Origin of the sequence: Stappia indica, assembly GCF_020177335.1 — a bacterium.
Classification (GTDB): Bacteria; Pseudomonadota; Alphaproteobacteria; order Rhizobiales; family Stappiaceae; genus Stappia; species Stappia indica_B.
Genome location: NZ_JAIVMG010000011.1, coordinates 1 through 57671 on the forward strand (window position 1 = coordinate 1; position 57671 = coordinate 57671).

Genomic DNA, 57671 nt, shown 5'->3' on the forward strand with positions numbered 1-57671 from the left:
TTCCATTGATGGATCATCGTTGGATGCACCCCGAACCGGCTCGCCAGCTCGGCCGCCGTCTCTTCACCCTTCAGGGCTTCCAGCGCGACCTTCGCCTTGAACTCAGGCGCGTGCTGCTTGCGTTTCGACATCTCTGATCTCCTTCTCGTCGAAGATCAGCAGACTGCAAATCGTAGCTTATGTCAGTGTCCGAATTTCGGGGGGTAGCTCACTGCAGTCCTGATTTCCGGCGATCTGTTCGATGGCAAAGAGCGCAGCGCAAGAACGGGCGCCTTCCTGATGGCCGAGCTCGACCGCCTTGGCGATGCGGGGATCAGAGTTTTCTACATCAAGGGCAATCATGATGCCGAGAACCCGATCACCGGAACGCTCGATCTGCCTGCCCACGTTCACGCTTTCGATGCACGCGGCGGCATGGAGCCGCTGACAGACGACATCGTGATCCACGGTGTCAGCTTCGCGGACCGTCACGCGCCCGACAGCCTTCTGCCGCGGTTCAAACCGCCGGTTCCGGGCGCGGTGAATATCGCCATGCTGCACAGCTCGCTGGGCGGTGCGGTGGGCCATGATATCTATGCCCCCTGCAGCCTCGCCGATCTGGCCGGCATGGGGTTCGATTATTGGGCGCTCGGCCATATCCACAAACGGCAGGTCCATTCGGCCGCACCCTGGATTGTCATGCCCGGCACCCCGCAGGGGCGCGATATAGGCGAGTCCGGCCCAAAATCCGCAACGCTGCTGACCATCGATCAGGGCCGGATCGACATTAGCGAAGTGCCCAGTTCCGTCGTGGAATTCGCCCAAAGCGAACTGGATGTGACAGAAACCGAGAGCGACGAGGCCCTGCGCGCGCTGCTGAAGTCCCACCTGAATGCGCTGCGCAACCAGATCGCGGCGCCGATCGGCGTGATCCGACTGATCTTGACCGGAACGCCAAAGCGCCACTGGCAAATCCTACGGGATCGCGATGTCTGGATCGAACAGGTGAACGAGCTTGCTCAGGCCACCGGGGATCTCTGGATCGACAAACTCCTGTTCGACCTGCCGCCGCTGGACGCAACCGAAGGCGCAAGCGGCGCCGCCGACGAACTGGCGACGATCATGGCAACGATCCGCGGCGAGCCCGGCTTTGCCGCCCTCGCCCGCGACGAGGTCGAGACCGTCCTGCAGGAACTGCCCGTAGCCCTGCGCGACCGTTTGCTGCCGGATGAGGCCGTGCGCGATGCGATGGTGGATAAATTGACCAAGGCCGGCGCCGACCTCCTCCTGGCCCAGATGAAGGGGGCCGGACACTGATGCGGCTCCAGCGCCTCTCCCTTGATCGTTTCGGCCATTTCACCGACCGGCACTTCGACTTTGGCTCGGCCTCCGATGGCCATGATTTCCACATCATCTATGGCCCGAACGAAGCCGGCAAGACCACCACGATGGAAGCCGTCCTACGGCTATTCTACGGCTTCCCGCTGCGCGAGGGCTATGCGCTCAAGCATCCGCGCAATAACCTGCAAGTCTCGGCCAGGCTGGATATCGACGGTGTCTTGCGTGATTTCACGCGGCTGCCGACGCGCAGCGGATCGCTGGTCGACGCGACCGGCACCGCGCTGCCCGAGGCTGCCCTCTCCGCCCATCTCGCGGGATTGTCCGAAGAGGATTACCGCCGCCTGCTCTGCCTTGACGACGAGACGATCGAACGCGGCGGCGAAGAGATCGCAAATGCCGAAGGAGATATCGGGCGCCTGCTCTTTTCCGCTGCAGCGGGCGTGGCCGACCTGAGCACCGTTCTGGATCACGTCCGCGAGCGGGCCGACGCGCTCTGGAAGAAACGCGGACGCACCACCCGCATGGCCGAGTTGAAACGCGCCTTGGCCGATGTGGAAAAGGAAATCAAGGACCGCGACGTGACCGCCAGCGCCTGGAAGGCCCTCAAGAAAGGCTTGGGCAAGGCACAAGAGGCCGAGCGCGAGGCGCGCAAGACGCGGGATGTGCTGAATCTGACGAAGGCGCGGATGGAGGCGCAGAGGCGTGCCCTGCCCCTGATGGGCGAGATACAGGAACTGGAACAGGCGATTGCCCCTTTCGCGACCTATCCCGATCACCTTGATTTCGAGCCGGAGCGGCTGATCGATCTGCACAGCGATCGCGGACTGGCCACACAGAATATCGCAGGCCTGACCGAGCAGATCGCGCGCCTCCGGGCAGATCGCGACGCCCTCGCCTTGGATCCGAAACGTCTTGAGCTATCGACCGCGCTGGTGGCGCTGGAGGACCTCGCCGCACGGGATCGCACCGCACAGCTCGACCTCGATAGGCGCGAGCAGGAACGGCGGGACGCGCAAACATCGATGCAGCAGGCCGCATGGGATCTTGGGCTCACCTCGCCGGAGGTCGATCTGCAAGGGCTGGTCCTGTCGGGCGCCGATATTGCGTCTCTGGAGAGCGCCAGGGAAACGCTGCGCGAGGCGATTTCCCAAGAAAAGATCGAGGCGCGCGAAACCGCCGAATTGAAAGAGCGGGTGATCGCCGCGACCGCAGCCATGCAGGATGTCGCGCCCCAGGATGAGGAACGCCCACGGGTCGCAGATATTCTGCTGCGCTTCGATGCCGAGACCCTCGCCCCTGCCTATGCCGCAGCGCAGCAGGCGATCGCGGATATGAAGATCAAGGCGCGGCGATCCCTCGCTGCGCTCTCATTCGCAGGCGTCACTTTCGATCACCTGCCCGCCTGCTCGACCTCCCGTCACCAGGCAACCAACTGGGCCGAGCGCCATCAGGACTTGCTTCACGACCTGCGCACGACAACGGCAAAGCGCGACGAGCATCTGGAGGACGCGGAGGCCCGCGGCGCTCAGGCCAAATCGCTGGCCCGGGACGCAAAGCTCATCTCCGATGCCGATGCCGAGGATCTGCGCGCGCGGCGCGATGCACGCTGGGCAGAGCATCTTGCCGCCTTGGACAGACAGACCGCCGCCGTTTTCCACGAGGCGATGCAAGCGCATGATATCGCTGCCCAAGCGCGATTGGCGCAGTCGCGCGAACTGGCACAGCTCCGCGAAATCGGCCAGGCCGAAGCCCAGGCGCGCACCCGTGCGGCTCAGGCCGACAAACGGCTGCAAACCCTTCGCGAAGACCGCAGCACTATCGAGGCCGCTGTCAGCGCAGCGGCAGCTCAGGTCGGCCTTCCAGACAGCATCACACCCGCCGAATGGTTGGACTGGAGCCTAAGTCACGACGCGGCCAGCGAAGATGTCCAGGCCCTGCGCGACACGGAAGAGGCCAATCAATCCACCCTCCAACGCGCCGACGCCCTACTGGCCGAGCTGACCCGGACCCTGCCCTTTCCCCCGGCAGACCTGACCGGCGCCCTGGCGGCGGCCCGGCGTCAGGCCGAGGACGACCGCAAAGAAACCGATGCCCATGCAACGGCCGAGACAACCCTGCGACAGGCGCGACGGGATCTTGCCCGGCGCGAAGAGCGTTACGCAAAAGCGTTTAAGGCAAGGGAGGATGCGAAGAAGACCTGGCGCGCACTGGTCCACGACCTCCTCGGAGCGGCATTGCCCCCCGAACGGCTGGAGGCATCGCTGGAGCCCCTGCGCGCTTTGCGCGAACACGAAAACGCACGCGCCGCGGCCGGGCGCCGGATCGCAACCATGCAGGCGGACCAAAAGCAGTTCGCCCAGGAGATCGACAGCCTGGCACGCGCCCATGAGCAGGAGCCTCATGCAACGGCGGCAAAGACATTCGCCGCCCTCAAAACCCTGGCGGAACAAGCGCGCTCGGCCACTGAGACGGGCCGAAAACTCGACACCGCGATAGAGACGGCCGAGGCCGAGCTTGTCGAACACAAGGATCGGCAAAACGCCATCGACCAAGAGGTCGCGACCATCGCCATGCTTTTCCCCGATACGACCACCCCGGGCGATATCGGCGCCCTGCGCGAGGCCGCAATCCGCACGCAGAAAGCAATCGACAACCGCGCCGCGCTGGCGAAAATCACCCGCCAGGTCCTGGCCGAACTGGGCACGACCGACATCGAGACAGCCCGCGCCCAGCTTGCAGAGACCTCGGTTGCCGCATTGGAGGGCGAACTCGACAGCAACCGATCCGATTCTTGCCCATGCCGAGGACGAGCTTACCCTGGCCACTCAGAACCGCACAGCCGCCGAATATGCCCTTGCCGAGGTGAAGGGAGACGACACGATTGCGGAATTGGTCGAACAGAAAGCGACGCTGGAACTGCAGCTCGAAGAGGCTGCCTTGGAGCATCTCGAACTTTCCCTGGGCCATCACCTCGCCTCCGACGCCATCCGGCGCTATCGCGACAGCCATCGCAGCGGCATGTTGACCGCGACGGAAAGCTGCTTCGCCAGTCTCACGCAGGGCGCCTATCCGACGCTGAGTACCCAGATCGACAAGGAGTCCGAGATTTTGCTCGCCGTCGATGGCAATGGGGTCAGCAAGCGTGCGGCCGAAATGTCGAAGGGCACGCGCTTCCAGCTATACTTGGCGCTGCGGGCAGCGGCCCACGAACAACTTGTCGCGCAGGGCACGAGGCTCCCGTTCTTTTGCGATGACATCTTCGAAACCTTCGACGAGGCGCGCACCAGCGCCGCCTGCCGCGTCATGGAAGCCATCGGCGCGCGCGGCCAAGCGATCTACCTGACCCACCACCGCCACGTGGTCGAGATCGCAAAGAGCGTTTGCGCAACGCCTCCGGTCATTCATGACCTTTAAGACATCGCGCCGAGGAGAGTTGATTTGAATACCTGGAATGCTCGCCGAGAGGCCTGGACCCAGCAGCAGGAAGACGCCCGGAACATCGGGGATGTCGACTATGGCCGGGTGATCCATTCGGCATCATTCAGAAGATTGCAGGGCAAGACCCAGATCCTGAATCTCGGCGACAGTGACTTCTATCGCACGCGCCTGACGCATTCCCTGGAAGTGGCTCAGATCGCGGGAGGGCTCGCAGTCCAGCTTACGCGCAGTTTCGCCGATCACCCGGCAACTGCGACTCTGCCGGATCGCAGCCAAATCCATGCGATCGCCTGTTCGCACGACCTTGGCCACCCGCCTTTCGGCCATGGCGGTGAAGTCGCCCTGAACTACTGCATGCGCGATGCGGAAGGGTTCGAGGGCAACGGCCAGACCCTGCGTCTGCTGGCACGGCTCGAAAACTTCTCTGCCGCCGCAGGGGCCAACCTGTCACGCCGTTCCATGCTTGGCGTCTTGAAATACCCTGTTGCACTCTCAGGGCTGCGGAACCCCGAACTGTACCCCCGGTTGCAGGAGGGCCCTTCGGTTTTGCGAACCATCGACTTGAAAGCCCCGACCCCGCCGAAGGGATATCTCGACAGCGAAACCGACGTCGTCGACTGGATCCTCGAACCGCTCTGCGATGCTGATCGAGATGCCTTTACTTCTATCGAAAAGCGCGAAGGCAAGCATGCCCGCACTCTCCACAAGTCTCTCGATTGCAGCATCATGGATCTCGCGGACGATATCGCCTATGGGGTCCATGATTTGGAGGATGCCATTGCCCTTCGGCTCGTCACAGAGCGCCAGTTCCGAGACCTCGTTCCCGAGGAATCCTGCAAGAGCTTTGTCGAAGAACGGCGGCTGAAAGGCCCCACCGAGAGCAACGCCCCATACGAGGCCATGGTCGACGGGCTGTTTGGCGACAGCAATACGCGCAAGCGCTGGGTCAGCCGGTGGGTCAATCATCTGATTACACCCGTCCGTTTCATCGAACGTCCCGAATTCCAAGAACGCTTGCTCCGCTGGCGCGTCGAGATTCCAGAAGGTCACGCCCGCTTCCTCAAGGCCCTAAAAGAGCTCGTAATGCAGGTGGTTATTCGCAGTCCGGGCGTGCAACATCTCGAATTCAAGGGGCAATCCATGGTTGTCTCGGTCTTTGAAGCCATGCAATCAGATCCAGAGCGTTTGCTGCCGCGCGATGCGCATGCGAAGTTCGAAGCAGCAGGTGGCGACCTCCGGTACATCAGCGATTTCGTGGCCGGCATGACAGATACCTATCTTCTTAAGACCTATGAAAGGCTGTTCGAGCCCAGGATGGGCTCAGTGTTCGATAAGCTTTAGCGAGTCCTCGCCCACAACTAAAGTTTAACAACTTCAGGAAAGAAGGATGCAATCTGGTCAGCCTCTTCCTGACTTTTCATCAAACGAACACATACGAGACTTTTCTTTGCTCGCGAACAGGCAACATAAAAAAGTTTCCTTGATGAAATTTCCCGTTTTGAAACAGGTACGTCCTTTGAAAAGCAGCTCACGAAATCATACTCCGTCGTCCAACCATACTCGTCGATAACGAGAAGCACGTTTTCGATGCCTGTGCCTTTCGTTTTGTGCATCGTGGAAAACTCGCTTTCATTGTCCTCATACTCGTAGAACGCCAATATCTCCCTCAGCGGGAGATCGATGGAAAACAAAGAATCTAGAAACTCCTTTTGCTTCAGATCATTTAACCTTTCGTCGTATTCCTGCTCCAGCATCTCGACGCTGATATGCTTTGCACTCGTGGCAGCCACCTCTTTTGACATTTGGAGTTTGGTACGGTGGCCGTTCCGGTGTAGTTCTTCAAACTCGGAAAAAACAGGATCACCTGCAAGCTTTGCCAAAAGCTCATTGCGCCGATCTATAAAATCCTTGTGGCTGTCTGAAACTTTTATCAAGCCACATTCGGCGGCATACTCTATGGCCTCATAGGCGGCGCGATCCTTCGACCCGAACGAGTGAAGCATTTCATCGAGCTTGGCCTTATCCGCCACTGACGTAATAGAAAATCCGCGCTTCCGTAGTTTCGCGATCAAGCGGTTATATGAGCGCCTGTCGCCCGGCAAACTTCTGTATAGAGCAACCAGGTCAATCAGCTCGCCAAACTGTAACCTGTCAAGCATCTTGCGCATGCGATCCCGTGGTTCGGTGTATCGATCATCAAAAATCTGATATAGCCTTCCAAATCCGACATCGTTCGCAATAGATTTATTCGTCAGTTTCAACTGAACGTAGCCCGGATACTCAGAGGCGGACCTGTCAACCAACGCATCAAGTGCACTTCTGAACAAGACGGTATTTGTCCTCCGGTCTTCCGCCTTGTCGCCAGTATCAATCTCCGCAGGAGCCAAGTCGTACACCAGCTTCACGCTACCCTGGCGGCTCTCAAGGGTTTCAAGGGCTCCATCATCAAGCGATTTCAGTGCTACATCCTGCTTTAGACCGTCCGTCCGAAATTTATTGCTAAAATCAATGACCTGGGGGGAGCACCGATAATTATCTTCCTTCTCGACAAGAATAAGCTCTTTGGCATCGATATGTGACTGAGCGCTTCCTATACCATCCGAATAGATGGCCTGTTCGGAGTCGCCGAACAGGCCTATGATGGTCTTCGCGTCTTCAGGCAAACAGCGCAGAAGGACGCGAACGACATCTGCACTTGTGTCCTGATACTCATCGATAAAGATGCAGTCGTGCCGATCTGATACGATCCTGCCCAGCAGCGGGAAGCTCTCAAATATGTGGCAGGCCAACGCGATCAAGCCATCATGGCCGAATGAAGGATCGTTGAAGTTGTCAAAGGCAGTATCATTGTAGAAAAACTCGTTCGGGTGTCTCGCCGCCAGCTTGTCGCGGATTGCCTCGTTGACCTCGCCGATCAACCCATTTAGCTGCGCAATGTATGTGTCGGGTTCCTTGTCGTATTCCCGCTTTCCGGTGACCTTCGCTGTATCTTCACCGAATACCGTTCTGCGGCGGTTTTCGAGCTGGCCGTGCGCCTTCTTGAATCGGTCGTGCTCCTCCTTCTTCCTCACCTTTTCGTCGCCGTTATAGTGGTTATCTCCAAGGGCAACAAACTCGGGTAATTCGAAGAGCTTCGGAAAAACCTGCTGGATGTTCTTCTTGAACGGCGAAATAATCTCGCCCAGGAACGAGTGAATTGTTGAAACCTTGATATCGCTGGATACACGATCAGCAATTTCGTCTGCTGCTTTGTTCGTATGAGTGATGCACGCAATACGAAGGCTTGGATTGGCCTTCAGAACCTTTTGAACGACTCTCTTCAGACTCTCCGTCTTTCCACTTCCGGCCCCGCCTTGAAGAACGAAGTTCTCGCTGCCGGAAACGAGCTCTGCGATCCGATCTACCGGATTCAGTTTTTGTGAATCCATTTCAAACCATCCATTATATATTTCGGCACACGCCAGCTTTCGCCCTCTACAAGCGCCAAGTATAAAACCGATCCGGCAAAATCGGATTTCTTTCCAAGTATCTGAGCTGTGAGAGAATAATAGTCATTACCGCTGAATTCCTCCAGCGTATCCCTATTTTTCAAACCAGCCAACGTATCCTTGCGGGCCTTGACTTTATCCAAGTTGATCGAAATGAAAGCGTCTTCAAAACTTCTTGCGTGGTAACCGTCCTCCGCTAGCTGGTAGGCAAGCTCAATCTGCCCTTCGCCCGAAGAGGCAGCTCCATCTACCAGCCGCTTATGCCAGTCCGAGAAGTCCTTCTCTTCCTTAGGATCAGGGGCTGAGAGGAAGTGCTTCAGGGTTTCATTTGAGGTGTGGCTCGACTCCGCAACAGGACAGGCGGGATAGCTGGTCTTTCCCGTCTTCTCACTGACAATCGATTTGGTTGTGTCGATATCGGTGATGACCAATGTGCGAACGCCAATGAATTCAAGGAACGGAGCAAACGCACGCGCATTAGCGCCGACTTCAAGAACGGATATGTTCTGCGAAGACAGCCCGCTCTCCGTCGTTTCATCGACGTTTTCCTTGTCATGCATCTCGATGAATAGAGGAAGCAGGATGCGTTCCGTGGTTCCCTCGATGAAGATCGCTTTACTTGCAAAGAACAGCTCAGCAGAGTTGATTGTAAGGTACTGCTTGAGAAACTGAAAAAGCGCTGCTCCGTCCGCTCCAAGCTCTTCGTACCTGGCGCTCAGATCAGTGTGGAAATTCTTGATCGTAACAGGTTCCGCCAGGGACGGTCGTGAAAGATACCTGATGTCCTCAAAGTTCGATTTAGAAACGATGTGGGACGAATGGGTTGTCAGCAAGGCCTGCAAGTTAGGAATTTGCGAGATCAATCCATGGATTTTGTCCGCAAAGACATACTGCATCTGCGGATGCGTGTGCGCTTCGGGTTCTTCGATAAGCAGGAGGTTAAGAGGGGCGTTTCGTCTGGCAAAGTCGTCACGGCACAACTCGATCTGTAACAGCAGATAAAGGATGTTCAAATATCCGAGTCCGCTATGGTGCTCAGGAAGAAAGTTGTCGGTTTCTCCGTATATGACTTGCGATGAGGTTTCGATCAGCGATTGTGATTGGATGTTTGAGACGACCTTCAAATCGCCCAGCCCCAGAAAGTCGCGTGAGCTTTTTAGAAAGCCCCCGAAAACCTGCGCATACTGCTCTCCGAGCTGATCATCGATGCTGGCAAGCATTGATCTGAGCTTTTCAATACTTTCAGCCTCTGCCCCGGTAGTCTCGTCATCGTTCTCGGCCTCGATGTCACGTTTTCGAAAGAACCTGGTAGATATCGTGGACAGGGGTTTCGCACCACGTCCGAAATCTTCGGAACTCGCAACATTTCTGCGCGCATGAATGACCTGAAAATTCAAAAGCGCCCGTACTTCGGATCGTTCTTTTTCTTCCAGTTGATCGCGGTGCGTCAGGTAGTATGGCGCTTCTTCGGCGTGCCCGAAATCATCAAACGCATAAATTCTGACATCCAGAAACTTGCCGCTGAGGTTGTTTTCAATGAACTTCTTTCGCTCTTTTGAGTCGGTTGGCAACACGGTAAGTAGTTTCTTCTTATCAATGCAGCATTCGAAAAGAATGTTGGTATGTCGCCGTGCCGGATCAAGGTCCAGCATGAACTCGGAGAGTATCGCCAGGTTATCATTTTCGTCATAAGCTATGCGCAGCACCAGCCTGATCGCGAGTTCCTGGACATTCGTATCATCGTCGATGCTGAGAATTTTCTGCCTTATCGGGATCGGAAAGTCCGTATAGGAAAAGTGGTCGGGTCGCTCCAGAAACCTCTCCAGCAAAACGGCAAAGGATGTCTTTCCGGTATTATTCTTGCCGACAAGAAGCGTTGTCTTTTCCCGCATATCGAGGCAGCAATTTTGCAGAAGCCGGAAATTTTCAATTTTGATCTGCTCAATATGCATGTCGGGAATACGCCTTAATTTTCGGCCACTTTCTGGGGCCGATATTTACCCACTTGATATCACGAGACACTCCAACGTGCAAAAGGTGGTTGCAGCTCGATTTCGGGTTGCAGAGCGCTCGGTTCTGAAACCGCGTGCACGTCAGTTTCCAGCGCTGTTGCATAACTATCTCGACTGAACAGCGAAAGTCCGCTTCCTACACTTCGCGGCAAAGACGTCACGCTGCAACGGCCATGCTTCTGCTGACAACAACTGTGGGACAGACGTAGCGTTCAATTTAAGGATCCTTTTCGAACAATAGCTGCGACCACATCCGGAAGCGCCTGCACCGACAACCTTGAGGATTCCGCGTCCAGAACCAGAAGCGCGCTAGACAGATATGGATGAAACTTCTCCGGCATCAGGTTTCCTGCTCCCGCGAACAAGTCGACAGGTTCGCCGGATCGAATATCGGCCAGGAGTGCTCGAAGATCAGGCGTTTCATCGCCGACCTCCACCAGCAGAAACCCGTCATGCTGCTCTACTGAAAATCCCTCACTTCTAAGTGCGAGCGCCAGGGTTGACGTCTTAACCGTCCCCACTCGCGTTGCGATGATCGATGTACGCTCGCCGAGAGCCTGGATATTCGTGGCTCGAAACCCAAGTTGGTCATAATGTGCACGCGCTTCGGCCAGCATCTTTAGAGAAGCCGCGTCCATGTATGCCGGTTGGGTGCCTCCTTCGAGCACTGCGAACATTCGATCAATCACCTTGTCATGAATATCACCTGGATCACCGCCAAAGACGGGAGGCACGCCCGCTTTCGCGGGCTTGACCATGATCACCTTCTCGCGGTCATGGATTTCCTGAACCACCCACCGCCGCCCAGAGAAAATCAGAAGCATCCCTGGGGCAAGAACATTGTCGATCGGCAGGGTCCCAAGATCCCTCCCTTCTGCTACCAAGCGGAATTCCTCAGGCGTCTGAAACACTGCGTAGAAGCTGTAGTGTTCGACCAGCTGTTCGCCTGCAGGTCCCAAGAGTAGCAGTCCGCTTCCGGACTGTTCGATCAAACCGGTTTCGGTATGACCGATCGAACGCAACACATCTGCGAACACTTCGGTTGTGACCTTGCGAAAGGGGCCCTCGCGACACAGGATACTGTAGACCACACTGGCAGAAGCACCGCCGCGTTGTGCTATGACCGACAGTATCTGATGGACGAGCGTCGAAAGATGAAGCGCCTGCGGTCTTGCCGGTTCGCACCAGCCCTCAAGCAACAGGTCTATCATCGCGATAGACCGGATCAATCCAAGGCGAAGTCGATCAACGAAGCTGCTTTCTGGCGTCAACTGAGTCTCGACGGCATACTGCCGCAAGACGGCTGGCTGTCCCTCGCGTCGGCCGGACCGGCCGAGACGTTGTCGCAACGCGGCGACGCTGAATGGCGCGCCGATTTGGGCCACGCAGGTCACATCACCGATGTCGATTCCAAGCTCGAGCGTCGACGTGCAGACGGCAGTTGTCGGCTTTGCGGCGTCCTTTAAGCGGCGTTCCACGAAGTCTCGGTGTTCGCGGGAGAGGCTAGCGTGGTGAGGATAGAATTCCTGCGGCAGATGTTCCCTCTCGCAGAGTTCCCGCAGCCGATCTGCATAGATCTCGACTCGTTGCCTCGCCCCAGCGAAGACGAGGTTGTCGCTGCCTCGAAGGTGCTTGAACAGATGGGCTGCGATGGCATCCGTTGCGGATGGGCTGTTTTCGTCCTCATCGCCTGATACGTAGCCGCGAAGCTGGAGCCTCAATTCAGCCTCGCCGCCATCTGCTTCTATGAGCTGGACAGCGTTTGCAGCGTCAGGGCGAAGATAGGCCTTGGCGAGGTCCATGTCGCCCAGCGTAGCAGACAGACCTATCCGACGGATTGGGCGCTTTATCGTGAGCTCGAGCCTTGTGAGCAACGAACGGAGCTGGACACCGCGTTCGCTATCTAGAACCGTGTGCAACTCATCGATAACAACCGCGCGCGTGGCCCCAAACAGGCGGCTAATTTCCAAACCGCGACGAATGAACAGTGCCTCAAGGGACTCTGGAGTTATCAGCAGGATCCCTTTTGGAGATTTCAGCGCGCGCGTCTTGATCGATTGAGAAACATCCCCGTGCCATGGAACAACCGGCAGCTCTGCTTCCTGGCAGATGCCCTCCAGCCGCATGGCCTGGTCCGTGATCAAGGCTTTCAGCGGACCGATATAAAGCAGGTCGAAGCCGATGCCGCCGAACGGTTCGTCAAGCACCTGTGAAATCAACGGCAGGAACGCCGCCTCGGTCTTTCCGCCCGCCGTGGAAGCCGCAACGATCAAATCGGCATCGGTCTCGCAGATCGTCCGGATGGATCGCGCCTGGATGTCGCGAAGCTCGCGCCATCCTTGCTGGCATATCCATTTCTGCACAGGCCTCGCCAGCTTGTCGAAAGCACTGCTCATCGGCGTCAGAGCTTGAAGCTGATCAGATCATCGTCACCCGCGGTTTCGGCACCAGTGGACTCGTCGACCTCGGTCATGTCTTCGCCGCGGTCTTCGGTTACCTCGATCTTTTCGATCAGATCGCTCCATTCGACACCGGGGTTTTGCTCGAGCACGGAAAGCAGGTTCACGAAGGCCGTCACCGTATTGCGCGGTGTCCGGAAATACGCCTCGCCGATCCGATCCGAACAATGTGCCATGAAGGCCTCGAGCGCGGTGTCCGGCAAAGCACCGGCGTCGTCCTGCATGATCCGCCGAATGTTGGCCAAAAGAACGAAGAGGTCTTCGGGGGTCAGGCTGGCCAGCCGGACAACGGGCCCTGAAAGGTCGACCAATCTGTCTCGCGCGAAGGTGTTCTCGGCCAAACGCGACTGGAGGGCCTCGTAGCTGTAAAGCCCTCGACGGGTGTTCATCAGGAATTCCGGTGTGCCGCCCATGAGAAATCCGAGGTTCTCGGCACTGCCCTGCAGTACATCATTCAGGATCCGGAGGATCTGTTCGTAGTTTGCATTGCGAGCTTGCGACGAGGTCAGCTTGTAGAGGTTCACCATCTCGTCGAGGCCGACGAGCAAGCCTTTGTAACCGGCTTCACACACGAATGCCGACATCAGCTTCAGATGGTCATAGACACTGGTATCGTCGATGATCGTTCGCACTCCAAGCGCCTTGCGCGCGTCGGTGCGTGTGGCGAATTCACCACGCAGCCATCTCAAGGCAGCGGATTTCAACTCGTCGTCGCCGGTCTCATGGCCTTCCCAATATCGCCGGATCACCTCTGCGAATTCAAAACCCCCGGTGAGCTCTTCGAAGTGACCAAGGCGTTCACGAATGACAGACCCCGTGGGCGCATCGCGTTCCTCAGCATCGCGGTGTGCCTGGCTAACGAAACGCTCCACCACGCTGGCCAAGGCCCCGCCATCTGGCTTTGTCCGTGTCGACAGGTTTCGGGCCATCTCTGCATAGAGGCCTCGAGCTTGACCGCCGGTCGCGTGAATGCGCCGGTCGGGCGCCAGGTCCGCGAACATCACCACCAGACCCTTTTCAAGCGCGACAAGACGGATCAGATTCATGAAGAACGTCTTTCCCGATCCGTATTCTCCAATGATGAACCGGATCGCCGATCCGCCGTCGGATATCCGGTCCATGTCCTTGACGAGCTCTTCAATCTCGCGGACGCGGCCGACCTGGATGTGACGCAGGCCGAGCTTGGGCACGACCCCGGCCCGAAGCGCCTGTACGATTGCATCGCGTTCACGTGGTTTCAACTTCGACATCCCTGCCCTCCGCACTCATCTTTTCTTTTACCGCCTCCGCAATCTCCGGAGACACGTCATATCCATCATACTCGTCGAGCAGCGCTTCATCGTAGGTCTCAAAAGCCCATTCATTCACGACTTCCAAAGCCCCGGATACCATCAAACCATGCGAGGCGCAGATCTTCTCGAACTCGGTCTCAGACCAATGCTCCCGGGTAAGTACTTCGAGGACAAGTGCGCCGTGTTTCGGGTCAAGCCCTGCCACCTGGCTTTGGTAGTCAGGCGTGGAGGCACCGCTTTCTTCCTCTTCGACATCGAAAATCTGACCGAGGACGGACGAAACACGCTCGGTGTCCGAACGGATTGCTGCGATCCGCGAAGCGTCGAGCTTGGGTCCGCTGGCTTTCTCAAGATCGGGTATCGCTTCGCCCGGACGACCCGGTTTCGAGGCACGAACAGTGCGAGGACCATCCGCAACTTCGCCAGCATGCAGGTCTGAGTAGGCAAGCGCAGGATCTAGACCCAAAGCCTTGTAGATTTTCTCGATGCTTGCAACTTCGTCGGAGTGAATAATGCCATCGGCATGTGCTGCACCAACCAGCGCTGCCCGCATAGCGGCCAGGCTGTCTTGGCCCACCTCCTTCAGTTTGCGCCGCAGAAGCGTCATGTCCGGTGGCACGGCCAGAAACCATTCAAGGTTTGCACGCAGCCTGCGGCGTTCCTGATCGCTGAGGGACGCGGCAGAAACCTGATCTTCCAGTGCCCTGCGTTCAGGATCCGCGATGCGACCATCCGCATGAGCAACGAACGACCCAAGTGCCAATTCAATCAGAGCGCTTCGATAGCTGTCGGAAACTTCCTCCAGTCTTTCGATGGGTTCGCCCAGGCTGAACAGGACAACAGGCTCCTCCGCCTTGGGCGACCGGAGCGCAAACCGAGGGTCGGGCGCCAGACCGAAACCGAGGCGGGCGAGCGCATCGGCCGCTCCTGTCATCTGCCGTTTCCCGATCTTCTCGCTCGTTTCTCCCTCCAGACGTCCGATCACCTCCTCAAGCGGCACCAATCCCCCCCGATCGACGATAGTGCTTGCCCAAGATTTCAAGCGGTCCATTTCCTCTGATGGGAAGGCATCCCACAGTTCAGAGGGTAGCAAGGCATGCGCTTCCACGCTTCCGCGACCATCAGGGTTTCGGCCCAGGAAGCGACTGAGCTTGTCGAGGTCGGTCATCACCTCGTCAGCCAACTCTTGGGCAATCTCAACCGGTTTGCGCAGGCCGGAAATATCGGGAACCGGCTTGCCGTCGACGGTTGGGTTGGCGGCCCCCTGAAACTCGCTGGAGGCGGCCCGATAGGATGCCGTGAGTGATTTCCGGGGTTTTGTAACTTTGAGCCCATCAGGAAAACGCCGATCAAACCGCATACGGAAAAGAGCAACGAACTCGTCGCGACACCGCGTCGCGGGAGTTCTCAGGTTTGTTTCCGGATGGCAGATGAACCAACTCAGCAACCAGTCAGCTGTCAGGTTCTCGCCTTTGTCAATCCGAGCTCCGATTGCGTATTTGAGTGAGAACGGAAGTTCCCAGCCCTCCCTCTCTAAAATCGGCTCGATAGCGTCGAGGTCGGTTTCGGCAAGCATCGCAATGTCGAGGAACTCGCCCAAATAGCGCCTGACGGAGTGGTTGTCAGGGTAAAGTGACTGCAGCCGCCGGACTTCCTGGACGATATCCTTGGCATCTTCGTTGGACTGATCGACGAAGAAGCGTCGCTCCAGCCCATAAAAGTACATGAACATGTACCCGGGGTTATATGAGGCATCGTTTCGCCCGCTGGCCAACCAATTAAGGTAGGTCGCCCGGCACTGAGGTGAGATATCCGAGTACCCCGGCCAGTAGGGCATACCTTCACCATCTTTGTCGGCTCCAGAGCGTGCGACCGACAGGGACGGATCGATATGGGCTCGGCATTTGTCACGATACCCGTAGGTGTTCAACAAGGGAGGCGTGCCGACATAGACCATCCCACCGATGTTGCGGCCGGCCACGCTAGCAGCTTCGCTTGACGGAACCCACCCGCTTTTCGTTGATCGGGTCGATGCGCTCGACGCCACTCGTGAGGGCTGGTTTCGTTCTGCGACCGCCGCAAGTGCCGGCGCCGCAGCCTTTCCAACCCGAACGATTTCACCGTAGTCCTGCTTTGGTGGGGAATAGGCTTGAACGGCAGCCGGCGCTTTGGACGCAATGGCTTCGCGAGTTCGTTCGCGCTCACGCTCGATACGCTTGTCGTAGGCACTTGGGCGCGGCACCGACTCAGGTCGCGATGTTCGAGTTTCGGAACTTCCCCCGGCTGGCGCTTTTGCAGCGACTTTCCGCGATCTCCGCTTTTCTTGCCACCAGACCAAAATGATAGGAGCACCGAATGCGAACAACATTTGGCCACCCACCGGCCACCCCTGGAGGACTGTGACCACCACGATCATGCAAAAGATGAAGTAGACAAAAAGAAAGAATGAAATTCGGAAAAACTTGAGTAATGAAGACACTATCGCCCCTCCCCCTTCAGTCACACTATTTTACACGAACACCATTTCAATCATTAAAGCAGAGCCTGAACAGTTTTCCGGCCACCGTCCACTGCCCAATGAGGTGACAGCGGTCATGCCCCAAGCACTTGAGGCACTTCACCGCCCCCTCATCTGAGCTCGCCACCACGGAGATGATCACAGAGGGAGTGGGTGGTATTGGGGATAACGCATTCATCTCGCGCGTTGACTGGCACCAGCGCCACCGAAGCTACACATCAACCCCAGACTGCCCTCCCGCCGCATGATGGTAGCCCCGGTCGCCCTGCATTGCCCTCGGATGCGGCGATCCAGTTCGTTTGACCACCAAGGTCCTGCTCAAGCTGCCGCTACTGCAAGCGACTGAGTGCAAGCGACTGAGATAGTGGCCAGCCCGTTGAAGATGGCGGACCTGGACTGGACGGAGGCGTATCGAGGCAAAGATGCGTTGCCTGAACTCCTTCGAAAAACGCTTTGCCGCTAGAAACCCCGGCCGCTAATCCGCCGAGATCAAGATGCGCGTTGCACTGATGAACCGCTTCTCGGCCGTCGGCACCGCCGGGATCGTCTGCATCGCCTGACAAAGACCGGTAAAGGGGCCGTCACTCCTCAAGCCATCGTTCCGCGACAACGCCGCGGTGGCCTTGAAGGTGCAGCAGGCCAAACTTGGACTAGCCCTAACATGTCGTCGCCGCGATCTTCAAAAAAGGCATCCGCGAAAAATTTGGTACTTGGTACACAAAATGACCGCTTAGTGTATTGACTATATGAATATATTCTGGATCAAACCGTCCAATCCATCATTGGCCCCATATCACTTCGATAGGGGGGGAGAGATGGTCCATCCAGCAACAAGGCGGGCTGCTTTGAACGCCGCAATGGCAGTGGGGGCATCAGTCGACATCGGTTTTGTCTTTCCTCCTCGGGCTACCGAGGAGCGGGGACGAGGCATTTGGACAGGTCGCAACTTGATGCCAGCAGATGTCGGGGAACTGCTTCCTCGGGCGGCAGCCGCAAACGCCCAGGGTGCCGCCATATTTATGCGTCTCGGGCCATCGGCCCGGGACGGGCATCCCGGAACCGTTATGCTTGATGATCTGAATGCTGAAGCTGCAACGCGCATTGCGCTTGACGGCTTTCAGCCAGCTTTGACCGTTGAGACGTCACCGGGGAATTTTCAAATTTGGATCAGGCTCATGGCCGCCGGCGAACTGCCGTACCTCGTTGTTCGCTATGCGGTCAAACACCTGTCGCAACTTTATGGCGGTGACCCTAGAGCCGTCAGTCCAATGCAACCGGGCCGATTGCCAGGCTTCACCAATCGCAAGCCAAAACACCGCCAGGCAGACGGACATTTCCCGTTTGTCCGTCTGGTGGATGCCAGTGGCTGTATCGCGTCCGCCGGACCAAACTTGGTTGACGAGATAAAGGCAAACCTCCCGGCACAGCGCGGCCGCGCCCAAGGCGCTGCCTCTGAAACGCCGCCGGTGGCGGCGGTGTCTAGCCGTCCTCGCGCCATGGAGGATTTCGATGCGCTCGACAGGATCCGCCAAGCGCAAGAGGAGCGCATTCGGGCCGAAGCCAAACGTGGCAGTCGGCCTCGGGAAGCTGCTTCTGAATCGGAAATCGACTTCGCCGCTGTGGTGGTTGCACTCGGCGAGGGCGTGCCCAGACCGATGCTGGAGGCCTGGCTCAGGATGCGCCGGCCGGATATGCGGCCCTCACTGTCCAGAATGCCGACCAATACTTGGAGGATCAAACCAGCACGCCGCAACCGTCGGGCCGCCGATGAAGAGATATTTGACACGGCGGGAGGTTGCGGAAATCTATCCGATCTCGGAAAGCTCCCTTGCGCAACTCGCGATGAGGGGCGAGGGGCCACGGTATTTCATGCCTCAGAACCGCGCCCTTTACCTTGCCGGGGACGTGGAGGAGTGGATCGAGGCACATCCTGTCATTGCGCGGTCGCGCCCGATGCTGAGATCACGCAAGTTCATCGAGGAGAAACCTGTCACGCTGCAACAAGCTCCCGGGCCAAAGGCGGAAACCACTCGACGGGAGCCCATCCAGGAAGAGCCTAAAAAGGTGGGGGCGCAAAAAGGCAAGAAGCGCGGGAGGCGGCGCAAGAGCTTGGTGCCGTCAGCCAATTACTGGCTCCGAAACAATCCCGATCATCAATGAGGGGTTGCTGCCGGAGCCAGGATGCTCATACCGCAATGCGCAGGCTACCGGCTGCTTGACGCTCGCTCTCCATTTTGCGTAGGCGCGCCACTGCATCGCTCACCCGCGGGTGTCGATAGCGCAGCAGCGACTTGATATCGACGTGGCCGGAAAAGTCCATCACCTGCTCAGCGGTCCAGCCATGATCAAAACAACGCGAAATCGCCTCATGCCTGAAATCGTGCCAACGCCAATGGGCGACACCAGCACGTAGACGTGCCCGCTCGAACGCGTTCTTCAGTGCCTCAGCGGAAATCGGGAAGATATGTCCTTCCCTTTTCTCGCGGCCGGGAAGCTCTTCGACGACGACCTGCGCGGCGTAGGTAAGCAGAATATCCCTTCCGCGCCCGTTCTTGGCGTCGTGCAGATAAATCGTTCCGCCGTTGTGGCTGTAATCACTCCAGCGAAGGCGCAGCAGTTCGGACCGCCTGCACCCGGTCTCCAGTGCGAACCGGGCGGCCGGTAGAAGAAGTTTGTTTCGTGCACAGGCGAACTCGTGGAAGAGCCGGTCCTCCTCATCCGGTTCGAGCCGGATAATGCGCTCGTCCCGTACCTGGGGGCGGCTGACCTGGTCCAACGGAGAGCCAAGCATCTCAAGATCAATCGCTGCCTGTCTCATGACCGGCATCAGCAAATTCATTTCCCGGCGGACGGTGCTGGATTTCACCTCTTCCAGCCGCAGTGCCTTCCACTCAACCCAATCTTGGCGGGTAATATTCGCCATGCTCATCTGACAGAATGGGGGATAGCGTTTGATGAAAGTGGAGAGACGTGCGGCTTCGCCGTCTTTGCCCTTTTCTCGCTTTTCTGGACTTCCCTAATGGCATTCTCCAGCACTTCACCGAGGGTGATCCGCTCCGGAGCCCGGTGGTCGCGACGGCTGCCATGGTTGCGGACATTGAGGACCTGGACGACGGCGGCATCGGCATCCGCCAGCCGGTCGAACGTTTTCGTGTAGTCGGGGAAGCCTTTCTTGCGGATCTTGACCTGATAGCCGGTCAGGCGTCCGTCCGAGGAAATGCGCTCATATACGTGAGGATGGTTGTTGAGTTTCTTGGTCGGCACGGGACTTTGGTTCCTTGAAATAGGATTTGTCCCAAATTTGTCCCAAACCTATGAAAGGAACAAATTTTCACCGTAGAAATTTCGCTAAGCCATTGAAAACATTGGCGCACCCGAGAGGATTCGAACCTCTGACCTCTGCCTTCGGAGGGCAGCGCTCTATCCAGCTGAGCTACGGGTGCTTCGCGGCGACGGGCGCCGGATAACGCGGCAGGGATAGCCGATCCAATCCGGCGACGCAACGGTTTTTATGCAAAGACCGGCGCGTCGCCAACAGCTTCCGCCACAGGTGGGAAAACCCGGTGCCACCCACTGTCGGGTGCGGCACCAGGCCGGGCGTCAGAGATCGAAGCCGAGCAGGTTGCCGACGGTGAACACGTCCTTGTCGCCGCGCCCGCACAGGTTCATGACGATGATCTGATCCTTGTCCATGGTCGGTGCCAGCTTCATCACCTGGGCAAAGGCATGGGCCGGCTCCAGCGCCGGGATGATGCCTTCCACCCGGGTCAGCAGCTGGAACGCCTCCAGCGCCTCCGTGTCGGTGACCGGCACGTAATTCGCCCGGCCGATATCCTTCAGCCAGGAATGCTCCGGACCGATGCCCGGATAATCGAGCCCGGCGGACACCGAATGCCCCTCCAGGATCTGACCGTCGTCGTCCTGCAGGAGGTAGGTGCGGTTGCCATGCAGCACGCCGGGCTTGCCGGCATTCAGCGAGGCGCAGTGCTCCTCGCCCTCCAGCCCCTTGCCACCGGCCTCAACGCCGTAGATCGCCACGCCGTTGTCATCGAGGAAGGGGTGGAACAGGCCAATGGCGTTGGAGCCGCCGCCCACGGCCGCCACCAGCGCATCGGGCAGCCGGCCCTCGGCCTCCATGATCTGCGCGCGGGCTTCCGTGCCGATCACCGACTGGAAGTCGCGCACCATCTCCGGATACGGGTGCGGCCCGGCGGCGGTGCCGATCAGGTAATAGGTGTCCGCCACATTGGTCACCCAGTCGCGCAGGGCCTCGTTCATGGCGTCCTTCAGGGTGCCCGCACCGGCGGTCACCGGCACGATTTCCGCGCCCAGGAGCTTCATGCGGAAGACGTTGGGCTTTTGCCGCTCCACATCGGTGGCGCCCATGTAAACAACGCAAGGGAGGCCAAACCGGGCGCAGACGGTTGCCGTCGCCACACCATGCTGACCGGCGCCGGTCTCGGCGATGATCCGGGTCTTGCCCATGCGCTTGGCCAACAGGATCTGGCCGAGGCAGTTGTTGATCTTGTGGCTGCCGGTGTGGTTCAGCTCGTCGCGCTTGAAATAGATCCTGGCGCCGCCCAGTTCCTCCGTCATCCGCTCGGCGAAATAGAGCGGCGAGGGCCGGCCTGTGTAATGGGTGTTGAGCGTGTCGATCTCGCCCTGGAACGCCGGATCGGCCTTGGCATCCGCATAGGCCTTTTCCAGCTCCAGGATCAGCGGCATCAGGGTTTCGGCCACATAGCGACCGCCGAAGATCCCGAAATGTCCCCGCTCGTCCGGACCGGAGCGATAGGTGTTCTGCTGCATCGTCATGCGCCCAATTCCTCTTTTGCGGCGGAGCGTGCCGCCGCCACGAATTTTTCGATCAAGTCCGGATCCTTTTCCCCGCGGGCGCGCTCCACGCCGGAGGAGACGTCGACGGCCGAAATGCCGCTGATGCGGATCGCATCCGCAACGGTGCCGACGGCAAGGCCACCGGAAAGCATGAGCGGCGGGCCAAGGTCAAGGCCCTTGAGAAGCGTCCAGTCGAAGGCAAGGCCGTTGCCGCCGGGAAGCTCCGCCCCCTTCGGCGGCTTGGCGTCAAACAGCAGCCGGTCCACATGGCCGACATAGGCGCGGGCCGCCTCGATGTCCTCCGGCCCCGACACGCCCAGCGCCTTCATGACGCGGATGCCATGGGCGACGCGCAGCGCAGCGCAGCGCTCGGGGCTTTCCGCGCCGTGCAATTGCAGCCAGTCGGGCCGGACCTTACGCACGATCTCCTTGATCAGCGCATCATCGGCATTGACGGTGAGGGCGACGATCTGCGCGCGGCCACGCGCCCGCGCGGCGAGCGCGGCGGCGGTCTCCAGCGAGACATGGCGCGGGCTCTTTTCGAAGAAGACCAGACCGATCATCTGCGCGCCCGCATCCAGCGCGGCATCCAGCGTCGCTTCGGTCGACAGACCGCAGATCTTGACGATTTGCCGGCGGGGCATCGTCGTTCCTTTCCCGTGAAATCCGTGCGCCCCGGCGGGCGGACCGCCGCCGCGCATGAAGATCATGCACCGCAGCCCGTCCGGCGAGGGTGTCATCCGGCCCGCAGGCCGGAAGGGTCACGTTACATTATAGGCCGCGATGGCCGCCATGTTGACGATATCGCTGTCCTTGGCGCCGATCGGCAGGATCTGCACCGGCTTGTCGAGGCCGACCAGCAGCGGGCCGATCACCGTCGAACCGCCCAGCTCCTGCAGCATCTTGGTGGCGATCGAGGCGGAGTGGAACGCCGGCATCACCAGCACATTGGCCGGACCGGTCAGGCGGCAGAACGGATAGGCCGCCATCTTGTCCGGGTTGAGCGCCACGTCGGCCCCCATCTCGCCGTCATACTCGAAGTCCACCCGGCGTCGGTCTAGGATCTTCACCGCCTCAATCACCTTCTCCGACCGCTCGCTGCGCGGATGGCCGAAGGTGGAATAGGCCAGGAGCGCGACGCGCGGCTCATAGCCGAGCCGGCGGGCCACATGCGCCGCTTCCTCGGCAATATCGGCCAGTTCCTCGGAGGTCGGCATGTCGATCACCGCCGTATCGGCGACCAGCACCGTACGGCCCCGGCACAGGGCCAGTGACACGCCGATCACCCGATGTCCGGGCTTGGTGTCGATGCAGTTGCGCACGGTGTCCAGCGCCACCGAATAGTTCCGGGTGAGGCCGGTCACCATGGCATCGGCATCGCCGCGCGCCACCATGATCGCGCCCCAGTAGTTGCGGTCGTTGTTGACCAGCCGCTGGCAATCGCGCTGCAGATAGCCGCGCCGCTGCATCCGGCCATAGAGGAAGTCGGCATAGTCGGCGTTGCGGGTCGACAGGCGAGCGTTGTGCACGGAAATCCCGGACCGGTCGATGTCGATGCCGGCGGCGGCGGCAGTGGCGCGCACCTCGTCCTCGCGGCCGATCAGGATCGCCTCGCCAAGCCCTTGCGCCACGAAGCTGGCAGCGGCGCGAATGACCGGCTCTTCCTCGCCTTCCGCAAACACCACTCGCTTGGGCTGCTGCCGCACCTTGGAGAAGATCCGCTGCAGCGTCCCGGCGACCGGATCGCGCCGGGCGGAGAGCTGGTGGCGGTAGGCGTCCATGTCGACGATCGGCCGGCGGGCCACACCGCTGTCCATCGCCGCCTGGGCGACCGCCGGCGGGATGACCGAAATCAGACGCGGATCGAAGGGCACGGGAATGATGTATTCGGGGCCGAATTTCGGCCGCTTGCCGCGATAGGCGGCGGCCACCTCGTCCGGCACCTCCTCACGGGCGAGCTGGGCCAGTGCCTCGGCGCAGGCAACCTTCATCGCATCGTTGATGGTGGTGGCCTGCACGTCGAGCGCGCCGCGGAAGATATAGGGGAAGCCGAGGACGTTGTTGACCTGATTGGGATAATCCGAGCGGCCCGTGGCGACGATGGCGTCCTCGCGCACCTGATGCGCTTCCTCCGGAGTGATTTCCGGATCCGGGTTGGCCATCGCGAAGATGATCGGGTTCGGCGCCATCGCCTTCAGCATGTCCTCGGTCAGCGCGCCCTTGGCGGACACGCCGAGGAACACATCGGCACCCTTCAGCGCGTCATAGAGGCTGCGGGCCTCGGTCTCCACCGCATGGGCCGACTTCCACTGGTTCATGCCCTCGGCGCGGCCCTTGTAGATCACCCCCTTGGTGTCGCACAAAACCACGTTCTCATGCGGAACGCCCATGGCCTTGACCAGTTCGATGCAGGCGATGCCGGCCGCACCGGCGCCGTTGCACACCACCTTGACCTCGGACATCGACCGGCCGGTGAGATGCACCGCGTTGATCAGGCCGGCGGCGGCGATGATCGCCGTGCCATGCTGGTCGTCGTGAAACACCGGAATGTCCATCAGCTCGCGCAAACGCTGCTCGATGATGAAACAGTCCGGCGCCTTGATGTCTTCCAGGTTGATGCCGCCGAAGGACGGGCCGAGGTAGCGCACGGAGTTGACGAAGGCATCGACGTCCTGGGTGTCGATCTCCAGATCGATGCTGTCCACATCGGCGAAGCGCTTGAACAGCACCGCCTTGCCTTCCATCACCGGCTTGGAGGCGAGCGCGCCGAGATTGCCGAGGCCGAGAATGGCGGTGCCGTTGGTGATCACCGCAACGAGGTTGCCGCGCGTGGTGTAGTCGAAGGCGCGGGTGGGATCCTCGGCGATGGCACGCACCGGCACGGCGACGCCCGGCGAATAGGCCAGCGACAGGTCGCGCTGGGTCGCCATCGGCTTGGTCGGGGTGATCTCCAGCTTGCCCGGACGCCCCTGCTGATGGAATTGCAACGCCTCCTGATCGGTGAAGCTCACGTTGCTCTTGCCAGATTTGTCCGTCGTCGGCATGTAGCCCTCCAGTTGCGCTCCGCCTCCGCTGGCGGACGCAGACATTATCCCCTGAAAATACAGCACTCAACCCGCCATGCGGATCGGGCGGGCTGAAACCACCGATCCCTTTTGCTAGGGTCGCCCGCATGTCGACGAAACCAGCGGAAACCCGCCCTCGGGACAGCGACGCGCCGGAGCAAAAAGCCGCACCGCGCCTGACCCCGATGATGGCGCAGTATATCGAGATCAAGACGGCCAATCCGGATTGCCTGCTGTTCTACCGGATGGGCGATTTCTATGAGCTGTTCTTTGAAGACGCGGAAGCCGCCTCGCGGGCGCTCGGCATCACCCTGACCAAGCGCGGCAAGCATCTGGGCGAAGACATTCCCATGTGCGGCGTGCCGGTGGTCTCCGCCGATGACTATCTGCAGAAGCTGATAGCCCTGGGCTTTCGCGTCGCCGTTTGCGAACAGACCGAAAATCCGGCCGAAGCCAAGAAGCGCGGCGCCAAATCGGTGGTCCGGCGCGACGTGGTGCGTCTCGTCACCCCCGGCACGCTGACCGAGGACCGGCTGCTCGACGCCGCCCGCAACAACTATCTCCTGGCGTTGCACCGGGCGCGCGGCGGCTCGCTCGATGGCGACACCGTGTATGGCCTCGCCTGGATCGACATTTCCACCGGCGTCTTTCGTGTCGCCAGCAGCGACGAGGCGCGGCTTGCCGCCGATCTTGCCCGGATCGACCCGCGCGAGGTGGTCATCGCCGACACTCTGCTGGAGGACGAGGGGCTGAAGGGCCGGATCGCCGACAGCCGGGCGGCGCTGTCACCGGTGCCGCGCAGCCTGTTCGACGGCGCCACCGCCGCCGACCGGCTCGCCCGCTATTTCGGTGTCGCGACCCTCGACAGTTTCGGCCAGTTCTCCCGGGCAGAGCTGACGGCGGCTGCCGGCGCGCTCGGCTATGTGGAGCGCACCCAGTTCGGCGAGCGGCCGCCGCTCGATCCGCCCTCGCGCGAGGGCGATGGCCAGCGGATGCTGATCGATCCGGCCACCCGGGCCAATCTGGAGCTGATGCGCACCCTGTCCGGCGAACGCGGCGGCTCGCTCCTGTCGGTGATCGACCGCACGGTCTCCGGCGCCGGTTCGCGGCTTCTGGCAAGCCGACTGGCCAGCCCGCTGACCGACCTTGCGGCGATCCATGCCCGCCAGGCGGCGATCGCCTATCTCCATCAGGACACCTATCTGCGCGAACGACTGCGCGGGGCGCTGAAATCGGTGCCGGACATCGCCCGGGCACTGTCGCGGCTGGCGCTGCAGCGCGGCGGTCCGCGCGACCTTCAGGCGCTGGCCGAAGGGCTGGCGGCGGCGGGCGAGATCGCCGCGCTGTTTGCCGAGGGCACGGAGCTGCCGGCGGAACTCGCCGCCGCGCTGGCCGACCTCAGGGCCGCGCCGATGACGCTGGCCGGCGAGCTGGCCCGGGCCATCGACGACAACGCGCCGCTCCTGAAACGCGATGGCGGCTTCATTGCCGCCGGCTATCTGGACGAGCTGGACGAGCTCCGCCGGCTGCGCGACGACAGCCGCAAGGTGATCGCCAAGATGCAAGGGGACCTGTGCGAGGAGCTCGCCGTTCGCGCCCTGAAGATCAAGCACAACAATGTGCTCGGCTGGTTCATCGAGGTGCCGGCGGCCCATGCGGACAAGCTGACAAGCGATCCCGCCCGGTTCATTCACCGGCAAACCATGGCCGGCGCCATGCGCTTCACCACGCCGGATCTGGCCGATCTGGAAAGCCGGATCGCCAATGCGGCCGGCCGGGCGCTCGCGCTGGAACTTGAGACATTCGACCGGCTCACCGCCGAGGTGGTCACTGTTGGCGCGCCGATCAAGACGGTGGCGGCGGCGCTTGCCGTTCTCGATGTCGCCAGCGCGCTGGCGGTGCTGGCGGAGGCGGAGGACCATGTCTGCCCGCTGGTCGACGACAGCCTCGCCTTCGAGATCGAAGGCGGCCGGCATCCGGTGGTTGAGCAGGCCCTGAAGCGCAGCGGCGGCGAGACCTTCGTCGCCAACGACGCCAATCTCGGCCCCGGCGAGGGCGAGGAAAGCGGCCATATCTGGCTGATCACCGGCCCGAACATGGCCGGTAAATCCACCTTCCTGCGGCAGAACGCGCTGATCGCCATCCTGGCGCAGATGGGCGCCTTCGTGCCGGCGCGCCGGGCCCGGATCGGCATTGTCGACCGGCTGTTCTCGCGAGTGGGCGCTGCCGACGATCTGGCGCGCGGGCGCTCCACCTTCATGGTGGAAATGGTGGAAACCGCCGCCATTCTCAATCAGGCGGGGCCGCGTTCGCTGGTCATCCTCGATGAGATCGGCCGTGGCACCTCGACCTTCGACGGGCTGTCGATCGCCTGGGCTGCGATCGAGAACCTGCATGAGGTCAACCGGTCGCGGGCGCTGTTTGCCACCCACTACCATGAACTCACCGCGCTTTCCGGCCGCCTGCCGCGCCTGGCCAATGCCACCGTGCGGGTCAAGGAATGGCAGGGCGACGTGGTGTTCCTGCATGAGATCGCGCCCGGCGCCGCCGACCGGTCCTATGGCATTCAGGTGGCCAAGCTCGCCGGTCTGCCGGCGGCGGTGGTCGAACGGGCACGGCAGGTGCTGTCGCAACTGGAAGAGCAGGACCGCCGGGCGCCAGCCGAAGCGTTGATCGACGATCTGCCGCTGTTCGCGGCCATGTCGCCGAGCCCGGCCCCGGCGACTGCACCGGCGGCACCGGACCCGGTTCTTGAGACCCTGGATGGGCTCGACCCGGACGACCTCACCCCGCGCGAGGCGCTGGAGGCGCTCTACGCTCTGAAACGGGCACGGGCAGGCTAGGAAGCCGGCTAATAAACAGACCGGCGCGTTGTGCCGGCGGGCCGGTCACACCGTCTCCAGCACCGGACCGGAAAGGCCCGCCTCCCAGCCGAGAATGGCGCGTTTTCGCGTCAGACCCCAATGATAGCCGCATAAGGATCCACTGCTGCCCAGCACCCGATGGCAGGGCACCACGAAGGACATCGGGTTGCGGCCAACCGCGCTGCCGACGGCGCGGGCGGCACGCGGCTTGCCCAGATGGCTGGCGATCTCCGAATAGGTCGAGGCCCGGCCAAAGGGGATATGCAACAGGGTCTCCCAGACGCGGATCTCGAAATCGGTGCCAATGAAGACGATCTTCAGCGGCTGCTCCGCCGACCAGGCGGCGGGGTCGAAGATGCGCCGCGCGGTCGCGGCGGTCTTCGCCGCATCTTCGCGATAGGCCGCGCGCGGCCAACGGCCCATCATGTCCTCCAGCGCCGCCGCCTCCTCGCCCGGATCGGCGAAGGCGAGCCCGGCCAGGCCATGCTCCGTGGTCATCACCAGCGCCCGGCCGAAAGGCGAGGGGTGAAAGCCATAGGTGATGGTCACCCCGGCGCCGCGCGCCCGGTAGGCGCCCGGGGTCATCGCCTCATGGGCGACAAACAGGTCATGCAGCCGGGCCGGACCGGACAGGCCGAGCTCATAGCTGGTGTCCAGCACCGTGGCGGCGTCCTTCAGGAGCGCCCTTGCATAATCCAGGGTGATCGCCTGCAGGAACTGCTTCGGCGTGATGCCCGCCCAGCGCGAGAACACCCGCTGCAACTGGATCGGCTGCAGGCCGACTCGGGCCGCAAGCTCCTCCAGAGACGGCTGGCTGCGCCAGTCGCCGGTGATCGCCTCAAGGGTCTGGCGGACCACCTGATAATCGCGCGCCGCCTCCTCGCCGGTGGCGCAAGGGATCGCCGCACGTGCTGCGATCTGAGCGGGGGATGAGGAAAGTGTCATGGAACGGGCCTCCGGTTTGGCCGAATGCTAGTCATTGCCCCGCACCGCCGCCACCCGTTTCCCGAGGCCGGGCCGCTCCCCATGGCGCGGGGCTTGCGACACCGGTACGGATCTGCCGGAACAGGACAGGGCAGTTCCTGTGTCATTCCGGGCAAGCGCCAGCGCGACCCGGAACCGGAGAGCCGAAGGACGACCGTATTCCGCTAGACACGAGCCGAGAGGTCGTGCCTCGCCGCTCCCGGATCTCCGCTGCGCTTCGTCCGGGAGGACGCCCACCAAAGCATTTGCATGTTGCTCTACCTGTCTTGCTTCGGCCAAAAACCCGCGCCACTCTGGCGGCGATTTTGATTTGATTGTGAAACCTGGATGGATTGATGACCCTTTCAAGGCCCTCACGGACCGAACAGCCGACACATTCCAGGCGGATCGGCGCCGCTGTCGTTGCCGGACTGGTGCTGCTGGCCGGCGCACCGGCGCAGGCGGAAACACCCCCCGAACGCAAGCTGGTGATGATCACCACCGATGACGATGCGCCGATCCGCGAGGTGCTGATCGACGGCACGGCGATGGAGGTGCGGCGGCGCTCCAAGGCCCGGGTGTTCGTCGAGGTGGCCGGCGATCCGGACAACGACGGTCAGATCCGCTGCCGGCGCCGGGTGCGGCTGGTGCTCGCCGATGGGCGCATTCTGGAAGAACCGGTCGACATCTGCGGCGACTGGAAGGTCACGGTCAAGGCCAGCGCCACGGTGCGCAGCGCCAATCAGGCAGGGGACGCCGCCCGCACGGTTCGTCCGGCGGTTCCGTCCACCGCAAGCCCCTCCGCACCGCCGCTTGCCGGCGGCATCCGCCGTCCGGAAACCGGCTCGGGCGGCAAGGACGCCCTGCGCGGCAGCGCCGATACGACGCCGGCGAGGCAGACGCCAGCAGCGGCGGACAAGAACACAACGACCAGCACGGCACCGGCGCCCGAGAGCACCGCGACGCCTCGTGATGAGGACGGAACGGTATCAGGCAACGCGGCGCCGACGGATTTCGGACCCGTGATCGAGGGACGAAGCTGGAACGTCGCGCGCGAAGGCGGCGAGCTGCGGCTCTACTACGGGCTGGCGACGACCCATGACCGCACGCTGGTGGCCAGTTGCCAGCCCGGCGCCGGGGAAATGACCTTCCGCTCGGCGGAAACCCGGTCGGAGCTGACCGAGGGCGCGCCGGTCGACGTCACGCTTTCGGCCAACGACATTACCCGCAGCTACACCGGAAAGGGATCGCAGCGAGCGGAAACCGGCCTGTCCTATCCGCTGGTCAACCTGTCCGCCGAAGATCCGATCTGGTCCGGGTTGATCCGCGGACAGACGCTGAACGTGGCCGTTGACGGAACCTGGCGCTTCGGCCTTTCGCTGAAGGGCAGCGCCCGGCATGTGCGCCAGTTCCAGAGCGCTTGCGCCCGACCCGCGCCGGTGGTGGCGAGCCCGCCGCCGGTCGGCGATGACAGGCCGGTGGGCAGGGCAGCCGGCCCCAGCTGCGCCGATGAAGGCTTCATCACCTCCATTCCCAGCGACCGGCCTTCGACGCTGGTGTTCGCCAACACCCGGCGGCGGCCGGTGGTCGTGCACTGGATCAACTTCGATGGAAACCGGGAGACCCAGGCGCGGATCCCGCCGGGCGGGGAGATGGTGCAGCGGACCCTTGCCGGTCATCCCTGGCTGGTGTCCACCACCGACGGGCGCTGCATCGGCATCTATCTCGCCGGCGACCGCAGCCGCACCGTCACCCTGCGGCCGGGCCGGATCGCCCCAGTGCCGGACCCGATCTATCGCGCACCCGAGCCGCTGTTGCCGCCGGCCAATATCGCACCGGGGCCGGATCTGCTCGACATCGGTTATGACTGCGACAGCGGTGCCTATCTGACGGTGACCATCGACAACGACCGCCGGCTGGCGACGGTGCATGAAGCCGGCCGCTCGCCGGTGACCCTGGCCGAACGCGGCTCCGGACCCGGTTTCTACTACGCAGGCCGCGGGTATGCGCTGTCGGGCGAAGGCAACCGGGCGGTCTGGCAGCGCCCGGGCGCACCGCCGCAATATTGCCGCGTGTTCTGATCGTCTGCGCTGATGACCACCGCGCGTCGCCGGTTATCCGGCGGCGCCAGTTGGCAGGGGCGGCGGCAGCGATGGGGGCAGGGGACCGCCCGAGCGGGCGGCGGCGAGCGCCGCCTGCAAGGCCCCGGCGAAGCTGGTGCGATCCTCCGGATTGAGGAACCCGCCGATATCCACCTTCTGACCGCGCATGGCCAGGGTGATCCGCACCACCCCTTCATCTTCTTCCTTGCGCACATGAAGCCGTGCCCAGAACGGATTGAAGCGATATTCCCGGTGCCCGCCCCGGGGATTGACCTTGCGCACCAGAATTTCGGTGCGCGAGACCTGCACCTCCTCATAGGCGTTGGCGGCCTTGTAGTTCCAGCGAAACGCCAGATAGATGAGCAGGATATCCAGCCCGAGAAAGCCGAACACCGGCCAGGCGCCGAGCGCGAGAAACCCCAGCCCGGCGATCAGGCAGACACCGCCGGTCACCGCCATCAGCACGCTGAAGCCGGTGGTGCCGAGCGAGCGGTAGGGGGTCAGCAGGGCGGCGAAAAACGGAGCATCGGCGGCATCCTCCGGCCCGGTCCCCGACATGTCCCGCTCTGTTTTCGGATTGCCGTTGCTCATGACGGGAAAGTATAGAGAAGGCATGAGCGAGAACCAGAAATTTTCCGAAACGCCGCCGCCGGCAGCGGCTGCAAGCCCCGGCAAGAGCACGGCCAACGCGCCGGCAAAGACGCCAACCAAGGCACCAGGAGCAGCAAAGCCCGCGAGCCGGAAAAAGCCGCGCGCGCGCAGCAGGTCCCGCTACACCCGCGCGGAACTTCACGCGATCTTCGCCCGCTTCCACGCCGCAAATCCGGAACCGCAGGGCGAGCTCTACTACGTCAACCCCTACACCCTGCTGGTTGCGGTGGCGCTCTCCGCCCAGGCCACCGATGTGGGGGTCAACAAGGCGACCCGTCCGCTGTTCGCCAAGGTCGACACGCCGGAGAAGATGGTCGCGCTCGGCGAGGAGGCCTTGCGCGATGCGATCAAGACCATCGGTCTTTACCGCAACAAGGCGAAGAACGTGATCGCGCTGTCGCAGATGCTGATCGAGCGCCATGGCGGCGAGGTGCCGCGCGACCGGGCGGCGCTGGAAGAGCTACCCGGCGTTGGCCGCAAGACCGCGAATGTGGTGCTGAACATTGCCTTCGGCGAGCCGACCATCGCCGTCGATACCCATCTGTTCCGACTGGCCAACCGCATCGGCATCGCCCCGGGCAAGACGCCCCTGGAGGTGGAGACCACGCTGGAAAAGGTGGTGCCGCCGGAGTTCCTGCTGCACGCCCATCACTGGCTGATCCTGCATGGGCGCTACATCTGCAAGGCGCGCAAACCGTTGTGCGAGCGCTGCCTGATCGCCGATCTGTGCAAGAGCCCGGAGAACACGACCCGGAACGCGGGAAAACAGGCGAAGAAAACGGACTGATCCGCGCGGGGCCACGCGGTTCACCAGCGCCTCAGGCGCTCAGGTCGCCGTCCTCGTCCTTGCGGCGCAGACGCACCACCACATCGACCCGCACGATCTCCATGCCCTCCGGCGCCGCCGGCAGCGCCGTCATGGCAACGCCCGATCCGGGAATGTCGATCACCCGGTTCTCGCCCTCGATGAAGAAATGGTGATGGTCGTCGGTGTTGGTGTCGAAATAGGTCTTGGTGCCTTCGACCGCGACCTCGCGCAAAAGGCCGGCCTCGGTGAACTGATGCAGGGTGTTGTAGACCGTGGCCAACGACACCGGAACGTCGGCGGCCTCGGCTTCCTCGTGCAGGCGTTCGGCGGAAATGTGCCGGTTACCCTTGGAATAGAGCAATTCGGCCAATGCGACACGCTGCCGCGTCGGCCGCAGGCCGGCGACGCGAAGCATTTCCAGAACGTCATGCGGAAGCTGGGTCTGTGTCACGTGTCTTCCTTACGAAACTGCACAATAAAGATCTGCCGAGCGGCCAATGATGCCAACAAATCCGTTCCCTCCGAGATTTGTGGCGGCCCGACCTCGCTGGCAAGAGCATGAGAGGGCCGGGAACGTCAGAAAACCCTGCGTAATGGCTGTTTTCTGCCACATCCGGGGCACGAATTGCAAGCTCCCAAAACGTATGGTCCCCGCTTGTTGAGAACCATTCGCAACACCAGTATAGCAAACGTTTCCGATCTGGGAAGTCCTGATGACAAACGCAAGGCGGATCGGCCGCCTCCTGCCGTGTTCTGCCGGTAACCGGCGGCCGAACGCCATCCGGCATTGCCGATGCGACCGGCAAGCGTGGCCAAGTCAGCGGTCACACGGGCTTTCGGAGCGTCAGGGCCTATGATAGTAAGCGGGCAGAAACAGACTTTCCCCCGTCCCGCCCTGCGGGAACGGGAGGCGAAGCGAACCTTGAACTGCGGGATTGGAACCAAAGTGCGGCAATCGAGCTACTCCTACGAAGACCTGCTTGCCTGTGGACGCGGCGAGCTGTTTGGCCCTGGCAACGCGCAGCTGCCGCTGCCGCCGATGCTGATGTTCGACCGGATCACCGAAATTTCGGAAGACGGCGGCGAGCATGGCAAGGGCTGCGTGCGCGCCGAGCTCGATATCAAGTCCGACCTGTGGTTCTTCCCCTGCCACTTTCAGGGCGATCCGGTGATGCCGGGCTGCCTCGGTCTCGACGCCATGTGGCAGATGACCGGCTTCTTCCTCGGCTGGCTCGGCGAGCCGGGACGGGGACGCGCCATCTCGACCGGCGAGATCAAGTTCTCCAAGATGGTGACACCGGACGTGAAGCTGGTGGAATACGGGATCGACATCAAGAAGCTGCGGCGCGGCCGCCTGGTGCTCGGCATTGCCGATGGCTGGCTGAAGGCCGATGGCGAGACGATCTATCAGGCGAAGGACCTGCGGGTCGGACTGTTCCGCGCCGAGTAACCGCGCCCCTTCGGCCGCGCCCGGATCGCCATGATTGGCCAGCGCGATTGATCGCGCGCCCCCATCCTCCTATCTGGGGGAGGTGCGCCGGTCCGTTGGTGTGCCCTTGCGGTGTGCGGACGACGGTCGCTTGGCCGCGCGAAGCAACAACACCGGGGCGGTTCCCGCAGCCTTTCGCGGCGCGGATCGGTCCGGCAAGGAAGACGAGACCGGGTCGTGCCCTATCGTGGCCCCGGTCCGAAACAGACGGGAGACCGCGATGAGGCGGGTGGTTGTAACCGGACTGGGGATCATTTCCTCGATCGGCAATTCGGCACAGGAAGTGACGGAAAGCCTGCGCGAGGGCAAATCCGGCATCTGCGCCGCACCGGACTATGTGGAACACGGCTTCCGCAGCCAGGTGCATGGCATGCCGAACATCGATCTGGCGGCCGAGATCGACAAGCGCCAGTTGCGCTTCATGGGCGATGGCGCGGCCTACAACTATCTGGCCATGCAGCAGGCAATCGCCGACAGCGGTCTTGAGGAGAGCGAGATCTCCCACCCGCGCACCGGCCTCATCATGGGCTCCGGCGGTCCGTCCACCAAGAACCTGTTCCAGGCGCACAAGATCGTGATCGAGAAGGGCGCCCCCAAGCGCATGGGCCCCTTCATGGTCACCCGCGGCATGAGCTCGACCAATTCGGCCTGTCTCGCCACGCCGTTCAAGATCAAGGGCATCAACTACTCGATCACCTCTGCCTGCTCGACCTCGGCCCATTGCATCGGCAATGCCGCGGAGCAGATCCAGTGGGGCAAGCAGGACATCGTGTTTGCCGGCGGCGGCGAGGAACTGGACTGGACCCTGTCCTGCCTGTTCGACGCCATGGGCGCCATGTCGTCGAAGTACAACGACACGCCGACCACTGCCTCGCGCCCCTATGACGCCACCCGCGACGGCTTCGTCATCGCCGGCGGCGGCGGTGTGGTGGTGCTGGAAGAGCTTGAGCACGCCAAGGCGCGCGGCGCCAAGATCTATGCCGAGATCACCGGCTATGCGGCCAATTCCGACGGTTACGACATGGTTGCCCCCTCGGGCGAGGGCGGCGAGCGCTGCATGCGTCTTGCCACCGAGACCCTCGGCGACCGGAAGGTCAACTACGTCAACACCCATGGCACCTCGACGCCGGTTGGTGACATTGGCGAGATCGAGGCGATCCGCCGGGTGTTCGGCGATGATCAGCCGGTGGCTTCCTCCACCAAGTCGCTGACGGGGCACAGCCTTGGCGCCACCGGCGTGCATGAGGCGATCTACTGCCTGTTGATGATGCAGAACGATTTCATCACCGCCTCCGCCAACATCACCGAACTCGATCCGGCGCTCAGCCCCGACGAGATCGCAATGAAGCGGATCGACAACGCAGGGCTCGACACGGTGCTGTCCAACAGTTTCGGTTTCGGGGGCACCAATGCCTCCCTCGCGCTCTCGCGCTATCACGGCTAAGGGGCCCAGAATGTCTGGACTTATGAAGGGCAAGCGCGGTCTTGTCATGGGCGTCGCCAACGATCACTCGATCGCCTGGGGCATCGCCAAGGCGCTGGCCGATCAGGGCGCCGAGCTGGCCTTTACCTATCAGGGCGAAGCCTTTGGCCGCCGGGTTCGCCCGCTTGCCGAAAGCGTTGGCGCCGATCTGCTGCTTCCCTGCGACGTGGAAGATATCGCCACGGTCGATGCGGTGTTCGACACACTGAAGGAAAAGTGGGGCTCGATCGACTTCCTGGTGCACGCAATCGCCTTTTCCGACAAGTCGGAGCTGCGCGGGCGCTATGCGGACACCACCCGCGAGAACTTCGCGCGCACCATGATGATTTCCTGTTTCTCCTTCACGGAAATCGCCAAGCGCGCGGCCGATCTGATGACCGATGGCGGGTCGATGATCACGCTGACCTATGGCGGGTCGACCAAGGTCATGCCGAATTACAACGTCATGGGCGTGGCCAAGGCAGCGCTGGAATCCTCGGTGCGTTATCTGGCGATGGATTTCGGCAGCGACAACATCCGGGTCAACGCGATTTCCGCCGGACCGGTGCGCACGCTCGCCGGCTCCGGCGTGTCCGATGCCCGGGTGATGTTCAACTACCAGAAGCAGCATTCGCCGCTCGGACGGACGGTTACCATTGATGAGGTGGGTGGCTCGGCTCTCTACCTGCTGTCGGGTCTGTCGAATGGCGTCACCGGCGAAATCCACTTCGTCGATTCCGGCTACAACACGGTGTCGATGCCCCGGCTCGACGCCCTGAAGGCGCAGGAAGCGCAGGCACGTCAGGCTCGGGAAGCGGACTGACCGCTTTTCGCTTCAAAGCGCTGAATTGAACCTCCGCAAAACGGCCGCCTCCGCGCGGCCGTTTTTCATATGTGTAGCCGCCCAGATCGCGGCCAAACGACAGCGCCCACACACCGCGTCCTCCCGGGCAAGCGTCAGCGCGACCCGGGACCGGCGAGGCACGGTCTTTCGCTTTTCATCTCTTGAAAATGCTCGTCTTTTGGCTCCCCGATCCCGGCTCGGGGGCCGGGATGACGAGCCCAGAGGCATTGCCATCATACGCACGGCCGCCATTGCGCGGCCGTTTTTCGTATGCGTAGGGTTTTGGGGGGAGGGCGCCGGACGGCGCCTCAATCGAAGGTTTCGTCCGGATAGACCCCGAACAGCCGGGTCTGATCGATCCAGCCCGAATACCCTTGCGCCGACACGGAACACCAGCCGCCCTCGCAGCTGTCCACGTCCACCAGCACATTGGGCTCAAGTTCGGCGCGGATCGCCGCGTCGGAGCGTGCATCGGCGCGCAGCGGTGTGGTCCCTGCGGCTTCCCACGGGGTCACCAGGCCCGTGCGGCGGCCGGTCAGCAGCGAATGGAACACCCAGCCCTCGGCGCCTTCCCAGTCGCGGATCCGGCGCCAGTTGTCGAATTCCTGCACGATCTCGACCGGCAGTCCGGCGCGCACGAAGATCCAATCGACGCGGTGGTCCCGGCTCGGTCCAACCCGCACATTGACCCGGTCGGATTTCAGGCTGACGAAGCGCGGCACCGGAAATCCGCTTTGACCGGTGGTCGAGCTCTGGGAAAGGGCCGGTGCGGATCCCTGGGCAAGGGCGACCAGCATGATGGTCAGAAGACCCCAAAATGCCTTGCCCATCCGGTATCCCGCCATTGTGCGCTTCCTCTTTTTCCGGAATGTCCCTCAGCATCGGCGCGGCGATGCTGGAGACGGTTTCGTGTTCACGCCGGCCGGGTCCGGCCATCAGACCCCGCCAGCAAGCCCCTGGCGCCCGGAATACGTCTCTCGGACGCCGTCGTCAAAGTCTGGCGTCAATTCCGCTGAAACAGGGTGGTTTCCGCTGCGGCAGTGCTGCTGGTCTGTGCCCCAACTCGTTCCTTTTGATGGCGAAAAATGCGGAACTTGCCCCCCGTCAACGGAAATCAATCGGCCGGTCTCCCTTGTTTTGAGCGGACCATCTGCTAAGGAGAACAAACGCATCGGTCCAACCGTCCGGAGGCGATGCCATTGTGGGACAGACAGGGTTAAGGAGCCCTCAATACAGCGCGGAAGGCGAGGAGTATGCCCAAGAAAAAGCCGCTGGTCGTCGTGACACGCAAACTGCCGGATGTCGTCGAGACACGGATGCGTGAACTGTTCGAAACGCGCCTCAACGAGGTCGACCGGCCCTTCAGCCAGGCCGATATGGTCGAGGCGGTGAAAACCGCCGATGTCATCGTACCGACGGTTACCGACCGTATCGATGCCGCGATCCTGTCCCAGGCTGGACCCAATCTCAAGCTGATCGCCAATTTCGGCAATGGCGTCGACAACATCGATGTCGTGACCGCCAACAACCGTGGCATCGCCGTCACCAACACCCCCGGCGTCCTGACCGAGGACACCGCCGACATGACCATGGCGCTGATCCTCAGTGTTCCGCGCCGTCTTGCCGAAGGCATCAAGGTGATGGAGCAGGGCGAATGGGGCGGCTGGTCGCCGACCTGGATGCTCGGCCACCGGATCTGGGGCAAGCGCCTGGGTATCATCGGCATGGGCCGCATCGGCCAGGCCGTCGCCCGCCGCGCCAAGGCCTTCGGCATGTCGATCCACTATCACAACCGGCGGCGCCTGCCCGAGCAGGTGGAAGAGCGGCTGGAGGCAACCTATTGGGACAGCCTCGACCAGATGCTGGCGCGCATGGATGTGGTGTCGGTGCATTGCCCGCACACGCCGGCGACCTATCACCTTCTTTCCGGCCGCCGGCTCAAGCTGATGAAGCCGGGCGCCTATATCGTCAACACCGCCCGCGGCGAGGTGATCGACGAAAACGCCCTCATTCGGCAGCTTGAAAGCGGCGCGCTTGCCGGTGCTGGCCTCGACGTGTTCGAACATGAGCCCGCCGTCAATCCCAAGCTGCTCAACTCCGACAATGTGGTCCTGTTGCCGCATATGGGCTCGGCCACCATCGAAGGCCGCATCGACATGGGCGAGAAGGTCATCATCAACATCAAGACCTTCATGGACGGTCACCGACCGCCGGACCGGGTGCTGCCCTCCATGCTGTGATCGCAAAAACCCGCGCCGACCGACGGTCCGCGCGGGTTTTTGTTATCGTACTGATTTCAAAAAGTTTTGCGCGCCCCACCGAATGGATTCGGCTCCGGTTCGAGTCGCCACCGGTTCTTTTCCACGCCGGCTACTCCGCGTCGTAGCCGCGCCAGAGCGCCTTCTCGCCCATGCCGGCGATGAACGCCTTGTGCTGCTCCAAGGCTGCTTCGGTGAGGCGCGCGGGGAGCGGCTGCGGCCGCTGCAGCGCCGGCCCGGCCGCCCGGTCCTGGGTCCCGTCGCCACCGACAGCGCCATCATCCTCCGCCATCAGCGCCAGACCGGCCTGCTTGCCGCCGATCAGCTCAAGATAGACCTCGGCGAGGATTTCCGCATCAAGCAAGGCGCCGTGCTTGGTCCGGCGCGAGTTGTCGATGCCGTAGCGCGAACACAGGGCATCGAGCGAGGCCGGCGAGCCGGGATGCTTGCGCCGGGCCAGCGCCAGCGTATCGAGCACCTGCTCGTTCGCGATCGGCGGCCGGCCGACCCGCTCCAGCTCCATGTTGATGAAGCCCATGTCGAAGGAGGCGTTGTGGATCACCAACAAGCCGTCGCCGACAAATTCGAGAAACTCCTCGGCCACATCGGCAAACAGCGGCTTGTCGGCCAGAAACTCCTCCGACAGGCCATGCACGTTGAACGCCTCGATCGGCATGTCCCGTTCGGGGTTCAGATAGACATGATAGGAGCGGCCGGTCGGCACATGGTTGATCAGCTCCACGCCGCCGATTTCGACAAGCCGATCGCCACCCCTGGGATTCAGGCCGGTGGTTTCCGTATCGAAGGAGATTTCGCGGGTCATCCGGGATCTTTCGGCTGATGGCGGGTGGCAGGGCGTGCGCCGACTTTTGGCCCTCACACCGGTGAAGACAAGCCGGCAGGCCGCGCGCCCGGCCTTATCCCCAGCTTGCCCACAAGAGGCACCTGGTTATTCACACGCGGACAGCGCCCGCAGGATCCCTTGTACTGCGCGGCGGGCGGGCGCCACGCCGCGCCCGGTATCCACCAGGAAATGCGCGCGCCGGCGTTTGTCCGCATCCGCCATCTGCCGCGACAGGATCGCGGCAAAGCTCTCCGGCGTCATGTTCGGGCGCGCCAGCACCCGTTGGCGCTGCACCTCAGGCGCGGCGGTGACCACCACGCTGGCATCGACCCGCGCCTCGCCCCCGGTCTCGAACAACAGCGGAATGTCGAGCACGGCCACCCGCGCGCCGGCCGCCCGGGCCTTGTCGAGAAACGCGGTTTCACTTCCGCGCACCAGCGGATGAACGATCCCCTCCAGCCGGGTCATCGCCGCCCCATCGCCCATCACCTTGGCCGACAGCGCCTGGCGATCCACGGTCCCGTCCCGGGTGGTGCCGGGAAACGCCGCCTCGATCAAGGGCACGGCAGCACCACGATAAAGCGCGTGAACCGCCGCATCGGCGTCATAGACGGCGGCGCCCGCCTCGGCGAACATCGTCGCCGTGGTCGATTTGCCCATGCCGATGGAGCCGGTGAGGCCAAGCACGATCATGGTGCGATCCCCAGATCGGCCAGCACCAGCCGGCGCAGCTCGTCGGTCACCTGCGGCTTGACGCCGAACCAGCGTTCAAAGCCGGGCACGGCCTGATGCAGCAACATGCCCAGCCCATCGACCACCTTGTTGCCCCGCGCCCGTGCCGCCGCCAGCAAGGGGGTTTCCAGCGGCGCATAGACGATGTCGGTGACAAGCGCATCGGTCGGCAGAGGGCCGAGATCGATCTCAAGCGGCGGCTGGCCTTCCATCCCCAGCGAGGTGGTGTTGACCAGGAGCGAAACGTTTTCCAGCACTGTCCCGATGTTATCCCAGGAAAGCGCCTTCGAGTCGCCCTCGAAACGAGCGGCGAGATCCCTTGCCTTTTGCTCGGTTCGGTTGGCGATATACACAGGTGCGATGCCCCGGGATAACAATGCCCACACGATCGCGCGCGCCGCCCCGCCGGCGCCGAGCACCAATGCCGCGCCGGGGTTTTCACCCCATCCCGGCGCCATCTGATCGAGATTGCCGAGAAAGCCGATGCCGTCGGTGTTGGCACCACACAGCCGGCCCGCTCCGTCGAGCCAAAGCGTATTGGCCGCGCCCATGGCCTTTGCCGCATCATCGAGATCATCGCAAGCCCGCGCGGCAACCTCCTTGTTCGGCACCGTCACATTGCAGCCGACGAGGCCGGAGGCTGCGAAATCGCGGTAAAACGCCTCCGCGCTTTCCGGCGGCACGCCCACACGCTCGTAACTTCCGTCGATGCCATGCAGCTTCAGCCAGTAGCCATGCACCAGCGGCGAGCGGGAGTGGGTGACCGGATAGCCGGTGATCGCAGCCCGCCGGGTCATCCGTCGATCGCTCCAAGCACCCGCAATTCGCCTAAAAGCGGCAGCAGCGGCAGGCCGAGGACGGTGAAATAATCGCCGTCGATGGCGCTGAAGAGCTGAATGCCCGGCCCTTCGAGCTGATAGGCGCCGACGCTGGTCAGCGCTATCTCGCCTACCCCGGCGAGATAGCGGCCGACGAACTCCGGACCGAATGGTCGCATGGTCAGCCGCACCGTGCCGATATTGCGCCACAAGGTCTGGCCATCGCGGGCGATCGCTGCGGCCGAATGCAGCGCATGGGTCTTGCCAGACATCGCCAGAAGCTGACGCCGGGCGGCCTCCATATCCGCCGGTTTCGTCAGTCGTTCCCCTTCGAAATCAAGCACTTGATCCGCACCAATGACCAACGCGCCGGGCCGGCGTTCGCTCACCTCCTGCGCTTTTGCCTCGGCCAGCACCTGGGCGATATCCTCCGGCGAGAAATCGCTTTCCAGCAAGGGCGCTTCAATCGCCCGCTCATCGACCCGAGCCGGATCGATGTCAAAACTCAGACCGGCATTTCGCAATAGCTCGGCGCGGATGCGGCTGCCGCTGGCAAGAACGAGTTCTGTCATGAGAAAACCCCGGTTTTCACGAAGGTGATGTGCAGAATGAGGGGAGGGTGCTGGCAACGCCTTCCCCTCGCATGTCTCAAGAGGTGAGCTGATCGACCAGAGCCGATTTATGCGCCCGGTAAAGGCTCATGATCTCCGCGGCCGTCTCCTCGATCGACCGGCGGGTGACGTCGATCACCGGCCAGCCGCGTTCGGCGCAGAGCTTGCGGGTGGTGGCGATCTCCCGGGCGATCTGGCGGCGGTCGAGATAGGTTTCATTGGCGAAACTGCCCGCGTTCAGGGACAGGATCCGGTTCTGGCGCACCTGCTGGATCCGTTCCACCGAGGCGATGACGGCCACCACCATCGCCCGGCGCACGCTGAACAGCTGCGGCGGCAGCGGAATATCGGGCACAATCGGAATGTTCGCCGCCTTGAGACCGCGATTGGCGAGATAGATGCAGGTCGGCGTCTTGGACGTTCGGCTGATGCCAAGCAACACCACATCCGCCTCGTCCAGATTTCCCGGGATCTGGCCATCGTCATGCAGCATGGTGAAATTCAGCGCATCGATGCGGTGGAAATAATCCGCATCCAGCGCGTGCTGGCCGCCGACTCGCCCGGTCAGTCGCACATTCAGATAGGACTGGAACACGGAAAACACCGGCGACAGGATGTTGACGCATGGCGAGGCGCTGCCACGTCCGGCCTGTTCCAGCCGCTCCGCCAGCTCGGTGTCGACCAGCGTGTAGAGCACAATCCCGGGGGAGGCCTCGATCTCACCGATCACCTGCTCCAGTTGCCGGGCCGAGCGGACCAGCGGATAGACATGCTCGATCGCTTCGACGTCTTCGTATTGCGCCGTCGCCGCCCGCGCGACCGTCATCAGGGTTTCACCGGTGGAGTCCGAAACCAGGTGCAAATGGAAGAAGTTACGACTCTTACCCAAGATATTATCCCCGCGTCGTCAGCCTTTCGCCGTCCAGGAGTCGATAACTCCCCATTTTTGCCCAGGTCACCTGATCAGGATGCCCGAAGCGCGAAAACAATCAACAGCGCACAGGCGCGGGCGCCGCTTCGCCGAAACGATTTTCATTTGTGTGGATGACGCGATTGTTCCGCGCCGCTCCCCAGCTCATCAACAGACGACAAATCGTTAACAGATGGTTAACGGAGTTTCAAAGGGCTGATTTTATTGCGATTATGACGATATCACCGGATTGCGACGAAACGCCGTCCCGAAAAATGCTCGACAGTCCCGACCTGAATGAGTCATGTGGACCAGTGTCGATAATCGGTAATCCCGGTTGTCCAGTGACAAACAGAATAAACAGAATCCTTTTCAAGGATTCTTTCTTTTTAAAAGGGAGTTATCTGTGACTGACTCCAGATCGCGGAGAGTGATGCGGGTTCTGGCTGGAGAAAGGCTCTGGCCGCCTCCGGTCTGGATGATGCGACAGGCGGGCAGATACCTCCCCGAGTATCGCGCGACCCGCGCGAACAAGAGCAATTTCCTCGAGTTCTGCTACGACACGGATCTCGCCACCGAGGTCACATTGCAGCCGATCCGGCGCTATGGCTTCGATGCCGCCATTCTGTTTTCCGACATTTTCGTCGTTCCAGATGCGCTTGGGTATCCGGTGCGCTTTGAGGAAGGGCGCGGTCCGGTTCTGGAGCCGCTGTCCTCCGAGCTTGTTTCGCGGCTCGACCAGGAGCGGGCAGTGGGCCATCTCGATCCGGTTATCGAAACCGTTCGGCGGCTGCGCAGCGAATTGCCCGAGGAGACGACCCTGCTCGGTTTCTGCGGCGCGCCCTGGACGGTGGCCTGTTATTCGGTCGCCGGCCACACCACCGCCGACCAGACCGCGGCTCGGGTCGGCGCCTATCGCGACCCGGCCTTGATGCAGTCCTTCATCGACGCGCTGGTTCCGGCCTCGATCCGGTATCTGGTGCGCCAGTTGAAGGCCGGTGCTGATGCGGTGCAGATCTTCGACACCTGGGCGGGCGTTCTCGACGATGCCGGGTTCAAGCGCTGGTCGATCGAACCGACCCGGCGGATCGTCGAAGGCGTGCGCAAGGAAATTCCCGATGCGCGCATCATCGGCTTTCCCAAAGCGTCGGCCGCCCGGCTCGAGACATTCATCACTGGGACCGGTGTGGATGCGGTCGGTCTCGACTGGACGGTGCCGGCGGATCTGGCGCGCCAGGTCCAGAGCAAGGTTCCGGTGCAGGGAAATCTCGATCCGATGCGGCTGGTGGCCGGCGGCGAGGCCTTGCGCGAAGGCGTCGATCAGGTGCTTGCCAACCTGGGCAAGGGGCCGCTCGTCTTCAATCTCGGTCACGGGGTGACACCGGATGCGGATCCGGACAATGTCGCGCGGATGATCGACCAGGTGCGAGCCGCGCCGGATCCCATGTGAGCGGACGATGCTGTATCTCTGGCTGAAAGCCTTTCACATCATGTCGGTGATCGCCTGGATGGCGGCGCTGTTCTATCTGCCGCGCCTGTTCGTCTATCACGCACAGGTCGCGGTGGGCTCGCCGCAGAGCGAATTGTTCAAGGTGATGGAACGGCGCCTTCTCAAGGCGATCATGCGGCCGGCGATGATGGCGAGCTGGATCTTCGGCCTGTGGGTCGCCTATGAGGGCGGGTTCCTCAGCGATGGCTGGTTTCACGCCAAGCTGACCCTCGTTGTCCTGATGACCCTTTATCATACTTATCTGGCTAAATGCGTCGGCGTGTTCGCTGCGGACGCGAATCAGCGCGCCGACCGCCATTACCGGATCATCAACGAAGTGCCGACTGTGCTGATGATCGGTGTGGTGATACTGGTGGTCTTGAAGCCTTTTTGATCCTGGTGGGGAAAATTAACGGTTTTCCCCGATGATATCTGTCGTGAAATCGCATTCATATCTATAAGCGCTGCAAATGCCGCTTGCGCTTCATTCTGAATAACTGTAAATTCCAGCATCCTCACATCCTGCGGAAATGGTTTCCTGCTCCTGTCAAAGGACGTTACGGAAGTCAGGTTGACCCGATTTGGCGTCGGCTGAAAATCCGCAGATACTTCCGATCCCTATTCCATGAACCCGACCCGCAGTGCGGCGTTGGGCCCGGCGATCAAGCATCCCTCCAACAGAAGACCATCCCTTGCCCATGCGGGAAATGAAACTCTCTGATCTGAAGATCAAAACACCGACCGAGCTGCTCAGCTTTGCCGAGGAGCATGAAGTCGAGAACGCAAGCACCATGCGCAAGCAGGAGCTGATGTTTGCGATCCTGAAACAGCTTGCAGCCCAGGATGTCGATATTATCGGCGAAGGGGTGGTCGAGGTTCTTCAGGACGGATTTGGCTTCCTCCGCTCCCCGGATGCCAACTATCTTCCCGGGCCGGACGATATCTATATTTCTCCCTCCCAGATCCGGCGCTTTTCGTTGCGCACGGGTGATACGGTCGAGGGGGAGATCCGCAGCCCGAAGGATGGCGAGCGCTACTTCGCGCTGCTCAAGGTCAACAAGATCAATTTCGAGGATCCGGACAAAGCGCGCCACAAGGTGCATTTCGACAATCTGACCCCGCTCTACCCGGATGAGCGGCTGAAAATGGAAGTCGAAAGCCCGAACGGCAAGGATTTCTCGGCCAGGGTCATCGACCTGGTCGCCCCGCTCGGCAAGGGGCAGCGCGGGCTGATCACGGCGCCGCCGCGGACCGGTAAGACGGTCTTTCTGCAGAACATCGCCAAGGCGATCACCACCAATCATCCCGAATGCTATCTCATCGTGCTGTTGATCGACGAGCGGCCCGAAGAGGTCACCGACATGCAGCGCACGGTGAACGGCGAGGTCGTTTCCTCGACCTTCGACGAACCGGCGGTGCGTCACGTCCAGGTCGCCGAGATGGTGATCGAAAAGGCCAAGCGGCTGGTGGAACATGGCCGCGACGTGGTGATCCTCTTGGATTCCATCACCCGTCTGGGCCGTGCCTACAACACGGTTGTTCCCTCCTCGGGCAAGGTGCTGACCGGTGGTGTCGACGCCAACGCCCTGCAGCGGCCGAAGCGCTTCTTCGGTGCGGCGCGGAACATCGAGGAGGGCGGTTCGCTCACCATCATCGCCACCGCGCTGATCGACACCGGCAGCCGGATGGACGAAGTGATTTTCGAGGAGTTCAAGGGAACCGGCAACTCCGAGATCATCCTCGACCGCAAGATCTCCGACAAGCGCGTCTTCCCGGCGATCGACATTCAGCGTTCCGGCACTCGCAAGGAGGAGCTGCTGGTCGAGCCGCAGCAGCTCAAGAAGATGTATGTGCTGCGCCGGATCCTCAATCCGATGGGAACGGTGGATGCCATCGAGTTCCTGCTCGATAAGCTGCGCCAGACCAAGTCGAACGAGGATTTCTTCGACAGCATGAACACCTGAGGCATCGGCCGCCGCGTCTGATTGCCCCTGGAGGGAGGAGGACGCGGCCGGCTCGATGTCAGAGTGTTTGAAGATTCACGTGAAACACCCGCGCCAGGACTTGGCGCGGGTCGGACTGCGGATAAAGGCTAGGTACCCTCTGCGTCATCCCGGGCAAGCGTCAGCACGACCCGGGATCGGGGAGCCAAAAGACAGGCGTCTCAACGAGACTGGAACCGAGGTCGTGCCTCGCCGATCCCGGATCTCCGCATGCGCGTCGTCCGGGAGGACGCCCCTTACGGGGCTTCGTCATCATGCTCACCCGCGCCGGGTCCTCCGGTGCGGGTGTTTTTGTGTGCACTGTTTCACGTGAATCAACTGGATTCGGATCCGGAAGGAAGTGAGGACCACACAATGGAGCTGATAACCGAGCGTTTGCGGCTGCGGCCGTGGCGCGAGCAAGACAGCGAACCCTTTGCCCGGCTGAACGCGGATGCGGAGGTGATGCGCTATTTTCCCGCTCCGCTGACCACGGCTGAAAGCGACGCGATGATCGCGAAGGCGCGGCAGCGGACGGCGGAAGCTGGTGTCTGCTTTCAGCCGATTGAGGAAAAGGCCAGCGGGCGCTTTCTCGGCTTTGTCGGCCTGAACCGGCCGGCCTATCCGGTGCCTTTGCCATTCGATCCGTGCGTTGAGATCGGCTGGCGCCTGTCGCGCGGCGCCTGGGGAAAGGGCTATGCCAGCGAGGCGGCGCGCGCCTGGCTCCGATTCGGCTTCGAAACGCTGGGCCTTGAGGAGATCGTCTCCTTCACCTTCATTGGCAACGACAGGTCGCGCAAGGTGATGGAACGCCTGGGAATGACCCGGGATCCGGCGGAGGATTTCCTGCATCCGATGCTCACGGCCGATCACCCGCTGGCATCGCATGTGCTTTACCGGCTGTCGCGGGCCACCTGGCGGCGCGGCGTGCTCAGCCCCGACGCAGGGCGCTGACCGTTTCCGGGATCCGGGCCGGGTCGGTCAGCGGCGGGGAGCACAGCCCTTCGCGGCAAAGATAGAGGGTTTCCCGTCCCTCGATTGCGGTCTTGCCGTGCAGCGGGTGAGAGAACGGGAAGGCGATGGTGCCGGTGACCTGCCGGCGGATTATGGAAGGGTCCGCCAATGCCCTCATGGCGGCGTGGAGGGGTGATTGCAAGACGTCCTCGGTTGCCCCTTCGGCCGCAACGATCACCGCCAGCATCCCGTTTTCGCGCGTGTCGAGGGCGTTGAGCAGGGCCGCAGTGGCAAAGACGTTGCGGGTGATGCCGCTGGCGAAGGCGGTGAAGATCGCGTCGGCGCGGGCCCTGTAGATGTCGTCGCCGGTCAGGTGCCAGAGCCGGATCAGCGCCTCGGCGGCCACCGCATTGGCATTCGGTGTCGCCTCATCATTGGCCGTATAGGGCCGAAGGATCAGATCGTCGGCCGCGGCGGCGGTCAGATAGTATCCGCCCTGGGCATGGGCGTAGTCCTGCTGCAGACGGTCGGCGAGGCCGGCCGCATCATCGATCAGGGCCTCGGCCTCAGCGTCGTCGGTGGCGGTCTCGGCGAGCGCAATCGCCGCCTTCATCATGGCGGCGTGATCGCTGGCAAAGCCCGGGCGGGTCTGGCGACCGTCCCGGTGGGCGTGGGCAAGGCGGCCTTGCCGGTCGGCCATGGTGGTCATGATGAAGCGATAGGCAGACATTGCGAGATCGCGCCAGGATTCACGTGAAACACTGTTTGCCGCCTCGGCAAGACCGGCGATGGTCAGGCCGTTCCAGTCGGTGAGGATCTTGTCGTCCCGAGCCGGGGCGATCCGCATCTCGCGCGCGGTCAGAAGGGTCTGGCGCCAGTTGGCGAGGGTGTCCTCATCGATCGGCGGCGAGGGGGCTTGATCGGGGTCGAGCCGGTTGGGGATGTTGCGGCCCTCGAAGTTGCCGGCCGGTGTGATGTCATAGACCCGGCTGAACGCAATCACCGCTTTTTCTCCAAGCAGGTCGGCGATCTCGGTCGGTGTCCAGACGTAGTATTTGCCTTCCTCACCCTCGCTGTCCGCGTCGAGGCTGGCGGCGAAACCGCCCTCCACCGCCATTTCCCGCTGCAGCCAGCCGATGGTCTCCTCGATTCGCCTTCGGAACAATTCCTCGCCGGTGGCATTGTGCGCCCGGGCCAGATCGCTGAGATACTGGGCGTTGTCGTAAAGCATCTTCTCGAAATGCGGCACCAGCCAACGCTCATCCACCGAATAGCGCGCCAGACCGCCACCGATGTGATCGTAGATGCCGCCCTGGCTCATTTGCCGGAGACTGGTGAGACACAGTGTTTTCTGCCGGGCACTGGCCCGCCGCAGGGCACCGCGCCAGATCAGTTCCATCACCGCGCTTTGCGGAAATTTCGGCGCACCGCGAATGCCGCCGTGCTGCGGGTCGATCATGGCGGCTAGTCGCTCACTGGCCTGCGCCACCAGGCCCCGCGGCAGGGCAGGGGCCCCGGCTCGCTCCGCCGTTCGGGTCAGCTCGGTCATCAGGGCGGTCCGATTGCCGTCGATTCGCGTCCGGTCCGTTCGGTAGGCGCGAGCAACCGCCTCCAGCACCTCGACGAAACCGGGACGACCCCAGCGGGCATCGCGCGGAAAGTAGGTGCCGCCCCAGAAGGGCTCTGCCTCGGAGGTCAGGAACATGGTCAGTGGCCAGCCGCCTTGTTCGCCGAGCGCATGCAGCGCGCTCATGTAGATCTGGTCGACGTCGGGCCGCTCCTCCCGGTCGACCTTGATGTTGATGAAATGCCGGTTCATCACCTCCGCCACCGCTTCATCCTCGAAGCTTTCATGGGCCATCACATGGCACCAGTGGCAGGAGGCGTAGCCGATGGACAGAAGGATCGGCTTGTTGGCGGCGCGCGCCTCTTCCAGTGCCTCCCGGCCCCAGGGACGCCAGGCGACCGGGTTGTCCTTGTGCTGGAGCAGGTAGGGGCTGGTGGCGTCGGCAAGGCGGTTGTCGGACATGGGCTTCCCGGGTATCAGGAGGAAAAGCGGGATATGTCCCGAACCTAAGGCATGATGGCGGCACAGCAAGGCCTGATGACGATCCGGGGCAAAGACCCGTGCGCTGCCGGTATGATGTGAGTGAGCCGCTTGACCGACGAGACGATTTTTGCCCTTTCCAGCGGCCCGGTGCCGGCCGGCGTCGCGGTGATCCGGGTGTCCGGGCCGAAGGCTCGATTCGCCTGCGAAACCTTGACCGGGGCCTTGCCTGCCCCGCGCCGTGCGGCCTTGCGCGCCTTTCGCGACGGGCTGGATGGCGAGGTGATCGACCAGGTTCTGGTGCTATGGTTCCCCGGTCCGGCCAGCTTCACGGGCGAGGATGTGGTCGAGTTTCACTGCCATGGCGGGCGCGCGGTGGTGGCCGCCGTGCTCGCGGCGCTGGCGCGGTTGCCGGGTCTGCAGCCGGCGGAGGCAGGAGCCTTTACCCGCCGCGCGTTCGACAACAACCGGCTGGATCTCACCGAGGTGGAAGGGCTCGCCGATCTGATCGCGGCGGAGACCGAGGCACAGCGCAAGCTGGCCATGCGGCAGATGAGCGGCGAACTCGGCCGGCTCTATGAGGAATGGCGGCGGCGGATCGTACGCATTCGCGCGTTGATCGAAGCGGATTTCGATTTCGCCGATGAGGAGGATGTGCCCGAGGGCGTGTCGGCCACGATCTGGCCGGAGGTCGCGGATCTGCTTGCCACGCTGGACCGGCATCTCGACCGGTCGCGCGGAGCGGAGCGGGTGCGCGGCGGCTTGCAGGTGGTGCTGCTCGGCCGGCCCAATGCGGGCAAGTCCAGTCTGCTTAATGCGCTGGCGCGGCGCGATGTGGCCATCGTTACCCCGGAGGCGGGAACCACCCGCGATCTGTTGGAAGTGCATCTCGACCTGCGCGGCTTTGCGGTGACGCTGATCGACACGGCGGGCCTGCGCGAAACCGACGGTCTGGTCGAGGCGGAGGGCATTCGCCGCGGGCTCGCCCGCGCGGCGGCCGCCGATCTGGTGCTGCTGTTGTGCGCGCCAGGGGATGCGGCGCCGGGGAGCGCCTTGCCTTTGGAGCTGACCGAGCTGACCGCGCCGATCTGGCAGGTGGCCACCAAGGCCGACCTGGGTGGCACCGCCCCGGAGGGCAGTGGGGCGCCGCAGGAGCTGACGCTGGCCGCGCGACATCATGTGTCGGTGGTCGCGCCCGGTGGGCTCGACGGGTTGATCGACGCGCTTGGCGATTTTGCCGAGGCGAGTGCGGGCAACCTGGCCGACCCGCTGGCGACGCGCGAGAGGCACCGCGCGCATCTCGACGCTTGCCGGCAGGCTTTGAGCCTGTCGCTCGACGACAATCGTCCGCTGGAAATCCGGGCGGAGGACCTGCGCCGTGCCGCCGATGCGCTCGGCCGCATTGCCGGACGGGTCGGCGTCGAGGATCTGCTCGACGTGATTTTCCGGGAATTTTGTATCGGAAAGTAAACAAACTGTTTCACGTGAAACAGGGGGAATCCTCGGTCGATTCCCTCCCGGAATGAAGACTCCTGCGAAATGATCGTCAAAGTGGGGCCAGATCCGGTGCCCTTGCCGCCTGCTGGGCGCTCCGCCACCGCCGCGATCAAGGGATCGCCACGCATTGCGTCCGCCATTTTCGCGCCGGGCAGTGCAGGAATGGCTTTGACCCTTCGCCGGGGATTGGATAATCAGAAAAGGCTTTTCGCGCACAGGACCCGGCGTTTTCGGCCCACCCCGGCAGGGGAGGTGGTTGCCCTGCGTTGGTGTCGGCTGGCCTTCGGTCGGGTGATTGCGCGGGATCAGGTGAGTTGGACCGGAGCGCGGTCCGGCCATCCCGCCGGCAAAACCTGGGCCGGCTCAGGGATGAGCAATGAAGGAGTAGAGGGTGTCCGGCTTCAATCGCGCATATGACGTGATCGTCATCGGCGGCGGCCATGCGGGCTGCGAGGCGGCGGCGGCGAGCGCCCGGCTCGGCGCGGCCACCGCGCTGGTGACCCATCGCTTCGACACCATCGGCGTGATGTCCTGCAATCCGGCCATCGGCGGTCTCGGCAAGGGGCATCTGGTGCGCGAGGTGGACGCGCTCGACGGGCTGATGGGTAGGGTGGCGGATCGCGCCGGCATTCAGTTTCGACTTCTGAACCGGCGCAAGGGACCGGCGGTGCGCGGCCCGCGCGCCCAAGCCGACCGCGCGCTTTACCGCGCCGCCATGCAGGCGGCGATCCGCGAGACCGACAATCTCACGGTGATCGAGGGGGAGGCCGGTGAGCTTCTGGTCGACGGTGGCCGTGTCTCCGGCATCGGGCTGGTGGATGGCACGACGCTTACCGCTGGCGCGGTGGTCCTGACCACCGGCACCTTCCTGCGCGGTGTCATTCATCTGGGCGACCAGCAGATCCCCGCCGGGCGCGCGGATGAGGCGCCGGCGGTGCGGCTGGCGGAGTCGCTGCTCGCCGTCGGGTTCTCGCTCGGACGGCTGAAGACCGGAACGCCGGCACGGCTGGATGGGCGCACCATCGATTGGGCGCGGTTGGCCGAACAGCCAGGGGATTCGGATCCGGAACCATTTTCGACCCTGACGACGGCGATCGAGACGCCGCAGATCTCCTGCCACATCACCCGCACCACCGCGAAGACCCACGAGATCATTCGCGACAATCTGCATCGCTCGGCGATGTACTCCGGCGGGATCACCGGGCAGGGGCCGCGCTACTGCCCGTCGATCGAGGACAAGGTGGTTCGGTTCGGCGAGCGGGATGGTCATCAGATCTTCCTGGAGCCGGAAGGGCTCGACGATCCCACGGTCTATCCGAACGGCATTTCGACCTCGCTGCCGGAAGATGTGCAGCACGCCTTCTTGCGCACCATTCCCGGATTGGAGCAGGTGGCGGTGTTCCGGCCGGGATACGCCATCGAATACGATCACATCGACCCGCGCGAGCTGAACCGGACCCTGGAGACGCAGAAGCTGCCGGGGCTCTATCTTGCCGGCCAGATCAACGGCACCACCGGATATGAGGAGGCGGCGGCACAGGGGCTGGTCGCCGGGCTCAATGCCGCGCTCAAGGTCGGTGGCCGCGCGCCGCTGGTGTTCGGCCGGGCGGATGGCTACATCGGCGTGATGATCGACGATCTGGTGACCTGCGGTGTGTCCGAGCCCTATCGGATGTTCACCTCCCGCGCCGAGTACCGGCTGTCGCTGCGGGCGGACAATGCGGACCAGCGGTTGACGCCTATTGGTCTTGAGGTCGGCTGCATCGGCTCGGACCGTCGAGTCGCTTTCGAAACGAAATGCCGGGAGCTGGAGGCGGCGACCGCACAGCTCAAGGCATTGACACTGACGCCGGAGGAAGGGCGGCGCGCCGGTCTGCCGATCAACCAGGATGGGGTGCGGCGCTCGGCCTTCGAGCTGCTGTCCTATCCGGACATCGACCTTGTGCGGCTGCGCGCTGTCTGGCCGGAGGCGCTCGGCGGGCTCGATCCGAAGATCGCCGGACAGGTGGCGATCGACGCGCTTTATGCGGTTTACCTCAAGCGGCAGTCGGCGGATATCGAGGCGCTGCGGCGCGATGAGGCGTTGGCTCTGCCGGTGGATCTCGACTATGGCGCCCTGCGAGGGCTTTCCAATGAGGCGCGGCAGAAGCTGGAAGCGGTGCGACCGGAAACCCTTGGCCAGGCGGCGCGGATCGACGGGGTGACGCCGGCCGCGCTGACCCTGCTGCTCGCCCATGTGCGTCGCGGCGAGGGCAGGGGCCAAGGCAACGACAGGGGGGCGGCATGAGCCGACCGATACCGCCAGCGGCGGTCGATGGGCCGGAGATGCTTCACGGACCTCTCGCCGTTTCACGTGAAACACAAGAGCGCCTAGCCATCTATGTGGCCTTGCTGTTGCGCTGGCAGAGGGCGCAGAACCTGGTCGCGCCCTCGACCCTTCGTGAGGTCTGGCGCCGGCATGTGGGCGACAGCATTCAGGTTGCGCGGCTGTTGCCGGAGGCGCGGCATTGGGTCGATCTCGGCAGCGGCGCCGGGTTCCCCGGCCTGGTCACGGCAATCCTGTTGATGGAAGAGGAGGCGCCGGGTCGGGTGCATCTGGTGGAGAGCAACCAGCGCAAGGCGGGGTTCCTGCGCGCGGTGATCCGGGAAACCGGCTGCCCGGCGGAGGTCCATGCCGTGCGGATCGAGGATCTGGCGGAAGGGTTCGATGCGCCGGTGGAAGCGGTTTCGGCCCGGGCACTGGCGGATCTGACGGTGCTGTGCGGCTATGCGGAACCGTTTGTCGCCCGGGGTGCCACGGCGATTTTCCACAAAGGAAAGAATTTCCGCGAGGAGATCACGCAAGCGTCTCACGCTTGGGATCTGGATCTGGTACAAACAGACAGTCTGATTGATCCTGACAGCCGGCTCCTGATGATCAGGCACATCCGGCCACGTCGTTCATCAGGGAAAGGCTAGATCCGGATGAGCATTCTGCCGCAGTCTCCCCGCGTGTTGGCCCTGGCCAACCAGAAAGGCGGGGTCGGAAAGACCACCACCGCGATCAATCTGGGAACCGCCCTGGCGGCGATCGGGGAACGGGTTCTGGTCATCGATCTTGACCCGCAGGGCAATGCCTCGACCGGGCTGGGGATCGACCGCCGCGACCGCGATCTGTCGACCTATGACGTGATGACCGGCGAGTGTTCACTTGCCGAAACCATCCTGGACACCGATGTGCCGCGTCTGTGGGTGGCGCCATCGACCATGGATCTGCTCGGGGTCGAGCTGGAGATTGCCGCCCGTCCGGATCGGGCGCATCGGCTGCGCAACGCGATTTCCGCCATGGCGCAGAGCCGGGAGGAGGCACTCCCGGATTTCTCCTATGTGCTGATCGATTGTCCGCCCTCGCTCAATCTTCTCACGATCAATGCACTGTCCGCCTCTCATTCGATCCTGGTGCCGCTGCAATGCGAGTTCTTCGCGCTGGAGGGGCTTAGCCAGCTTTTGAGCACGGTCGAGCAGGTCAAGGCGGCGCTCAATCCGGAGCTGTCGATTCATGGCATTGTGCTGACCATGTTCGACAGCCGCAACAACCTGTCGAACCAGGTGGTGGCCGATGTGCGCGAGACCATGGGCGATGCGGTGTATGAGACGGTGATCCCGCGCAATGTGCGTGTGTCCGAGGCGCCGTCCTATGGCAAGCCGGCGCTGCTTTACGATCTCAAGTGTTCCGGCAGCCAGGCCTATTTGCGCCTGGCGTCGGAAATCATTCAGCGCGAGCGGACCTTGCGCGGCGTTGCCGCGTGAGACGCGACTTTCGATTCGGCAACGCTCCGATTCGGATGCGCAACAACCTGGTTTGACCGAATGGCCGGCCGGCCGAGGCACGGCCGGCGCCGGATGAATGTGCAACGGGGCCCGGGGGTTTCCGCCTTGCTTTTCGCATGATTGGAAGCGGGGAGGGGCCTCATGGCAAAGAACAGACAGCCTGAATGGCGCGAGCAACGGGTAAGAACGACATGGCGGATGAGGACGGCAGCAAGAAGAAGCGGTTGGGGCGCGGGCTCGCGGCGCTGATCGGTGAGGTTGGAACCGAGCCGCCCGCCGATCCCCGGCCGCCGCGCGACACCCGGCGGGTGCCGATCGAGTTCCTGACCGCCAATCCGCGCAACCCGCGCAAGAATTTCGGCGAGCGGGACCTTGAGGACCTGACCGAGTCCGTGCGCGAAAAGGGGATTGTGCAGCCGCTTCTGGTGCGCCCGGTGGCAAGCCGCGACAACGCTTATGAGATCATCGCCGGTGAGCGGCGCTGGCGGGCGGCGCAGCGGGCCGGCTTGCACATGGTGCCGATTGTCGTGCGCGATGTCACCGACCAGGAAGCGCTGGAACTGGCGATCATCGAGAACGTGCAGCGGGCCGATCTCAATCCGATCGAGGAAGGGCTCGGCTACGACCAGCTGGTGCAGGAATTCTCTTACAGCCAGAGCGAACTGGCCAAGGTCATCGGCAAGAGCCGCAGCCATGTGGCCAATACGCTGCGCCTTCTGAAACTGCCGAACTCGGTGAAGGATTATCTCGCCGAGGGGCTCTTGACCGCGGGCCATGCACGGGCGCTGATCACCGCCGCCGATCCGGCGGCGCTGGCCGAGCTGATCGTGGAAAAGGGCCTCAATGTGCGCGAGGCGGAAAAGCTGGCGCAGGATCCCGAGGCGCTGACGCGCAAGGGCGCGAGCCCCGCCCGCAAGGCGGAGAAGGACGCGGACACGCGGGCGCTGGAAAAGCGTCTTGCCGACAGCCTTGGCCTGAAGATTGCCATTGCCCACAAGAAGGAGCGTGGCTCCGGCGAGCTGAAGATCAAATACGCCTCGGTTGAACAGCTCGACGAGATCTGCCGCCTGCTCGGAATCTCCGACTGAGTGACGGTGCGGCCCAATCCTGCCGGACGAACACAGGCCGACGCATGCTGCCGACAAGAGGCAAAGCCGCCGCTCGGCGTCATCCCGGGCAAGCCTCAAGCGCGACCCGGGATCGGGGAGCCGAAAGACTCACGTTTTCAATCGGCTGAACCTGCGAGGCCGAGCCTCGCCGATCCCGGACCGCGGCTATCGCTGCGTCCGGGAGGACGCCCACGATATTTCACAACATTTGGCCGGTGCGGGAAACTGCGCCGGCTTTGTTTTTTATCGGCGTACTTGAAGCCGTCGTGGCGCCCGTCAGTGCACCGTCGTCTTGGACAGGAGATTGACGATCAGCACGCCGAGGAGGATGAAGCCGATGCCGATGGCGCCCCAGGCATCGAGCCGCTGACCGAACAGCGCCCAGCCGATGCCGGAAACGAGGATGATGCCGGCGCCGGACCAGACGCCATAGGCAATGCCGATCGGCATCACCTTGAGGGTCAGCGACAGGAAATAGAAGGCGACCAGATAGCCGAGCGCGACGATCACCGAGGGCACCAGCTGGGTGAAGCCGGCAGAGGCTTTCAGCGCGGAGGTGGCGATCACCTCGCCGAGGATGGCAATGCCGAGGAACAGGTAGGTCTGCATGGCTCAGGGCGCTTTCGGCTCAAAGGTGGGTATGGGGCGGGTCGCGGCGATCAGGCGGTCGCGCAAGGCAGCCCGATCGGGAATGTCGATGCCGGCCAGATCGGCAAGCCAGACGCCATCGGCGGCGTGGCGGACGATGGCGAGCGGCGGCGCATTGTCGGTGCGGCGGTGCCGGTCGAGGCGCTGCGTCACCCAGTCGGCCCACCGTTCGCGCAACCTGGGCTCGGCAATCGCCGAGATCCAGAGCGCCGCATGGGGATCGGCGGGGTCGGCCGCGCCAAGCCGGCAGACCACATCCGCATAGGCGCGGGTGAAACAGCCCTGCGGCTCACCGTCGGCGGCGATCCGCGCATCGATGTCCTGGTCGAGGCTTTCCAGCAGATCGGCGAACACCGCGTCGACCAGCGCCTGCTTGCTGGCGAAATGGTGAAACAACGCGCCCTTGGTGACGCCGGCGGCGGCCGCGACCGCCTGGAGGCTGAGCGCGGCGAGCCCCTTGTCGCTGGCCATCAGGCGGGCGGCGGCGAGCAGGGCGTGGCGGACCTTTTCCGGATCCTTGCGGCGATGATGGGCGGCGCTCATAAAACATACCTACCAGTCGGTTTGTTCTTCGGTCAACCCGCGACCGCCGTGTCCATTGGGGGCAGGCCGCAGGAGATGGCAGAGGAAAATGGCAACGAAGGTGGGTATGGCGCTCCGGGCGCGGCGCGGATCGCGGCCGGGTCAGGGCCGGTCGACGGTGCTGTCGGCTTCCAGGGTCTTGCGCAGTTTGGTGAAGGCGAGCCGGATGCGGGACTTGACCGTGCCGAGCGGGAGGCCGCTCTCCTCGGCGATCTGGCTGTGCGACAGGCCGGAATAAAACGCCTGGCGGATCAGTTCGACCTGATCCGGCGGCAGATCCTTCAGCGCGTGGCGCACCCGGTCGTCGCGGATGCGGGCATCCAGACTATCGTCCTGGGCCTCCGGCGCGGGCGGCCGCAGCATCGGTTCTTCCGGATCGAGCCGGTCGGACCGGGCGCGGCGCAGGGTGTCGATGCGCCGGTTGCGGGCGATGCGGAACAGCCAGGTGGCAGCGGAGGCACGGCGGGCGTCGAACATATGCGCCTTGCGCCAGAGCGTGACCATCGCGTCCTGAACGATGTCCTCGGCCGCGCCCGGCTCGGCGCCGAGCCGGATCAGATAGGCCTTGATCCGGGGTGCGAAATGATCGAACAGCTCGGCGAAGGCGGTCTTGTCGCGCGCTTCGGCGACCCGGGCGATCAGACCGGCGTGATGCTGCGGATCGGTCACGGCCGTGGATCCTCCGTGCCTGCCGGGTTCGGCCGCTGCTGTCGCCTGCATTGCATTGCGATCCCCATCCCCCGATCTTCCACCCGGATCCACAGGCCTTGGTCCGCTTGCGCGACGTGACGCCGATCCCGGCCCGGATCGGCGACGGTCACATGGAAGATGTCACACTGTTGCCCGATTTGTGCCCGCAGCGTGCACCCTCCGATTGATCATAGCCGGTTTTCGAAGGGGCACCACGTGCGAGTGGATCTATCAACCCTTTCGTAACTTGCAATGCAGTAACCTTAAAACAAGGTGACAAATCTGCTGCAGATTTGATCAGATGTCGAAGCGCGAGCAGTAGCGGTCAGGAGATCATGCAGGCACGAACGCTAATTCCAGCCCTCATCGCAGTCGTTTTGTCGAGCGTGGCGGCTTCGGCCCAGACGCCGACCCCGATTGGCGAGTTCAATCAGTGGCGCGCGTTTTCCTATGGCGGTGCCAAGGGAAAGGTGTGCTACGCCTTGTCGCAGCCCACGAAAATGGCGCCGAGCGACCGGAACCACGGAGATGTGTTCTTCTTCGTGTCCAACCGCCCGGGTGAGAATGTTACGAATGAGCCCAGCGTCATCGTCGGGTATCCGTTCAAGGACAATTCCTCCGTCTCGGTCGATGTGGACGGCAGGAAATTCACGCTGTTCACCAAGAACGACGGCGCGTGGATGTCGAACCCGGCCGAGGAGCGTCAGCTGATCGCCGCCATGAAGGCCGGCAGCAAGATGCAGGTGACCGGCGTTTCCCAGCGCGGCACCCAGACGATATATGACTTCTCGCTGTCGGGGGTGACCGCGTCGATCACCGCCGCGGACAAGGCCTGTCGCTGATCGCCGATCCGGCGGGCCTCCCCCCCGCATGTCGAATACCGGTGGCATTGCCTCGGAAAAGCCCGCTTTGTCGGGCTTTTTTCGATTTTGCAGCTGCGCTATATCCTGTGCGGCCGATACAAGGGGCTCACAAAGCCGGCGCCGGTGGGTATACTGCCCTGCGCGCGGGCGACCGGCGCACCGGACCGGGTGTGCGGTTGCGTGTCTCGATCACGGCCAGGAGCTTCCTCCGCGCCT

At 62.7% G+C, this 57671-nt stretch carries 45 protein-coding genes, 1 tRNA gene and 1 pseudogene; 22 read left to right on the top strand and 25 right to left on the bottom strand.

What is annotated here, in order from left to right; genetic code table 11:
• A partial coding sequence (locus LC062_RS14995) for a transposase (RefSeq protein WP_224911982.1) occupies positions 1-131 on the bottom strand: 131 nt, incomplete at its 3' end.
• 91 nt (positions 132-222) lie between these two features.
• On the opposite strand from LC062_RS14995, the gene LC062_RS15000 reads away from it, so the two are divergent.
• The 3 genes from LC062_RS15000 (at position 223) to LC062_RS15010 (ending at position 6099) form a co-directional block, all read left to right on the top strand.
• Positions 223-1296 carry a metallophosphoesterase family protein gene (locus LC062_RS15000; RefSeq protein ID WP_224911983.1) on the top strand — a complete coding sequence of 358 codons (1074 nt, stop codon included), beginning with the start codon at positions 223-225 and terminating at the stop codon, positions 1294-1296.
• Positions 1296-4574 carry an ATP-binding protein gene (locus tag LC062_RS15005; protein ID WP_224911852.1) on the top strand — a complete coding sequence of 1093 codons (3279 nt, stop codon included), beginning with the start codon at positions 1296-1298 and terminating at the stop codon, positions 4572-4574. Before LC062_RS15000 ends, LC062_RS15005 begins: the two co-directional genes overlap by 1 nt.
• Before the next feature lie 184 nt (positions 4575-4758).
• Positions 4759-6099 carry an anti-phage deoxyguanosine triphosphatase gene (locus tag LC062_RS15010; RefSeq protein WP_224911853.1) on the top strand — a complete coding sequence of 447 codons (1341 nt, stop codon included), beginning with the start codon at positions 4759-4761 and terminating at the stop codon, positions 6097-6099.
• Positions 6100-6116: 17 nt separating this feature from the next.
• Here the strand turns inward: LC062_RS15010 and LC062_RS15015 are convergent, their stop codons facing one another.
• From LC062_RS15015 to LC062_RS15035, 5 genes are all read right to left on the bottom strand, one after another.
• Positions 6117-8186: a UvrD-helicase domain-containing protein gene (locus tag LC062_RS15015; protein WP_224911854.1), complete on the bottom strand. Its 2070-nt coding sequence runs from the start codon at positions 8184-8186 to the stop codon at positions 6117-6119.
• Complete coding sequence (locus tag LC062_RS15020; RefSeq protein WP_224911855.1) at positions 8168-10198, bottom strand: ATP-dependent nuclease; 2031 nt, start codon at positions 10196-10198, stop codon at positions 8168-8170. Before LC062_RS15020 ends, LC062_RS15015 begins: the two co-directional genes overlap by 19 nt.
• Before the next feature lie 272 nt (positions 10199-10470).
• Positions 10471-12654, bottom strand: a complete 2184-nt coding sequence (locus LC062_RS15025; RefSeq protein ID WP_224911856.1) for a DEAD/DEAH box helicase — start codon at positions 12652-12654, stop codon at positions 10471-10473.
• 5 nt (positions 12655-12659) lie between these two features.
• Positions 12660-13967 (bottom strand): ATP-binding protein, encoded by a 1308-nt coding sequence (locus LC062_RS15030; protein WP_224911857.1) that lies wholly within the window; start codon positions 13965-13967, stop codon positions 12660-12662.
• Positions 13945-16488, bottom strand: coding sequence for a TerB N-terminal domain-containing protein (locus LC062_RS15035; protein ID WP_224911858.1), 2544 nt, complete (start codon positions 16486-16488; stop codon positions 13945-13947). Before LC062_RS15035 ends, LC062_RS15030 begins: the two co-directional genes overlap by 23 nt.
• 422 nt (positions 16489-16910) lie before the next feature.
• Here LC062_RS15035 and LC062_RS15040 point away from each other — a divergent pair.
• Positions 16911-17087: pseudogene (locus LC062_RS15040) on the top strand (IS5/IS1182 family transposase); the annotation flags it as partial.
• A gap of 504 nt (positions 17088-17591) precedes the next feature.
• Complete coding sequence (locus tag LC062_RS15045) at positions 17592-18587, top strand: DNA-primase RepB domain-containing protein (protein WP_404829733.1); 996 nt, start codon at positions 17592-17594, stop codon at positions 18585-18587.
• A gap of 125 nt (positions 18588-18712) precedes the next feature.
• Here the strand turns inward: LC062_RS15045 and LC062_RS15050 are convergent, their stop codons facing one another.
• The 6 genes from LC062_RS15050 to LC062_RS15075 all read right to left on the bottom strand — a co-directional run bounded on the left by LC062_RS15050 (position 18713) and on the right by LC062_RS15075 (position 24407).
• Positions 18713-19450 carry a tyrosine-type recombinase/integrase gene (locus LC062_RS15050; RefSeq protein WP_224911860.1) on the bottom strand — a complete coding sequence of 246 codons (738 nt, stop codon included), beginning with the start codon at positions 19448-19450 and terminating at the stop codon, positions 18713-18715.
• A 2-nt stretch (positions 19451-19452) separates the two neighbouring features.
• Positions 19453-19791 (bottom strand): hypothetical protein, encoded by a 339-nt coding sequence (locus LC062_RS15055; protein ID WP_224911861.1) that lies wholly within the window; start codon positions 19789-19791, stop codon positions 19453-19455.
• 102 nt (positions 19792-19893) lie between these two features.
• Positions 19894-19970, bottom strand: a tRNA-Arg gene (locus tag LC062_RS15060).
• 157 nt (positions 19971-20127) lie between these two features.
• Complete coding sequence (gene trpB / locus LC062_RS15065; protein WP_224911862.1) at positions 20128-21342, bottom strand: tryptophan synthase subunit beta; 1215 nt, start codon at positions 21340-21342, stop codon at positions 20128-20130.
• Positions 21339-22007: a phosphoribosylanthranilate isomerase gene (locus tag LC062_RS15070; RefSeq protein WP_224911863.1), complete on the bottom strand. Its 669-nt coding sequence runs from the start codon at positions 22005-22007 to the stop codon at positions 21339-21341. The genes trpB and LC062_RS15070 overlap by 4 nt, the downstream gene beginning before the upstream one ends.
• A 117-nt stretch (positions 22008-22124) precedes the next feature.
• Positions 22125-24407: an NADP-dependent malic enzyme gene (locus tag LC062_RS15075; protein WP_224911864.1), complete on the bottom strand. Its 2283-nt coding sequence runs from the start codon at positions 24405-24407 to the stop codon at positions 22125-22127.
• A gap of 128 nt (positions 24408-24535) precedes the next feature.
• On the opposite strand from LC062_RS15075, the gene mutS reads away from it, so the two are divergent.
• Positions 24536-27271, top strand: a complete 2736-nt coding sequence (gene mutS, locus LC062_RS15080) for a DNA mismatch repair protein MutS (RefSeq protein WP_404829734.1) — start codon at positions 24536-24538, stop codon at positions 27269-27271.
• Between the two features lie 45 nt (positions 27272-27316).
• On the opposite strand, the gene LC062_RS15085 is transcribed toward mutS, so the two are convergent.
• Positions 27317-28237 carry a methylated-DNA--[protein]-cysteine S-methyltransferase gene (locus tag LC062_RS15085; RefSeq protein WP_224911865.1) on the bottom strand — a complete coding sequence of 307 codons (921 nt, stop codon included), beginning with the start codon at positions 28235-28237 and terminating at the stop codon, positions 27317-27319.
• Positions 28238-28611: 374 nt separating this feature from the next.
• Between LC062_RS15085 and LC062_RS15090 the strand changes: the two genes are divergently transcribed.
• On the top strand, positions 28612-30336 hold the full coding sequence (locus tag LC062_RS15090) for a VHL beta domain-containing protein (protein WP_224911866.1): 1725 nt from the start codon (positions 28612-28614) through the stop codon (positions 30334-30336).
• 33 nt (positions 30337-30369) lie between these two features.
• Here the strand turns inward: LC062_RS15090 and LC062_RS15095 are convergent, their stop codons facing one another.
• Complete coding sequence (locus LC062_RS15095; protein ID WP_224911867.1) at positions 30370-30915, bottom strand: DUF2244 domain-containing protein; 546 nt, start codon at positions 30913-30915, stop codon at positions 30370-30372.
• A 55-nt stretch (positions 30916-30970) separates the two neighbouring features.
• On the opposite strand from LC062_RS15095, the gene nth reads away from it, so the two are divergent.
• A complete protein-coding gene (gene nth, locus LC062_RS15100) occupies positions 30971-31795 on the top strand; it encodes an endonuclease III (RefSeq protein WP_224911868.1) in 825 nt (274 codons plus the stop codon).
• Positions 31796-31826: 31 nt separating this feature from the next.
• On the opposite strand, the gene irrA is transcribed toward nth, so the two are convergent.
• The gene (gene irrA, locus LC062_RS15105; protein WP_342366166.1) at positions 31827-32267 is read right to left on the bottom strand and encodes an iron response transcriptional regulator IrrA; all 441 of its coding nucleotides are present in this window, start codon (positions 32265-32267) and stop codon (positions 31827-31829) included.
• 495 nt (positions 32268-32762) lie between these two features.
• Between irrA and fabA the strand changes: the two genes are divergently transcribed.
• From fabA to fabI, 3 genes are all read left to right on the top strand, one after another.
• The gene (gene fabA, locus LC062_RS15110) at positions 32763-33266 is read left to right on the top strand and encodes a 3-hydroxyacyl-[acyl-carrier-protein] dehydratase FabA (RefSeq protein WP_224911869.1); all 504 of its coding nucleotides are present in this window, start codon (positions 32763-32765) and stop codon (positions 33264-33266) included.
• Positions 33267-33525: 259 nt separating this feature from the next.
• Positions 33526-34749, top strand: coding sequence for a beta-ketoacyl-ACP synthase I (fabB, locus tag LC062_RS15115; protein WP_224911870.1), 1224 nt, complete (start codon positions 33526-33528; stop codon positions 34747-34749).
• A 10-nt stretch (positions 34750-34759) separates the two neighbouring features.
• Positions 34760-35590, top strand: a complete 831-nt coding sequence (gene fabI / locus LC062_RS15120) for an enoyl-ACP reductase FabI (protein ID WP_224911871.1) — start codon at positions 34760-34762, stop codon at positions 35588-35590.
• 329 nt (positions 35591-35919) lie between these two features.
• Here the strand turns inward: fabI and LC062_RS15125 are convergent, their stop codons facing one another.
• Entirely contained in the window at positions 35920-36441 is a 522-nt protein-coding gene (locus LC062_RS15125; protein ID WP_224911872.1) for an SH3 domain-containing protein, read from the bottom strand.
• A gap of 423 nt (positions 36442-36864) precedes the next feature.
• On the opposite strand from LC062_RS15125, the gene LC062_RS15130 reads away from it, so the two are divergent.
• Positions 36865-37851, top strand: coding sequence for a 2-hydroxyacid dehydrogenase (locus LC062_RS15130; protein ID WP_224911873.1), 987 nt, complete (start codon positions 36865-36867; stop codon positions 37849-37851).
• A gap of 130 nt (positions 37852-37981) precedes the next feature.
• On the opposite strand, the gene dnaQ is transcribed toward LC062_RS15130, so the two are convergent.
• The 5 genes from dnaQ to LC062_RS15155 form a co-directional block, all read right to left on the bottom strand.
• Complete coding sequence (gene dnaQ, locus LC062_RS15135) at positions 37982-38692, bottom strand: DNA polymerase III subunit epsilon (RefSeq protein ID WP_224911874.1); 711 nt, start codon at positions 38690-38692, stop codon at positions 37982-37984.
• 126 nt (positions 38693-38818) lie between these two features.
• Positions 38819-39406, bottom strand: coding sequence for a dephospho-CoA kinase (gene coaE, locus LC062_RS15140; RefSeq protein WP_224911875.1), 588 nt, complete (start codon positions 39404-39406; stop codon positions 38819-38821).
• Positions 39403-40242, bottom strand: coding sequence for a shikimate dehydrogenase (locus LC062_RS15145; protein ID WP_224911876.1), 840 nt, complete (start codon positions 40240-40242; stop codon positions 39403-39405). Before LC062_RS15145 ends, coaE begins: the two co-directional genes overlap by 4 nt.
• Positions 40239-40835 (bottom strand): Maf-like protein, encoded by a 597-nt coding sequence (locus LC062_RS15150; protein WP_224911877.1) that lies wholly within the window; start codon positions 40833-40835, stop codon positions 40239-40241. The genes LC062_RS15145 and LC062_RS15150 overlap by 4 nt, the downstream gene beginning before the upstream one ends.
• A 76-nt stretch (positions 40836-40911) precedes the next feature.
• A complete protein-coding gene (locus LC062_RS15155) occupies positions 40912-41763 on the bottom strand; it encodes a pyruvate, water dikinase regulatory protein (protein ID WP_224911878.1) in 852 nt (283 codons plus the stop codon).
• 454 nt (positions 41764-42217) lie between these two features.
• Between LC062_RS15155 and hemE the strand changes: the two genes are divergently transcribed.
• The 4 genes from hemE to LC062_RS15175 all read left to right on the top strand — a co-directional run bounded on the left by hemE (position 42218) and on the right by LC062_RS15175 (position 46209).
• Complete coding sequence (gene hemE, locus LC062_RS15160; protein ID WP_224911985.1) at positions 42218-43234, top strand: uroporphyrinogen decarboxylase; 1017 nt, start codon at positions 42218-42220, stop codon at positions 43232-43234.
• Positions 43235-43241: 7 nt separating this feature from the next.
• A complete protein-coding gene (gene hemJ, locus LC062_RS15165; protein ID WP_224911879.1) occupies positions 43242-43667 on the top strand; it encodes a protoporphyrinogen oxidase HemJ in 426 nt (141 codons plus the stop codon).
• Positions 43668-43971: 304 nt separating this feature from the next.
• Entirely contained in the window at positions 43972-45237 is a 1266-nt protein-coding gene (gene rho, locus LC062_RS15170; protein WP_224911986.1) for a transcription termination factor Rho, read from the top strand.
• A 393-nt stretch (positions 45238-45630) separates the two neighbouring features.
• Positions 45631-46209: a GNAT family N-acetyltransferase gene (locus LC062_RS15175; protein ID WP_224911880.1), complete on the top strand. Its 579-nt coding sequence runs from the start codon at positions 45631-45633 to the stop codon at positions 46207-46209.
• On the opposite strand, the gene LC062_RS15180 is transcribed toward LC062_RS15175, so the two are convergent.
• On the bottom strand, positions 46187-48238 hold the full coding sequence (locus LC062_RS15180; RefSeq protein WP_224911881.1) for a thioredoxin domain-containing protein: 2052 nt from the start codon (positions 48236-48238) through the stop codon (positions 46187-46189). The two genes, LC062_RS15175 and LC062_RS15180, sit on opposite strands and share 23 nt — an antisense overlap.
• 120 nt (positions 48239-48358) lie before the next feature.
• Here LC062_RS15180 and mnmE point away from each other — a divergent pair, with 120 nt between their 5' ends.
• From mnmE to LC062_RS15205, 5 genes are all read left to right on the top strand, one after another.
• The gene (mnmE, locus tag LC062_RS15185) at positions 48359-49726 is read left to right on the top strand and encodes a tRNA uridine-5-carboxymethylaminomethyl(34) synthesis GTPase MnmE (protein ID WP_224911882.1); all 1368 of its coding nucleotides are present in this window, start codon (positions 48359-48361) and stop codon (positions 49724-49726) included.
• Positions 49727-50144: 418 nt separating this feature from the next.
• Positions 50145-52040, top strand: coding sequence for a tRNA uridine-5-carboxymethylaminomethyl(34) synthesis enzyme MnmG (mnmG, locus tag LC062_RS15190; RefSeq protein WP_224911883.1), 1896 nt, complete (start codon positions 50145-50147; stop codon positions 52038-52040).
• Positions 52037-52711, top strand: coding sequence for a 16S rRNA (guanine(527)-N(7))-methyltransferase RsmG (gene rsmG / locus LC062_RS15195; protein ID WP_224911884.1), 675 nt, complete (start codon positions 52037-52039; stop codon positions 52709-52711). The genes mnmG and rsmG overlap by 4 nt, the downstream gene beginning before the upstream one ends.
• A gap of 6 nt (positions 52712-52717) precedes the next feature.
• On the top strand, positions 52718-53542 hold the full coding sequence (locus tag LC062_RS15200) for a ParA family protein (RefSeq protein ID WP_224911885.1): 825 nt from the start codon (positions 52718-52720) through the stop codon (positions 53540-53542).
• Between the two features lie 212 nt (positions 53543-53754).
• The gene (locus tag LC062_RS15205) at positions 53755-54651 is read left to right on the top strand and encodes a ParB/RepB/Spo0J family partition protein (protein ID WP_224911987.1); all 897 of its coding nucleotides are present in this window, start codon (positions 53755-53757) and stop codon (positions 54649-54651) included.
• A gap of 297 nt (positions 54652-54948) precedes the next feature.
• Here LC062_RS15205 and LC062_RS15210 read toward each other — a convergent pair whose 3' ends face one another.
• The 3 genes from LC062_RS15210 to LC062_RS15220 form a co-directional block, all read right to left on the bottom strand.
• Positions 54949-55281, bottom strand: a complete 333-nt coding sequence (locus LC062_RS15210) for an SMR family transporter (RefSeq protein WP_224911886.1) — start codon at positions 55279-55281, stop codon at positions 54949-54951.
• Between the two features lie 3 nt (positions 55282-55284).
• Positions 55285-55863: a TetR/AcrR family transcriptional regulator gene (locus LC062_RS15215; protein ID WP_224911887.1), complete on the bottom strand. Its 579-nt coding sequence runs from the start codon at positions 55861-55863 to the stop codon at positions 55285-55287.
• A gap of 141 nt (positions 55864-56004) precedes the next feature.
• Entirely contained in the window at positions 56005-56571 is a 567-nt protein-coding gene (locus LC062_RS15220; RefSeq protein WP_224911888.1) for a sigma-70 family RNA polymerase sigma factor, read from the bottom strand.
• A gap of 356 nt (positions 56572-56927) precedes the next feature.
• On the opposite strand from LC062_RS15220, the gene LC062_RS15225 reads away from it, so the two are divergent.
• On the top strand, positions 56928-57434 hold the full coding sequence (locus LC062_RS15225; protein WP_224911889.1) for an invasion associated locus B family protein: 507 nt from the start codon (positions 56928-56930) through the stop codon (positions 57432-57434).
• The last annotated feature ends 237 nt before the right edge of the window (positions 57435-57671 follow it).

Bases quoted from the DNA above. Each gene is read 5' to 3' on its own strand.
- LC062_RS15225 (WP_224911889.1), top strand. From the start codon at position 56,928: ATGCAGGCACGAACGCTAATTCCAGCCCTCATCGCAGTCGTTTTGTCG.
- LC062_RS15095 (WP_224911867.1), bottom strand. From the start codon at position 30,915: ATGTCGGGGACCGGGCCGGAGGATGCCGCCGATGCTCCGTTTTTCGCC.
- LC062_RS15030 (WP_224911857.1), bottom strand. From the start codon at position 13,967: ATGTCGAAGTTGAAACCACGTGAACGCGATGCAATCGTACAGGCGCTT.
- LC062_RS15210 (WP_224911886.1), bottom strand. From the start codon at position 55,281: ATGCAGACCTACCTGTTCCTCGGCATTGCCATCCTCGGCGAGGTGATC.
- LC062_RS15045 (WP_404829733.1), top strand. From the start codon at position 17,592: ATGCTTGATGATCTGAATGCTGAAGCTGCAACGCGCATTGCGCTTGAC.
- dnaQ (WP_224911874.1), bottom strand. From the start codon at position 38,692: ATGACCCGCGAAATCTCCTTCGATACGGAAACCACCGGCCTGAATCCC.
- LC062_RS15005 (WP_224911852.1), top strand. From the start codon at position 1,296: ATGCGGCTCCAGCGCCTCTCCCTTGATCGTTTCGGCCATTTCACCGAC.
- trpB (WP_224911862.1), bottom strand. From the start codon at position 21,342: ATGACGATGCAGCAGAACACCTATCGCTCCGGTCCGGACGAGCGGGGA.
- LC062_RS15085 (WP_224911865.1), bottom strand. From the start codon at position 28,237: ATGACACTTTCCTCATCCCCCGCTCAGATCGCAGCACGTGCGGCGATC.
- LC062_RS15050 (WP_224911860.1), bottom strand. From the start codon at position 19,450: ATGGCGAATATTACCCGCCAAGATTGGGTTGAGTGGAAGGCACTGCGG.
- LC062_RS15125 (WP_224911872.1), bottom strand. From the start codon at position 36,441: ATGGGCAAGGCATTTTGGGGTCTTCTGACCATCATGCTGGTCGCCCTT.
- LC062_RS15070 (WP_224911863.1), bottom strand. From the start codon at position 22,007: ATGCCCCGCCGGCAAATCGTCAAGATCTGCGGTCTGTCGACCGAAGCG.
- LC062_RS15015 (WP_224911854.1), bottom strand. From the start codon at position 8,186: ATGGATTCACAAAAACTGAATCCGGTAGATCGGATCGCAGAGCTCGTT.
- mutS (WP_404829734.1), top strand. From the start codon at position 24,536: ATGTCGACGAAACCAGCGGAAACCCGCCCTCGGGACAGCGACGCGCCG.
- rho (WP_224911986.1), top strand. From the start codon at position 43,972: ATGCGGGAAATGAAACTCTCTGATCTGAAGATCAAAACACCGACCGAG.
- coaE (WP_224911875.1), bottom strand. From the start codon at position 39,406: ATGATCGTGCTTGGCCTCACCGGCTCCATCGGCATGGGCAAATCGACC.
- fabB (WP_224911870.1), top strand. From the start codon at position 33,526: ATGAGGCGGGTGGTTGTAACCGGACTGGGGATCATTTCCTCGATCGGC.
- LC062_RS15130 (WP_224911873.1), top strand. From the start codon at position 36,865: ATGCCCAAGAAAAAGCCGCTGGTCGTCGTGACACGCAAACTGCCGGAT.
- hemJ (WP_224911879.1), top strand. From the start codon at position 43,242: ATGCTGTATCTCTGGCTGAAAGCCTTTCACATCATGTCGGTGATCGCC.
- LC062_RS15090 (WP_224911866.1), top strand. From the start codon at position 28,612: ATGACCCTTTCAAGGCCCTCACGGACCGAACAGCCGACACATTCCAGG.
- LC062_RS15200 (WP_224911885.1), top strand. From the start codon at position 52,718: ATGAGCATTCTGCCGCAGTCTCCCCGCGTGTTGGCCCTGGCCAACCAG.
- hemE (WP_224911985.1), top strand. From the start codon at position 42,218: ATGCGGGTTCTGGCTGGAGAAAGGCTCTGGCCGCCTCCGGTCTGGATG.
- LC062_RS15180 (WP_224911881.1), bottom strand. From the start codon at position 48,238: ATGTCCGACAACCGCCTTGCCGACGCCACCAGCCCCTACCTGCTCCAG.
- LC062_RS15025 (WP_224911856.1), bottom strand. From the start codon at position 12,654: ATGAGCAGTGCTTTCGACAAGCTGGCGAGGCCTGTGCAGAAATGGATA.
- LC062_RS15145 (WP_224911876.1), bottom strand. From the start codon at position 40,242: ATGACCCGGCGGGCTGCGATCACCGGCTATCCGGTCACCCACTCCCGC.
- LC062_RS15175 (WP_224911880.1), top strand. From the start codon at position 45,631: ATGGAGCTGATAACCGAGCGTTTGCGGCTGCGGCCGTGGCGCGAGCAA.
- LC062_RS15205 (WP_224911987.1), top strand. From the start codon at position 53,755: ATGGCGGATGAGGACGGCAGCAAGAAGAAGCGGTTGGGGCGCGGGCTC.
- LC062_RS15150 (WP_224911877.1), bottom strand. From the start codon at position 40,835: ATGACAGAACTCGTTCTTGCCAGCGGCAGCCGCATCCGCGCCGAGCTA.
- rsmG (WP_224911884.1), top strand. From the start codon at position 52,037: ATGAGCCGACCGATACCGCCAGCGGCGGTCGATGGGCCGGAGATGCTT.
- LC062_RS15075 (WP_224911864.1), bottom strand. From the start codon at position 24,407: ATGCCGACGACGGACAAATCTGGCAAGAGCAACGTGAGCTTCACCGAT.
- LC062_RS15020 (WP_224911855.1), bottom strand. From the start codon at position 10,198: ATGCATATTGAGCAGATCAAAATTGAAAATTTCCGGCTTCTGCAAAAT.
- nth (WP_224911868.1), top strand. From the start codon at position 30,971: ATGAGCGAGAACCAGAAATTTTCCGAAACGCCGCCGCCGGCAGCGGCT.
- LC062_RS15215 (WP_224911887.1), bottom strand. From the start codon at position 55,863: ATGAGCGCCGCCCATCATCGCCGCAAGGATCCGGAAAAGGTCCGCCAC.
- fabI (WP_224911871.1), top strand. From the start codon at position 34,760: ATGTCTGGACTTATGAAGGGCAAGCGCGGTCTTGTCATGGGCGTCGCC.